The 57,671-nt window shown below is 71.2% G+C and carries 47 protein-coding genes (1 of these 47 running past the window's edge); 28 read left to right on the top strand and 19 right to left on the bottom strand.

Annotated features, from left to right (window positions below; genetic code table 11):
* Nucleotides 1-390, top strand: partial view of a hypothetical protein gene (locus BLR04_RS36315; RefSeq protein ID WP_090773710.1) — the 3' end only. The gene continues 399 nt to the left of window position 1, outside the view; only the last 390 of its 789 coding nucleotides appear in the window; its start codon lies beyond the left edge, outside the window; the stop codon is at nucleotides 388-390.
* On the opposite strand, the gene BLR04_RS36310 is transcribed toward BLR04_RS36315, so the two are convergent.
* Nucleotides 387-602 (bottom strand): hypothetical protein, encoded by a 216-nt coding sequence (locus BLR04_RS36310; RefSeq protein ID WP_090773709.1) that lies wholly within the window; start codon nucleotides 600-602, stop codon nucleotides 387-389. The two genes, BLR04_RS36315 and BLR04_RS36310, sit on opposite strands and share 4 nt — an antisense overlap.
* 3 nt (nucleotides 603-605) lie before the next feature.
* Nucleotides 606-866 (bottom strand): hypothetical protein, encoded by a 261-nt coding sequence (locus BLR04_RS36305; protein ID WP_090773708.1) that lies wholly within the window; start codon nucleotides 864-866, stop codon nucleotides 606-608.
* Nucleotides 867-970: 104 nt separating this feature from the next.
* On the opposite strand from BLR04_RS36305, the gene BLR04_RS36300 reads away from it, so the two are divergent.
* Together BLR04_RS36300 and BLR04_RS40155 are read left to right on the top strand one after the other, a co-directional pair.
* A complete protein-coding gene (locus tag BLR04_RS36300; protein ID WP_143022371.1) occupies nucleotides 971-2,194 on the top strand; it encodes a helix-turn-helix domain-containing protein in 1,224 nt (407 codons plus the stop codon).
* A gap of 362 nt (nucleotides 2,195-2,556) precedes the next feature.
* A complete protein-coding gene (locus BLR04_RS40155; RefSeq protein WP_143022370.1) occupies nucleotides 2,557-3,741 on the top strand; it encodes a DUF6236 family protein in 1,185 nt (394 codons plus the stop codon).
* A gap of 566 nt (nucleotides 3,742-4,307) precedes the next feature.
* Here BLR04_RS40155 and BLR04_RS36295 read toward each other — a convergent pair.
* Entirely contained in the window at nucleotides 4,308-4,712 is a 405-nt protein-coding gene (locus BLR04_RS36295) for a MerR family transcriptional regulator (protein ID WP_090773706.1), read from the bottom strand.
* Between the two features lie 99 nt (nucleotides 4,713-4,811).
* Between BLR04_RS36295 and BLR04_RS36290 the strand changes: the two genes are divergently transcribed.
* Together BLR04_RS36290 and fxlM are read left to right on the top strand one after the other, a co-directional pair.
* Nucleotides 4,812-5,702: an SDR family oxidoreductase gene (locus BLR04_RS36290; protein WP_090773705.1), complete on the top strand. Its 891-nt coding sequence runs from the start codon at nucleotides 4,812-4,814 to the stop codon at nucleotides 5,700-5,702.
* A 147-nt stretch (nucleotides 5,703-5,849) separates the two neighbouring features.
* Nucleotides 5,850-7,076, top strand: coding sequence for a methyltransferase, FxLD system (gene fxlM / locus BLR04_RS36285; protein ID WP_176903459.1), 1,227 nt, complete (start codon nucleotides 5,850-5,852; stop codon nucleotides 7,074-7,076).
* A 3-nt stretch (nucleotides 7,077-7,079) separates the two neighbouring features.
* Here the strand turns inward: fxlM and BLR04_RS36280 are convergent, their stop codons facing one another.
* On the bottom strand, nucleotides 7,080-7,961 hold the full coding sequence (locus BLR04_RS36280) for an NAD(P)-dependent oxidoreductase (protein WP_090773703.1): 882 nt from the start codon (nucleotides 7,959-7,961) through the stop codon (nucleotides 7,080-7,082).
* On the opposite strand from BLR04_RS36280, the gene BLR04_RS36275 reads away from it, so the two are divergent.
* The 3 genes from BLR04_RS36275 (at nucleotide 7,960) to BLR04_RS36265 (ending at nucleotide 9,864) form a co-directional block, all read left to right on the top strand.
* Complete coding sequence (locus tag BLR04_RS36275; protein WP_425413471.1) at nucleotides 7,960-8,349, top strand: winged helix-turn-helix transcriptional regulator; 390 nt, start codon at nucleotides 7,960-7,962, stop codon at nucleotides 8,347-8,349. The genes BLR04_RS36280 and BLR04_RS36275 overlap by 2 nt on opposite strands.
* Nucleotides 8,350-8,476: 127 nt before the next feature.
* A complete protein-coding gene (locus tag BLR04_RS36270; protein WP_176903457.1) occupies nucleotides 8,477-9,295 on the top strand; it encodes an aminoglycoside phosphotransferase family protein in 819 nt (272 codons plus the stop codon).
* Between the two features lie 65 nt (nucleotides 9,296-9,360).
* Nucleotides 9,361-9,864: an NUDIX hydrolase gene (locus BLR04_RS36265; protein WP_245740912.1), complete on the top strand. Its 504-nt coding sequence runs from the start codon at nucleotides 9,361-9,363 to the stop codon at nucleotides 9,862-9,864.
* A 95-nt stretch (nucleotides 9,865-9,959) separates the two neighbouring features.
* Here BLR04_RS36265 and BLR04_RS36260 read toward each other — a convergent pair whose 3' ends face one another.
* The gene (locus BLR04_RS36260) at nucleotides 9,960-10,427 is read right to left on the bottom strand and encodes a MarR family winged helix-turn-helix transcriptional regulator (RefSeq protein ID WP_090773700.1); all 468 of its coding nucleotides are present in this window, start codon (nucleotides 10,425-10,427) and stop codon (nucleotides 9,960-9,962) included.
* 113 nt (nucleotides 10,428-10,540) lie between these two features.
* On the opposite strand from BLR04_RS36260, the gene BLR04_RS36255 reads away from it, so the two are divergent.
* The 4 genes from BLR04_RS36255 (at nucleotide 10,541) to BLR04_RS36245 (ending at nucleotide 13,763) form a co-directional block, all read left to right on the top strand.
* On the top strand, nucleotides 10,541-11,647 hold the full coding sequence (locus BLR04_RS36255) for an epoxide hydrolase family protein (protein WP_090773699.1): 1,107 nt from the start codon (nucleotides 10,541-10,543) through the stop codon (nucleotides 11,645-11,647).
* Between the two features lie 94 nt (nucleotides 11,648-11,741).
* Complete coding sequence (locus BLR04_RS41085; protein WP_176903456.1) at nucleotides 11,742-11,912, top strand: nuclear transport factor 2 family protein; 171 nt, start codon at nucleotides 11,742-11,744, stop codon at nucleotides 11,910-11,912.
* A gap of 257 nt (nucleotides 11,913-12,169) precedes the next feature.
* Nucleotides 12,170-12,859 carry an aldo/keto reductase gene (locus BLR04_RS36250; protein ID WP_218129304.1) on the top strand — a complete coding sequence of 230 codons (690 nt, stop codon included), beginning with the start codon at nucleotides 12,170-12,172 and terminating at the stop codon, nucleotides 12,857-12,859.
* A 64-nt stretch (nucleotides 12,860-12,923) separates the two neighbouring features.
* Nucleotides 12,924-13,763 (top strand): phosphotransferase family protein, encoded by an 840-nt coding sequence (locus tag BLR04_RS36245; protein ID WP_090773719.1) that lies wholly within the window; start codon nucleotides 12,924-12,926, stop codon nucleotides 13,761-13,763.
* A gap of 45 nt (nucleotides 13,764-13,808) precedes the next feature.
* Here the strand turns inward: BLR04_RS36245 and BLR04_RS36240 are convergent, their stop codons facing one another.
* The 4 genes from BLR04_RS36240 to BLR04_RS36225 form a co-directional block, all read right to left on the bottom strand.
* Complete coding sequence (locus BLR04_RS36240; RefSeq protein ID WP_090773698.1) at nucleotides 13,809-16,139, bottom strand: CehA/McbA family metallohydrolase; 2,331 nt, start codon at nucleotides 16,137-16,139, stop codon at nucleotides 13,809-13,811.
* Between the two features lie 164 nt (nucleotides 16,140-16,303).
* Complete coding sequence (locus BLR04_RS36235; protein WP_090773718.1) at nucleotides 16,304-17,542, bottom strand: MFS transporter; 1,239 nt, start codon at nucleotides 17,540-17,542, stop codon at nucleotides 16,304-16,306.
* Nucleotides 17,539-18,630, bottom strand: coding sequence for a PLP-dependent cysteine synthase family protein (locus BLR04_RS36230; RefSeq protein WP_090773697.1), 1,092 nt, complete (start codon nucleotides 18,628-18,630; stop codon nucleotides 17,539-17,541). Before BLR04_RS36230 ends, BLR04_RS36235 begins: the two co-directional genes overlap by 4 nt.
* A 95-nt stretch (nucleotides 18,631-18,725) precedes the next feature.
* Nucleotides 18,726-19,118: a hypothetical protein gene (locus tag BLR04_RS36225; protein WP_090773696.1), complete on the bottom strand. Its 393-nt coding sequence runs from the start codon at nucleotides 19,116-19,118 to the stop codon at nucleotides 18,726-18,728.
* 307 nt (nucleotides 19,119-19,425) lie between these two features.
* On the opposite strand from BLR04_RS36225, the gene BLR04_RS36220 reads away from it, so the two are divergent.
* Nucleotides 19,426-20,724 carry an aminotransferase class V-fold PLP-dependent enzyme gene (locus BLR04_RS36220; protein ID WP_090773695.1) on the top strand — a complete coding sequence of 433 codons (1,299 nt, stop codon included), beginning with the start codon at nucleotides 19,426-19,428 and terminating at the stop codon, nucleotides 20,722-20,724.
* 144 nt (nucleotides 20,725-20,868) lie between these two features.
* A complete protein-coding gene (locus tag BLR04_RS36215; protein WP_090773694.1) occupies nucleotides 20,869-22,476 on the top strand; it encodes a phosphodiester glycosidase family protein in 1,608 nt (535 codons plus the stop codon).
* Nucleotides 22,477-22,509: 33 nt separating this feature from the next.
* Here the strand turns inward: BLR04_RS36215 and BLR04_RS36210 are convergent, their stop codons facing one another.
* Entirely contained in the window at nucleotides 22,510-23,379 is an 870-nt protein-coding gene (locus BLR04_RS36210) for a sulfotransferase family protein (RefSeq protein WP_090773693.1), read from the bottom strand.
* A gap of 330 nt (nucleotides 23,380-23,709) precedes the next feature.
* Between BLR04_RS36210 and BLR04_RS36205 the strand changes: the two genes are divergently transcribed.
* Nucleotides 23,710-25,359 carry a serine/threonine protein kinase gene (locus BLR04_RS36205; protein WP_090773692.1) on the top strand — a complete coding sequence of 550 codons (1,650 nt, stop codon included), beginning with the start codon at nucleotides 23,710-23,712 and terminating at the stop codon, nucleotides 25,357-25,359.
* 75 nt (nucleotides 25,360-25,434) lie between these two features.
* Here BLR04_RS36205 and BLR04_RS36200 read toward each other — a convergent pair whose 3' ends face one another.
* Complete coding sequence (locus BLR04_RS36200) at nucleotides 25,435-26,670, bottom strand: ricin-type beta-trefoil lectin domain protein (protein ID WP_218129303.1); 1,236 nt, start codon at nucleotides 26,668-26,670, stop codon at nucleotides 25,435-25,437.
* A 294-nt stretch (nucleotides 26,671-26,964) separates the two neighbouring features.
* Between BLR04_RS36200 and BLR04_RS36195 the strand changes: the two genes are divergently transcribed.
* From BLR04_RS36195 to BLR04_RS36185, 3 genes are all read left to right on the top strand, one after another.
* Nucleotides 26,965-27,540, top strand: a complete 576-nt coding sequence (locus BLR04_RS36195) for a sigma-70 family RNA polymerase sigma factor (protein WP_218129302.1) — start codon at nucleotides 26,965-26,967, stop codon at nucleotides 27,538-27,540.
* The gene (locus BLR04_RS36190) at nucleotides 27,537-28,787 is read left to right on the top strand and encodes a hypothetical protein (protein ID WP_090773690.1); all 1,251 of its coding nucleotides are present in this window, start codon (nucleotides 27,537-27,539) and stop codon (nucleotides 28,785-28,787) included. Before BLR04_RS36195 ends, BLR04_RS36190 begins: the two co-directional genes overlap by 4 nt.
* Before the next feature lie 61 nt (nucleotides 28,788-28,848).
* Nucleotides 28,849-33,489 carry an FtsK/SpoIIIE domain-containing protein gene (locus BLR04_RS36185; RefSeq protein WP_090773689.1) on the top strand — a complete coding sequence of 1,547 codons (4,641 nt, stop codon included), beginning with the start codon at nucleotides 28,849-28,851 and terminating at the stop codon, nucleotides 33,487-33,489.
* Between the two features lie 36 nt (nucleotides 33,490-33,525).
* Here BLR04_RS36185 and BLR04_RS36180 read toward each other — a convergent pair whose 3' ends face one another.
* Nucleotides 33,526-33,831: a WXG100 family type VII secretion target gene (locus BLR04_RS36180; RefSeq protein ID WP_090773688.1), complete on the bottom strand. Its 306-nt coding sequence runs from the start codon at nucleotides 33,829-33,831 to the stop codon at nucleotides 33,526-33,528.
* Between the two features lie 34 nt (nucleotides 33,832-33,865).
* Nucleotides 33,866-34,732: a hypothetical protein gene (locus tag BLR04_RS36175; RefSeq protein ID WP_143022369.1), complete on the bottom strand. Its 867-nt coding sequence runs from the start codon at nucleotides 34,730-34,732 to the stop codon at nucleotides 33,866-33,868.
* Nucleotides 34,733-34,890: 158 nt separating this feature from the next.
* Between BLR04_RS36175 and BLR04_RS36170 the strand changes: the two genes are divergently transcribed.
* Nucleotides 34,891-42,054: an RHS repeat domain-containing protein gene (locus tag BLR04_RS36170; protein WP_090773686.1), complete on the top strand. Its 7,164-nt coding sequence runs from the start codon at nucleotides 34,891-34,893 to the stop codon at nucleotides 42,052-42,054.
* A gap of 13 nt (nucleotides 42,055-42,067) precedes the next feature.
* Nucleotides 42,068-44,566: a right-handed parallel beta-helix repeat-containing protein gene (locus BLR04_RS36165; RefSeq protein ID WP_090773685.1), complete on the top strand. Its 2,499-nt coding sequence runs from the start codon at nucleotides 42,068-42,070 to the stop codon at nucleotides 44,564-44,566.
* On the opposite strand, the gene BLR04_RS36160 is transcribed toward BLR04_RS36165, so the two are convergent.
* Complete coding sequence (locus BLR04_RS36160) at nucleotides 44,532-45,632, bottom strand: threonine aldolase family protein (protein ID WP_090773684.1); 1,101 nt, start codon at nucleotides 45,630-45,632, stop codon at nucleotides 44,532-44,534. The two genes, BLR04_RS36165 and BLR04_RS36160, sit on opposite strands and share 35 nt — an antisense overlap.
* Before the next feature lie 54 nt (nucleotides 45,633-45,686).
* A complete protein-coding gene (locus BLR04_RS36155) occupies nucleotides 45,687-46,799 on the bottom strand; it encodes an ROK family transcriptional regulator (protein ID WP_090773683.1) in 1,113 nt (370 codons plus the stop codon).
* Between the two features lie 87 nt (nucleotides 46,800-46,886).
* Here BLR04_RS36155 and xylA point away from each other — a divergent pair, with 87 nt between their 5' ends.
* The 3 genes from xylA (at nucleotide 46,887) to lysS (ending at nucleotide 50,873) form a co-directional block, all read left to right on the top strand.
* On the top strand, nucleotides 46,887-48,038 hold the full coding sequence (gene xylA, locus BLR04_RS36150) for a xylose isomerase (protein WP_090773682.1): 1,152 nt from the start codon (nucleotides 46,887-46,889) through the stop codon (nucleotides 48,036-48,038).
* A 61-nt stretch (nucleotides 48,039-48,099) separates the two neighbouring features.
* Nucleotides 48,100-49,200, top strand: coding sequence for a Gfo/Idh/MocA family protein (locus BLR04_RS36145; protein WP_090773681.1), 1,101 nt, complete (start codon nucleotides 48,100-48,102; stop codon nucleotides 49,198-49,200).
* 50 nt (nucleotides 49,201-49,250) lie between these two features.
* Entirely contained in the window at nucleotides 49,251-50,873 is a 1,623-nt protein-coding gene (gene lysS, locus BLR04_RS36140) for a lysine--tRNA ligase (protein WP_090773680.1), read from the top strand.
* A 7-nt stretch (nucleotides 50,874-50,880) separates the two neighbouring features.
* Here the strand turns inward: lysS and BLR04_RS36135 are convergent, their stop codons facing one another.
* The gene (locus BLR04_RS36135; RefSeq protein ID WP_090773679.1) at nucleotides 50,881-51,237 is read right to left on the bottom strand and encodes a DUF1330 domain-containing protein; all 357 of its coding nucleotides are present in this window, start codon (nucleotides 51,235-51,237) and stop codon (nucleotides 50,881-50,883) included.
* Between the two features lie 160 nt (nucleotides 51,238-51,397).
* On the opposite strand from BLR04_RS36135, the gene BLR04_RS36130 reads away from it, so the two are divergent.
* From BLR04_RS36130 to BLR04_RS36120, 3 genes are all read left to right on the top strand, one after another.
* Nucleotides 51,398-51,949, top strand: coding sequence for a TetR/AcrR family transcriptional regulator (locus BLR04_RS36130; RefSeq protein WP_090773678.1), 552 nt, complete (start codon nucleotides 51,398-51,400; stop codon nucleotides 51,947-51,949).
* Nucleotides 51,950-52,004: 55 nt separating this feature from the next.
* Nucleotides 52,005-52,961, top strand: coding sequence for a ketopantoate reductase family protein (locus BLR04_RS36125; protein ID WP_090773677.1), 957 nt, complete (start codon nucleotides 52,005-52,007; stop codon nucleotides 52,959-52,961).
* Nucleotides 52,962-53,031: 70 nt separating this feature from the next.
* A complete protein-coding gene (locus tag BLR04_RS36120) occupies nucleotides 53,032-53,430 on the top strand; it encodes a hypothetical protein (protein WP_143022368.1) in 399 nt (132 codons plus the stop codon).
* A 52-nt stretch (nucleotides 53,431-53,482) separates the two neighbouring features.
* Here BLR04_RS36120 and BLR04_RS36115 read toward each other — a convergent pair whose 3' ends face one another.
* On the bottom strand, nucleotides 53,483-53,911 hold the full coding sequence (locus BLR04_RS36115) for a hypothetical protein (protein WP_245740911.1): 429 nt from the start codon (nucleotides 53,909-53,911) through the stop codon (nucleotides 53,483-53,485).
* A gap of 62 nt (nucleotides 53,912-53,973) precedes the next feature.
* On the opposite strand from BLR04_RS36115, the gene BLR04_RS36110 reads away from it, so the two are divergent.
* Nucleotides 53,974-55,875: a sensor histidine kinase gene (locus BLR04_RS36110; RefSeq protein WP_090773675.1), complete on the top strand. Its 1,902-nt coding sequence runs from the start codon at nucleotides 53,974-53,976 to the stop codon at nucleotides 55,873-55,875.
* A 3-nt stretch (nucleotides 55,876-55,878) separates the two neighbouring features.
* The gene (locus BLR04_RS36105) at nucleotides 55,879-56,787 is read left to right on the top strand and encodes an aminoglycoside phosphotransferase family protein (protein WP_090773674.1); all 909 of its coding nucleotides are present in this window, start codon (nucleotides 55,879-55,881) and stop codon (nucleotides 56,785-56,787) included.
* Here BLR04_RS36105 and BLR04_RS36100 read toward each other — a convergent pair.
* Together BLR04_RS36100 and BLR04_RS36095 are read right to left on the bottom strand one after the other, a co-directional pair.
* Nucleotides 56,774-57,409 carry an MBL fold metallo-hydrolase gene (locus BLR04_RS36100; RefSeq protein ID WP_090773673.1) on the bottom strand — a complete coding sequence of 212 codons (636 nt, stop codon included), beginning with the start codon at nucleotides 57,407-57,409 and terminating at the stop codon, nucleotides 56,774-56,776. The genes BLR04_RS36105 and BLR04_RS36100 overlap by 14 nt on opposite strands.
* A partial coding sequence (locus tag BLR04_RS36095; protein ID WP_143022367.1) for a zinc ribbon domain-containing protein occupies nucleotides 57,406-57,671 on the bottom strand: 266 nt, incomplete at its 5' end. The genes BLR04_RS36100 and BLR04_RS36095, both read right to left, overlap by 4 nt.

Below are 57,671 nucleotides of genomic sequence, written 5' to 3'. Positions count from 1 at the left end.
TCACGGCTGTTCGTGCTCTGGCTCGACGATCGCGAGCTGGCGACGCTGGACGTCACCGAACCCAACTACTGGCGTCGCCGCCTGCCCGTCGACCGCCACCCCGTGACCCTGGAATCCGGTGTCCGGTTACCGCCGTGCTTTGTCTACGTGGGCCGCCACGGCTGCCTGACGGACGGGCATGGGCTGGCCCGACGCCTGGTCGATCAACCTACGTTGATCCAGAGCCTTCTGGACGACTCCCTCGAACTGCGCCGTCTGTGCGGCGGCACTCCCGAGGAGTTCGTCGAACGCGTACGAGAGGAGGCGATCCGTGAGGAGGTCTATCGGATCTTCCCCGCAGAGCGGCGTGTCCTGGCGCAGCCCGAGCTGGTGGACCTGCCGTCGCTCTAACGCGAGAAGGTGTGCCGATGAGTGCGGATGAGAGCTTCCCAGACAGGCCGGGCGTCGGCGTACCGGCGCCTGGGCGTCGCTTCGTAGCCTTCGCCGTTGTGGCGCAGGACGAAGTACAGGCCACCCTCACAGCACCACTCGTACTCCCCGCAGCACGAGGTCTCCCGCACCCGCAGCATGCCGTACTGCACGTACGGCTCCCACTCCTGCACGGCTCAGTCACCCGCGACGATCACGGCGGCCTGCTCCGTGCGCCGCAAGCGCAGCACGGTCGGGCCGTAGACGTAGGAGGGACGTCGCGCCAGCCGGTCAAGGTGCACCAGGCGAACCGTGCCCGTCGCTCCCGGAGCCAGCTCGCCGAGCGACCGACTCAGCAACGCGGCGGCCCGCTCGGGCCGGCCAGTGACGCCGCACGCGCCCCGGCCGGACTCGTCGCTGGCCGTCCATGCGTAGAAGCCGTCGCTGTCGCTGAACATGCATACATCCCAGCTACAGGCGGTAACAGCTCAACAGAGGACACCGAGAGGCGACCTGGGATGTCCGCCCCGTGTCCGCTCCTCTCCCCTCGGAGGTGTACCGGATGAACGAGCCCGCCCCGCTCTGGGCCGCCCGCTTGCTCGCGGCCCGCAAAACGCGCGGCTGGTCACAGCGCGACCTTGCCCGCGAACTGGCCCGCGTGTCAGACAAGCCCCTGCCGGAGGTGGACAGCCTCATCCGGCGCATCCGTGGCCACGAGACCGGCGAGCACCGGCCGGACGCCTTGTACACCCGGCTCTACTGCGCCGCCTTCGACGTAGCCGAGGACCAGCTCTTCGGCACGACCACCACGCCGGTTCCCGCGCTGGCCCTGCCGTCGCTGGCTCCGGACGCGGACCTGTACGAGCGCATCACCCGCGCCATCGAGCAGCCGCGCCGCGTCGACTTGGCCACCGTGCAATGGCTGGAACACTGCCTGGCCGAGCATCGCCGCGTCGAGGACGCCATCGGCAGCCGTCCCCTGCTGCCTCTCGTCCATGCCCAACTGTCCACCGTCGCCGACCTGGCCCGAGGCGTCCGCGGCCAGCTCGCCGACCGGGCCGTCGCCGTGCTGGCGCAGTACGCCCAGTTCATCGCCTGGATGTGCCACGACTCCCGCCAGCACGCCGCTGCCCTGGCCTGGTACGACCGCTCCCACGCCTGGGCCATCGAGGCCGGCGATTCCCGCCTAGCCGCCACCACCCTGAACATGCGCGCCCACCAGGCATGGAGCCTCGGCGACCCGCACCGCTGCGTCCGCCTGGCTGAAGCCTCCCGCTGGCACGACGGCCGCACCACCTACGGCGTGCAGGGCATGGCCGCCCAAATGGCCGGCCGAGGCCACGCCCAGATGGGTCAGGCCAACCAGGCCCGCACCCAGCTCGCCGAAGCCGAAGACCTCATCCGCACCGCGGCCGAACACCCCGACAACGAACCACCCTGGATGTACTTCTACGACGAGGGCTGGTTCCTCATGCAACGCGGCATGGCCGAACTGGAGCTCGGCGACGCCCGCCGCGCGGCTGACTATCTCGAACGTGGCCTGTCTACCCTGCCCGACCACTACCGACGCGACCGCGCCTGGTACGGAGCCTGCCTCGCGCACGCCCAGGCCCTTCAAGGCGACGCCGAAGCGGCAGTCGCCACAGCGCTGAGCATCACCCCGGACGCCACAGCGCTCAACGCCTACGCCGTAACCGCACTCCAACGTACTGCTCATGACCTGGCCTCGGCGGGAGCTCCCGACGCGGAGGCGATCAGGGACGCGCTGGTGCCCTCACAGTCATGACTGTGTCCCTGCTGTCCCCACGGTCCCCGGGATACCGCTGACGTGCGGAAAGGTCTTCGCTTGACGGGGACATGCAGAGGTGGTGCTGTCCCCGCCCTACCAACAGGGCGCTGCCCCCAGTGTTTCAGCATCAAGATCAGCTTGAGCCAAGCAAACAGGTCACCAACCGGAGGGCACTGGACTCGCCAACATGCGGTCCTACAGCATCTTGTCGCATCGGAGCGATACATGGCCCGAGCACGCACTGTTCAATCGGTCAGTGGCGGACACAAAGGATCTCCTGCCGCAGGGCCGCTATAACCGAAGAACAGAATCCTCGTACCAGCCTTCACCGATGAGCACGCAGCATATAAAGTTGATGCGTGCCGATCGGGCTAATCCCTCCTTCAGCCGTGCTCAGCTATGAATCCCTGGCAGCGGCAGCACTGTACTTCGATCGTTTGATTCAAGTGCAAGCAAGGCCAGCGAACGCCTTGTGGGATTCTTGGGATGAGCATTTGCGGGATAGAAATGCCTCGCCGATTCGAGATCTCACAGAAGGACTAGAAGGCGTCGGCATTCTGCGGACTATACAGATAGACCACGAGTATATGCAAGCTGTCGCCCAGCCGCTTATCCAAGCTCTGAGCCTTCACGCGGAGGATCTTCGCCGAACAAAATCATTCCAGGGAGCATGGCCGAAGAAAAGTAGAGAACGAACATTTACGCTCGGCGGTCGATGGCTACCGAGCGACTTGAAAGACATCCTCATTGAGGAAAATCTGGGATTCTACAAGTTCAATCTCTCCCATATGGATGAGTGGCTAAGGATGCCATCCGTCGTCGGCCGCCTCTATCACGGAATGTTAGTTAGTTCGATCGCAAAAGATCGCATGTCTAGCTGTGTCGGCGATCGATTTTTGCCTACGATTGACCTACCTGAATGGGATACAGACTCTATAGCACAGGTTATGGTGGAGGATCACTCGCCTACTACCTCGAGAAGCATCCAGAGCTACAGGAGTGCGCTCGGGATGCTGTCCATCAGGGCTCTGATTCTCACACAAGGACAGATCTTCGATGCCGACAAAATAAGGCGCGTTAGAGATAGCAATCGAGGCGAACTAACTGCTTTTCAGGACTACATCCAACAGGTGCTAGCGTCAGAGGACGGACAGGAACCACGCTGGGCGAACGATGACTCTATACAGGAGCACCTTGCGATTCAGTATGAGAGACATGTCTACCCGGGACTCCTGGAATTGCGCAGATCGTTGCGCGGCCTCGGAGTCGCATCTATTTGGAGTGCAGTGTCTGTCAAGACCGCTATCCCGCCAAGCATCGCCACCGCTATAGCAGCGACACTACCGGAAAGCTGGGTAAGCGGAGCAACTATTGGCACCGGACTGGCTATTGGCCTCACCAGCATACTAAGCGATCATCGCAAAGCTGTCCGAGACGCACGTAAGAGCCAGCCCCAAGCTTACCTTCTTTCCGTGCAGAACGAAGGCCCACTAAAAGCCTTGCGCAGACTCCGATCGTTGAAGCCACCATCATCACTGATTTGAAGATCGGTTTGTTCAAGTCGCGTCTTAGCTGGCACTCCAGGCTATTGTTCCCGCCACTGCCTGACCTGAGCAGATCGCCGAACCGTCTCTCTATGAGGGCATGATGCGCTCGATTCTCCAGTTGCCCTTGTGGCCATCGACCGCCCGCTCATACCCACGTCGTCTTGGCCAGCGAGCGTAACCTGGAAGAAGAGAGCTTCCGAAGCGGCCTGAGTGACATTCTGCGTGACAACCAGCGATGACGCTCACGAACACCAGCGAACGTCGTCGCACGCCCGTACAGGTCAGAGCGAGTGAACCAGGCGTGGGGGTATGCGTTCGAATTGCTTCGGGACGAAGAGGTCGTGGGTTCAAATCCCGCCACCCCGACCCACCGAAAGGCCCATCAGGACGCGATCCTGGTGGGCCTTTTCGCTGCCCGGGATCAGCCGGACCACACCAGGCTGACGGAGACGCGAGGCCGGGTTTTGCCCATCTGTCCCGGCCTTACCGCTTTGTGGTGATTTGACGGTGTAACGGGTTATCCACATCAGCGGGCTGAGTTCACACTGCCTCTCGGCGTCGGCTTATGCGACTGTGCGGGGTCCACCGGCTGTAGGTATGGGAGTCGGGTCGGGGTGTTGGACCGTCATCTCGTTGAGCAGGGTGAACAGGTCGTCGATACGTCGGGTCAGCGTGGTGCGAAGGTGGGTGGCCAGGCGTTCCCAGTCCTGGCGGGTCGGCGGCTGTCCTGGCGGCAGCGCCTCCAGCGCCTCATGGATCTCGCTGAGGCTGAGCCCGACCTTCTGCGCCGCGCGGATCATCGCGACCCGGCACAACACGTCGGCGAAGAAGCGTCGTTGGTTGCCGGCCACCCGCTCGTGCGGCAACAGCCCCTGGTCGGCGTACCAGCGCACGGCCGATGGGGCGATCTGCATGCGCTCGGCGACCTGGCCGACGGTCAGCCCGGTGATGTGCCAGTCGGAACTCATCCGTCGATGGTGTCGGGTTCGGCGCTTGCCTTCAAGTCCACTTGAACCCCTAGCGTCCAGGCCACGGGCTACAGGAACGCAGGACGGGAGTCGATCGACATGACAGGCGAGCGGACGGTACTGGTGACCGGGGCGACCGGGCGGGTGGGCGGACAGGTCGTCGCCCAGTTGGCCGAGGTGGGAGGTGTACGGGTACGTGCGTTGTCTCGCGATCCGGCTGCCGCGTCGGCGGCCCTCGGTCCGAGGGTCGAGGTCGTCGGCGGGGACCTCACCATGCCCGGCACGCTGGCCGCCGCCCTGGACGGCGTGGACGCGGTGTTTCTCGTCTTCCCCTCCGTGGCGGCGGACGGGGCGGCGCGGGAGTCGGTGGACATGCTGAGCAGGCGTGCCCGGCGAATCGTCTATCTCTCCGCCCATGGCGTGCCGGACGAACCGGACCAGCGTGCCGAGCCGGACGGGGGCATCATCGCCTCCCATGCCCATCTGGAGGGTCTGATCGCCGCCTCGGCCTCCGAGTACACGTTTCTGCGGGCGAGCGGGTTCGCCGCCAACACGCTGGCCTGGGCCGGGCAGATCGGCCGGTCGGACGTACTGCGCTGGTTCTCCCCCGATGCCAGGCGCGCGCTGGTGCATGAGGCCGACCTCGCCGCGGTGGGGGTGCGCGCCTTGACCGAGGACGGACACCACCGCATGGCCTATCACCTGACCGGCCCCGAGCAGCTGACGCAGGTCGAGCAGCTCGCCGCGATCGGCGACGCGCTGAATCGGTCGTTGCGCTTCGAGGAGATCGGTGCGGCCGAAGCCGGTGCTGAGTTGTTCCCTGGCCTGCCCGGCGTGGTCGTCGCCGCCATCGTCGCCGGTCACGCGGCGATGGTGGCACACCCCGAGCCGGTCACCGACACCGTGGCCCGACTGACCGGCCGACCCGCGTTGCCGTTCGCACAGTGGGCCCGTGACCACATCGACGACTTCACGAAACCGGCGGGCTGAACGACCTGCATGTCGCTTTGCATCACGGCCCGGCATGGTTGTCGCCCGCGTTCGAGAAGCCCGGGCCGGTACGCCGCCTCCGCAGATGACGAGACGGACACCGTGTCTACCAGGCAGTCCCTATCAGCAACCCCTACCGTTCAGAGGATGGAGAGCACTACCACGACCCACGATTCCGCCGCGCTGCGCGACGCCATGGTCGACGCGTGCATCCGCTCCGGTCGCCTGCGTACCCCCGAGATCATCGATGCCTTCCGGGCGGTCGAACGCCACCGGTTCATCCCCGACTGTGACGTGCGGGCCGCCTACGTCGATGACGCCGTGGCGGTGAAGCACAACCAGGACGGCAAGATGATCTCCTGTATCTCCGCGCCGTCGACCGTCGCCATCCAGCTGGAGCAGCTGGGCGCACAACCCGGCCACAAGGTGCTGGAGGCCGGGGCGGCCACCGGCTACAACGCCGCCCTCCTCGGGCGGCTCGTCGCCCCCGGCGGGCACGTGTGGACAGTGGACGTCGACATCGACCTCGTCGACACCGCGACAAGGCACCTGGAGGCCGCCGGCGCGTCGAACGTGACCGCCGGGCTGGCGGATGGCGCCACCGGGCTGCCCGAGCGGGCTCCGTTCGACCGGATCGTGTTCACCGTGGGCGCCGGTGACATCCCCCTCCCCGTCCTGGACCAGTTGGCCCCCGATGGCCGTTTGGTCATCCCCATGCGGATTCGCGGCAGCGTGTCCCGTTCCTTCGCCTTCGAGCGTGACGGCGAAACCTGGAAGACCGTCTCCTGCGAGATGGCGACGTTCGTCCCGATGCGGAAGGGGATCTGCGACGACGTCCGTACCACGATCTGTCTGGCGGGGCAGGGCGACGTTCAGTTGGAGACCTACGGCGAGCAAGCCGTGGACCGGGAGGCCATGCGGACCGTGCTCGACGGGCCCTCGCACAAGGTCTACACGGGCGTGAAGTTCCGGCAGGGCTCGGGGTGGGAGTGGGTCTACCTGTGGCTGGCGTGCGTCCTGCCGAACGGGCTGTCCCGGATGCCCGGTCGGCGGCCCGGCTTCACGCCGCATTTCGCGTGGGGTTCCATGGCGGCACTCGACGGCGAAAGCCTGGCCTACCTGACCGTCCGCGAAGGGGACGACGCCGACGGCCGGTACTGGGAGATCGGCGTCATCGGCCACGGGCCGCACGCCACCTCCCTCGCCGAGCAGGTCGCCACCGAGGTTCAGGCGTGGGACCGCGACCACGGCAACGACGCCCCTGCCCCCGGCTTTCGTATGGCCACGGCCGCCCACCGTGACCTGTTGGGGGTCGGCGACCCACGCTTCGTCATCAACAAGCCCAACAGCCGGCTCGTCGTCGACTGGCCATGATGCTCACCGTGGGTTGAGGATCTCGGTGATGCTGAGGAAGCCGTCGGTGCTGTGGCCACGGGCGATGGCGCGGCGGGCCAGGCCTTCCGCAGCGCGCATCACACCCGTGTCGATGCCGTGGGCCTCGGAGGTGTGGATGACATGGGCCATGGACGACACCGCCGAGGTGATCGGGTTGTCTTCGCCGGAGTGCCTGCCGCTGTCCACGTCCTCCGCGGACTGCTCGAAGAGCGGCGGGAGGATCGTGCCGATTCCCGCGGCGAACGGCGCCAGTTCTTGCGCGGTGACCCCCTCGGCCCTCGCCACCGCCAGCGCGTGTGCGTAGCCTGCCATCGCGGTCCAGAAGAGGTCGAGCAGGGCGATGTCGTACGCGGCCGCCCTGCCGATGTCCTCGCCGAGGTGGGTGTGGGTGCCACCCAGGGCATTCAGCGCTGTTCGGTGCTCGCGGTAGAGCTCCTCAGGGCCGCTGTGCAGGAACACCCCGGCCGGCGTTCCGATGGTCGTGGTCGGTGTCATGATCGCGCCGTCCAGGTAGCCGAAGCCGTGTTCGGCCGCCCAGGTCGCGGTGTCCCTGGCCCGGACGGGGGTGTCGGCGGTGAGGTTCACGACGGTGCGCCCCTTGAGCGCGTCGGTGACCGGGCCACGCCGGACAACGGCGTCCACCGCGTCATAGTTGACCACGCAGACCACGGTCAGACTGCTCGCACCGACCGCCTCTTCCGGCGATCCGGCGCTGACCGCGCCCCGCTCGACCAGCTCCTTGTCCTTGCCCGGCGTACGGTTCCACATCGTGGTGCGCAGGCCCGCGTCCAGGAAGGCGCCGGCCAGAGCTCGGCCCATCGGCCCCAGGCCGAGTACGGTGACGGCAGAGTGTTCTGAGGTCATGCTTCAACTCCTTGACAATGAGATGAACGGGGTGACGATGACGCGCAGCCGTGCTCAGGACCCGAACGTCTGCGGAGTGACCGCCGCGATCGCCGTGATCGACGGCAAGTGGAAGACGATGTTGCTCTGGCTCCTGGAAGCCGGTCCGCGCCGCCCTGGTGAGCTACGCCGGCTGCTACCGGGCCTCACCGAGAAAGTGCTGACTCAGACGCTGCGGGAGATGGAGGCCGACGGGCTGGTCCATCGGGAGGTGCACGATGTACGGCCGTTGAAGACCGAGTACTCCCTGACGTCGTTCGGCCGGGAGCTCTCCGAAGCGATGGCACCGCTTTCCGACTGGGGCCATCGCCGCCTGGAGAAGCTGGCCGCGTCGCAACGAATTTCTTGAGAACGACCTTCCTTTCTCAGCTGGATGCGAGGGCCCTTCGGCCCGCACGACCCAGCTTCGGGCCGCCATGGTCCGGTCGACAAGTACCCACAAAAGGTGGCTACCTCAGGTTCTGTGGAGCGAGCGGATGACCGACCGATTCAGTACCCACGCCCTCGAACTCGGCGACGACCTGGTGATCAAGCGGTACGCCTCGTGGGACCGGGGGGAGCCGTACCGGGAGTGGGCGGCCCTGTCGCTGCTGGACGAGCACGCGCCCGGGCTGGCTCCCGAGCCCGTGAGAGCCGAGCTCGACGGCGTCCCGCCCACGATCACGATGAGCAGGATGCCCGGCCGGGCCCTGCGCGGACAGCATGCGAGTGACGAGCAGGTCAGCGCGATGGCCGCTGCCCTGAACCGGTTGCATCGCATTCCGGCGCCCGTCGTGGAAGCCGTCGAGCCGGCCCCCTGGGGTCCTGCCGTGGCCGTGGACAAAGCCCGCCGTTGGGCCCGCAGGCAACCCGACCTCGGGGACGACCCTCTTGTGCGGTACGCCTACCAGGCGGGAGTGGCCTGGCTGACCTCCGATGCCCCGGACCACCTCACCACGAACCTGTTCCCGCCCGTGCTCGGACTGGCGGACGGGAACCACGCCAACTACCTGTGGGACGACCACGAGCGTCGCGTCCATCTCCTCGACTGGGAGGACTCCGGCCGCAACGATCGCGCCTTCGAGCTCGGCGAGGTCACCGAGCACATCTCGCGCATCGACGGCGCCCTCGACGCGGAGGTGTTGCTGTCCCACATCGACCTTGCGCCGAAGGAAGCCGAACGGGTACGGGACTTCCGCCGCCTCATCGCGCTGATGTGGTTCCTCCAGCTCGGACCCGATGGGCCGGCAACACCCCACAACCCCGCCGGCACACTGGAGCGCCAGACCGAGAGAATCCTGCACCTGCTCGGCTGATGGTGACCTCGGCGCGGGGGCATATTGCTGGTATGCCTCAGCCGATGGGTGTGCCCTTTAGGCGTGTGAAGATACGCGTCGGCGCGCTGGTGTTCTGCGGTAACGAGGTGGCACTCCTGCGCAGGGATCGTCCCAACAACATCCAGCTTTTCACCACGATCGGTGGGAACGTTTCCGCAGGTGAGCCGCTCGATGCCGCCCTCTCCCGGGAACTGGAAGAAGAACTCGCCCTCGCTCCGAGCGTTGGAACGGAGCCGGAACTGCTGTGGCTGATGGATGTGAGGGTAACGCGGCCGGGAAACACGCCTTCGCCCCGCAAGCTCCACCTGATCTATCGCCTCCATGTCAGCGCGGACGTTCGCCGCGCTCTCGCCACTCACGAGTTCGACGAACTCGCCGAGGGCGGCCACGAGATTGGCCATGTGCAGTGGATCGACTACCGGCAGGCCGCTAACCTGCCGTTGTTCCCTCCCATTGGAGCGGCGCTTGCGCGGCTGGCCAGTCCGACCGCGAGGCCGAGCACCGTCGAACTGCCTGCGGTGACGGACAAGGAGTATTCCTGGATCTGATGCTGTTCGATTCACAACACCCCGACCCCGAGCGCTCCGTGGCACCCAGCGCTACTGGCCGTCAGTAGAGTCCCGGACCCCAGTCAGCGCCACGGCTATTCGGGGGTGCCGATTCGTCGGTTGTGGTGATCCAACAGCCTGGACAGCACCTCGGTCAACCGCTGCCGCTCCTCGGGTGACAGCGGAGCCAGCAGTTCGTCCTGGCATTCAGCCAGCCGCTTCTCCAGTCGCCGCAGCTGCCGCTTGCCCGCTGAGGTCAGCGAGATGATATTGCGCCGCCGATCGGAGGAGTCCGGGGCGCGCTCCACTAGTCCGCCATCGGCGAGTTCGTTGATCGTCGCGACCATGTCGCTGAGGTGGATGCCGCAACGGCGGCCCAGCGCGGCCTGGCTGGCCGGGCCGAAGTCCTCCAGCGCCGCCAGCAGGCGGTAGTGGTAGCCGCGGGCACCGACAGATGAGAACCCGTCGCCCACCAAGCGCTGCGCGTGGCCGGCGGTCTGGCCGAGCAGCCAGCTGGGCAGGCCCTCCCACCTGGCGGGCGTCTCCTCGGATGGGTTCTGCATGTGAGAAGTCTAACGAATCGTTGGATGCACTAATGAATGTGGTATCGTTCGGACGCCAAACGTTGACTGTCCAAACATTTGGTGACCGAATGAATCCCAGTGGAGTTGAGACCATGATCAAGCCGTTCCGCATCCACATCCCCCAGGCCGACCTCGACGACCTGACCGGCCGGCTCGCCCGCACCCGCTGGCCCAACGAGGTCGCCGACGCAGACTGGGACTACGGCTTCCCGCTGGCGCGACTCAAGGAACTCGCCGAACACTGGCGCAGCGGCTACGACTGGCGCGAACACGAGGCCAAGCTCAACGAGCTTCCGCACTTCACCACCGAGATCGACGACCAGAACATCCACTTCGTCCACGTCCGGTCTTCGAATCCGGACGCGCTCGCGCTGATCCTCACCCATGGCTGGCCCGGTTCGTTCCTGGAGTTCCTCGACGTGATCGAGCCGCTGTCACGCGACTTCCACCTGGTGATTCCGTCCATCCCGGGTTACGGCTTCTCCGGGCCGACCCACGAGCGCGGCTGGGACATCGTCCGGGTCGCGCGGGCCTGGGCCGAGCTGATGTGCCGTCTCGGGTACGAGCGTTACGGCGCGCAGGGCGGCGACTTCGGCGCGGGCATCTCCCTGGCACTCGGCGCGGTGGCACCCGAGCAGGTCATCGGGGTGCACGTCAACTTCCTGCCTACCCGGCCGGTCCCGGACGCCGACATCGAACTGTCCGCAACGGACGAGGCTCGGCTGGACAAGGTCAGGCAGTTCATGGCGAACCGGCCACCGTTCCAGACTCTGCAGGCCCTCACCCCGCAGACCATCGGCTACGCGCTGACCGACTCGCCCGTCGGCCAGCTGGTCTGGATCGCCGAGCGCTTCGCCCAGTGGACCGATCCTCGCGCGCCGATCAGCGACGATCGGATGCTCACCAACATCTCGCTGTATTGGCTGACCGCCACCGCGGCTTCCTCGGCGCGGCTGCACCACGACACCCCGCGGGCGCTCGAGCCGTGCCCGGTACCGGTTGGCGTGGCGGTGTTCGCGCACGACATCACGCAGTCGGTGCGGCCGCTGGCCGAGCGGCTGTACGACATCAGGCACTGGTCGGAGTTCGAGCGCGGCGGCCACTTCGCCGCGATGGAGGTGCCGGAGCTGCTCTCCGAGGATGTCCGGGACTTCTTCCTCAGCCGCCTCAAGCACGACCACCAGGACGCCACCCGCTAAGTGCCAATGGCCGGCTGAGAACTGGTCATCGGTGGCCAGATCGGCTGATGGCCGGCTCTATCCATTTGGAGATCGTCATGACTGCTACTGAAAATTGATCCGCGTCCTCGCCGACCGCGCCGAACTGGCCGACCTGGTCGCCCGTCACAGCCTGCGGGTCGACGAGGGCCGCTACGACGAGACCGACCGGCTCTTCACCGAGGACGTCGTCGTCAATTCCCCCGTGGGGAGGCCCACGGCATCAAGGAACTCATCGAGCTGGTGAGCGCTCACCGCGTGTACGCCCGTACTTTGCACAGCAAGTCCAACCTCGTCATCGATGTTGACGGCGAGACCGCCACGGTGCGGGGCGTTCGAGCAGCAGCCAGGGCGTTTGGATCAGGATCGCAAAAAATTGTCTTGCGCGCGCAATGCCTGTGGCAAGGGCACGCCGGCTTGGCGCTGGTTGGACATTCGTGGTCTGGCGCAAAGCCTGATCAGCTCTCGCATCAATTGGTCGAGCGCACATCTCGAGCACATCGTGTGCTGCACAGCGCGTATCGATGGACCCTGCGCACGCTGGACGACCTGGTGAGCAACGGAAAAATCCGCTACGTGGGCTTCTCCGACGTGCCCGCGTGGGCGACCGCCGAGGCAGCCACGATCGCGCGCTTCCGTGGGTGGGCGCCGATCGTCGCGGTGCAGTTGCAGTACTCCCTCCTGGAGCGGACCTCGGAGGGTGAGCTGATCCCGATGTCCGAGGCGCTGGGCATGGGCGTCATGCCGTGGTCCCCGCTGCACCGGGGGCTGCTGTCGGGCAAGCGCTCCGACACCGGCCGTCAGCGGACACCCGGCGGGCCGACCCCGGCCGAACTGGCCGTGATCGACGCCGTGATCGACGCCGTGATCGACGCCGTGAGCGCCGTCGCGGAAGAGGTGGGCGCCACGCCCGCCGAGGTCGCCCTGTCCTGGGTGCAGGGGCGGCCCGGAGTCACCTCCACCCTGATCGGCTCGCGCACGGTCGACCAGCTGGAGGCCAACCTGGGCACCTTGGCCGTGACGCTCAGCGAGGACCAGCGCGCCGCTTTGGACGAGGTCTCCGCGCCGAAGCTGAACTTCCCCGCCGAGAACAACCGGCTCCTCGCGCCGAACCTCCAGTTCGCGGGGGCGACGGTGGACGGCCGTTCCTCGGCTGTGTCCCCCTTGCTGCACGCCTCCGCCGCGCGCTACTGACCACCATGGATGAAAGTGGTAGGAATCGTCGGACGTGCCGGGACGAGCCAGTGGAGACATGATCATGAGCCCCCAACCATCCGAGCCGTCCGAGAGCGAGCTGCTGGAGATCGCGGACGCGCTGCTTCCTGGGCAGGCGGTGGATGGTGCTCGGATCACGGCGGGGAATCTCCATCACGTTGTGCTTCTCCCCGGGACGGCGGCTGTGCGGGTGAGCAAGCGGCCGTCCTCGGCTCGGGAGATGGCGCGGCGGGTGGAGGTGTTGCGCGAGGTGGGGCGAGCCGGGCTGCCCTTCGTGGTACCGGAGCCGCTCACCCCTGTGACGTGGTTCGGTGAGCGTACGGCGGTCGCCGTCTCCTGGGTCGGCGGTGCTGAGCTGCCCGAGGGGCAGGGCGATCCGCACCGCATCGGGGAGTTGCTGCGCGCCGTACGGGAGGTGGCCGTCACTCCGCGCCTCAGGGAGCTGCTGTACGCGCCGAGGGACAAGGGCTGGGCCGATCTTCTGGCCGAGCAGGTGGTCCCGCGGCTCCCGGACCGGTGGCGCGACGAGTGCCGTAGGCGGCTGGAGGCGGCGCGGGACCTGGAGCCCGTGCCGGACGCGCTGGTCCACGGCGACCTGGGCGGTTCCAACGTGCACTGGGGCGAGGACGGCGAACTGGTCGGCGTCCTCGACTGGGACCAGGCTCACCTGTTCGACCCCGCCGTCGATGCCGCCCTGATGGCCTGGCACGGCTGGGACAACCTCAAGCAGGCCGTCGACCCCGAGACCTACCGCCGCGCCCGGATCTACGACGCCCCCTTCGGCATCGGGCATCTCGTCGGCATCCTCGACGGCCGTCCCCTGACCAACGTCGAGGGGTACGTGCGCAGCATCGTCTCCTGGCTCGACAGCGGGCAAGGGTGACACCGTGAAGGCCACGGCCCGTCGGACCGTGGCCTCCGCATCGGCTCAGCGCACGTAGACAGGCGAGGTCATCGCGACCATCCCCGCGTCGTACGGGCACAGGTTCGCGCCGACGTCGATCGGGCCGCACAGCGGGGTCTGCTCCAGCAGGTCGTTGCCGAGCCGCAGCTCGGCGCGCAGCCAGCCGGACTCCGCCGGGGCGGTGAACTCGATCGCCCCGTCACGCGCGAGGGGCTGGTCGAGCAGCGTCCCCCCGTTCGCGATGAGGCGCAGCGAGCCGTCGGTCAGCGGGTCGAGCGAGCGCACGCGCAGCTTCTCGCCAGGACGGACGTCGTCGCCGACGACGGGCACGAAGCTCTTGCCACGCTTGGCCTCGATCACCAGCGGCGCCCCGCCGGCGGCCGGCGGCAGCGCGGACACGCTGGTACGGCCGGCGCGCAGCGCCTCCAGCACGGCACCGGCCGAGCGGTTGCGGGCGAGCACCCAGGTGGTGGGATAGCCGGCGCCCTGCGGCTGCCCGTACCGGGTACGGGCGTCGCTGCCGCCGGTCAGCGCGACGCGGGCGCCTCGCTGCAGCCAGCAGTCGAGGTAGTCCTCGGCGGTGCGGATGCTGGAGCCGGGGTTCCAGACCTCGATCGTGTCGGGACGCACGTCGTACCGGTAGCCCCAGGTGAGGGTCGCGGCGTCGCAGCCGGTGAACGACTTGGTGATCTTGAGACCGGGGTGGTCGATCTGGAGGAGGCCGCCCTTCGCCCGTACGTCGTCCGCGAGCTTGTTGATCGCGGCGGCCGAGCCGTCGCCGGCGTCGAGCAGTTTGTCCACACCGAGGACGTGGGCGTCGCCCTCGGCCTTGTGCTCGTAGCCGGGGATCGCGAGGACGCCGTGGCTGCCGGAGCCCGGCGCGCTCGCCGAGCGGACGTCGTCGTCATCGGTGACCGCGAGGTAGTCGAGCCCGCGGTCGCCCGCCTCGGTGAAGCGGGAGCGCACGTCGACGCCCTGGCGGTACGGGTCGGCCTGGCTCGGGTCGTCGGCGCCGGCACAGTAGACGTCGCTGGAGAAGCAGCTGTGGACGTTCAGGTCGCCCGCGAGCCAGCGTCCGCCGGTGGTCTTCAGGTCGGGCTTGGGCGCCTTCGGCGTGCCCTCCTGCTTGCGGTCGTTCACCCAGATCGGGCTGGAGTAGGCGACAGAGCGCCCGTCGCGGCGGACCCTGAGGAAGTACCAGGTGTCGTCGGACGCCTTCGGCGAGGCGGCGAGCCGGTCACCGGTCGCGGTGGCGACGACCTGGCCGCCGTTGCTGACGAGCTCCAGCTGCAGCGGCGTCTCCGAGCCGCGGACGCGCGCGTCGACCGTCAGCGGACGCTGGCCGTTGGCGTGGATCCGCTCGCCCATGCCGTGTCCGTCGATCGTGAAGTCGAGGCGCAGGGCGTTGTCGAGCACCGCGTAGAAGCGGCGGTCGGACATCGCGCGCTTGATGTCCTTCTCGGTGTTGGCCTTGGCCAGGACGACGGTCTTGGCGTACTGGGAGCCGCCCCAGTCGTCCGTGCGGTTGTGCCCGTTGTCCTCGGCGCCGATCGCGCCGACGTGCCAGCCTCTGTCGAGGGCGTGGGCGTACCAGCCTTCGGGCGGGGCGTTGTAGCCGGGCGCCGAGCCGAAGTCCCTGTCGCGGTTGAAGACCTCGATGCCGACCATCTGGTCGTCGGCCTTCTGGTGGTACGCGAAGTCCTCCCAGCCGAAGCCGAGGTCGCTGCGGACGTCGCAGCGCAGCGGCCCGCACAGCGTCTTCTCGCCGGGGTGGTTGAACACCGCGAGGCCGTCCTTGCCGGTGGTCGTCAGCCAGCTGTAGAAGCGGTCCATCGCGACGGTGCCGCCGTCGGTCTCGGGCAGGGAGTTCTCGCGCGAGAAGTAGACGTTGATGTGGCCCATGCGGTCCGAGGTCCACTCGAACCCGCGGAAGCCGACGAAGTCCTTCGCGGGGTCGGTCGCCGCCTTGGCCTGCTCCTGCTCCGCGTCCCACTTGCGCAGCGCGTCGAGCGGGTTGACCTGGTCGGCGTTCTGGCAGCTCGGCGCGACGCGCGGGTCGAGGCACTCCTCGTTGAAGACGAACGGCGTGTTGACGTTCGAGGTGTGCTCGCTGGAGCCGACGAAGTTCAGGTCGTGCTGGTCTCGGCCGGACGCGAAGTAGTCGGCGGGCCGGGAACCCGGCCAGCCGTCCGAGTAGCCGCTGTGCTCGTGCAGGGCGCCGATGAGCTCGCGTTCGTGGGACGGTGCCGGGCGGGCGTCGTCTGTTACGCCGGACGTCGCGAGGGCGGGGCTCGCTGCTGTCACGAGGGCGAGGGCGCCCGCGGCGGCGGTGGTGAACAGCGCGCGGATGCGCATGTACGTCTCCGTCAGTCGGGGTGGAACGTCCCATTTCACTGGAAAAGGGACGCGATCACTCTTCACCCCTGCGATGACCCCCGGATGACCTTGACCTGAACGGGCGAGGGCTGGTCCCTGTGATCAGGCCCCGGCAGCGCCGCACAGCGCGGCCGGGGTCCGGGTCAGCCTGCCGCCTGGGCGGTGTGGCGCAGTCGGCCGCGATGGTCCAGGCGCTTGACGGCCGCCGCCGAGGCCAGCCCGGCGATGGCCAGAGCGATCCAGGGGACGGCGGCCGTTCCGGCGTGGCGGGCGGTGTCGACCAATGCGCCGGCCAAAAGGTTGCCTGCCAGGATGCCCAGGCCGGACAGGAGGTTGTAGAGGCCGTAGTACGTGCCGATCAGGCGGTTCCCCGCCATGTCGGCGATGGTGGCCATCTCGAAGGGGAAGGCCGTCAGCGTGCCCAGGGTGAGCAGGAGGGCGCAGGCCACCAGTGGGGCGAGCGACCAGCCGGGTGGCAGCGCCAGGTGGGCCGTCGCGGCCGGGGGGACGAACGCCAGACCCATGAGGGCGAGGCCGCGGCTGATCGCCTGCCCGCGGCTCCACCGGGCCGAGCACCAGGCGGTCAGCCGCACCTGCCCGGCGATGCCGAGCAGCGCCGACAGCGCGTACAGGGCCATCACGCCCGCCTCGCCGCCGCCGAGCCGGTTCACCTCCAGCGGCAGCGCGAGATACATCTGGTACGACAGCGCGGACGAGGCGATCATGGCGGCGGCGAACGCGACGAACGCGCGGTCGCCGAACGCGCGCCGCCAGTCGGTCAGCACCGGCGGATGTTCCGCCCGCGGTCCGCGCCGGGACGGCAGCCACAGGCCCTGCAGGACGGTGAGCACCGCGAAGATCGCCGCGGCGGCCAGGCACACGACGCTGAACCCGGCGTTCAGCAGGAGGAGGCCGACGAGCGGGCCGACGAGGATGCCGCCCTGGTAGAAGACGTTGAACACGGCGAACGCGGCCACCTTGCGCTCGCCCGCCTCGTACGCGAGACATGCCCGTGCGGCGGGGTTGAACAGCGCGCCGGCGAACCCCGTGACAGCCGCCGCCACGATGAGCCACGGCAGTGAGGTCGTCAGCCCGAACAGGGCGAAACCCACGGTGCGCAGCGCGCACCCCAGCATGATCATGGGTTTCGGGCCGAGCCGGTCGGCCAGGGTGCCGCCGATCAGGAACATGCCCTGCTGGCTCAGGTTGCGCAGGCCGAGGACGAGCCCGATGGTCCAGGCGGCCAACCCGGCTCCGGTGGACAGGTGCTGGGCGAGGTACGGCATGAGCATGTAGAAGCCGAGGTTGATGCCGGCCTGGTTGATCTGCAGCAGCTGGATCGGCCGGTCGAAGGACCGGAACTCGCGCAGCAGGCCCCTCATCGGGTCGCCGCCAGCGGGTCGGCCACCGAGGTGCACCGGGTCCAGCGGTGCACCTCCCGCTCGCCGGGCGCGCTCAGCAGGTCAGGTTCGTCGGCCGGGACCACCCCGAGCAGGCCGTGCGTGCGGCAGTACTCGTCGTCGAAGACGGTGTTCCAGTACCGCCATGGCCCGTCGGGGAAGACGGCGACGACCGTCTGCCCGGCGTTCGAGCGTGCGAGCCAGCGGGCCACGAGGGTGACGGCTCCGGTGCTCCAGCCGCCCGAGACGTAGTGGCGGGCGGCGAGTGCGCGGCACGCCCACACCGCTTCCGCGGGGGCCACCCAGTGCACCTCGCTGAAGGCGTCGTAGGCGACGTTGCGCGGGTGGATGCTCGAACCGAGGCCGCGCATCAGCCGCGTACGGGCCGGCTGCCCGAAGATCGTCGACCCGACGGTGTCGACGCCGACCAGCCTGAGGCGCGGGAAGTGGCGGCGCAGCACGTCGTAGATGCCGGCGCTGTGCCCTCCGGTGCCGACCGAGCACACCAGCGTGTCGATGTGCGGGAGCTGGCCCAGCAACTCGTGCGCCAGCCCGGCGTAGGCGTCCACGTTGTCGGGGTTGTTGTACTGGTCGGGGCAGTACGCGTCCGGGATCTCGGCGAGCAGACGCTGGACCCGTTCGCGGCGGGCCTCCTGCCAGCCGCCGACGGGATGCGGCTCGGTGACGATCTCCAGGCGGGCGCCGTAGGAGGTGAGCAGGCTGCACATGAGCGGCTCCATGCCGGGGTCGCCGACCAGCGTCACGGGGTGGCCGTACGTGATGCCCGCCAGGGCGAGCCCGAGGCCCAGGGTGCCGCTCGTCGACTCGACGATGGTCGCGCCCGGCCGGAGGTCTCCCCTGGCGCGGGCCTGGCGGACCATGTGCAGGGCCGGCCGGTCCTTGATGCCGCCCGGGTTGAAGCCCTCGAGCTTCGCCCAGAACCCGCCTCCCCCCGGCACGAACGGCTCGGAAATGAACGCGAGCGGCGTGTTGCCGACGGTGAGGGAGAGCGCGGAATATCCGGGTGACGGCGCCTCGTCCGGGCGCGCGAAAATGGCTGGTGATGACATTGCTGAATCTCCGGAACTGAATAACACGATTCACGGCACGGCGAAATGGCCGCGGACCGTACAAGGGCATGGGCGGCTGGTGGACGTCGCCGGTGCTATATGCGCAGCACGCAGAGATTTCTCAGGTGGGGCGCGGCGAGGGGGACACCCGCGCCGGAGCCGTGCGGGACCGCGGCGGCGCCCGCGCGGGGCGCGGCGGCGATCGCCGTCAGCAGCACGGTCAGGTGGGGCGATCCCGCGGGCGCGCCGGCCGAGCAGTCCTGCTCGGTGCCGTGGCGGTGGTGTTCCGGCAGGCTGCTGTGCCGGCACCCGATGCCGTGGACGGCCGGATCAGCGGGAAGTCGTTCGAGGTCGGCGCCGTGGCTGCCCGGCCCGGCGGGAAGCCGTCCCGCGTCGGCGCCGTAGCTCGCCGCCTCGGCGAGTTCCACGGCCGCGCAGGCGCCGCCGTGGGCGAACACCACGCCGAGGACCAGGGCGATCACGAGCATCGCATGGGTCATCACCCGGCCGGCGCGGGATGCTGCCGGTCGGACGCGCTGACCTACGCTGCGTGCCTGATTCATCACGTACCGTAATGCCCGGCGAAATGGACCGGCGCGCGCGGCGGAGGCGAACGTTCCGGTAAAGCGGCCGCATGCGTTTCACATGCCGATCACGTACAGACCCCCTGAAGGCGCCATTTCTTTCGCTGTGCGCGGGCGGCGCGCCGACAAAAGAAAGCAGCGCGGTTCGATCGCGAATCACCGTCACAATGTTGCGCGAAATCGAAATCGATATCGGGGTGGTGTTCGTCAGATGAGCATGTCCAGACGCCAGGTCGTCACCGGGCTAGGCGCGCTCGCCGCCGGGTCGATGACGTTTCCCACCCCCGCCGAGGCGCTCACCAGGACCGACGGCCTCCCCGCCGCCCGCCGGGCGGACGACGAGACGTTCTGGAACGGCGTCGCCCGGCAGTTCCAGGTGACCCCGGACTTCGTCAACCTGGAGAACGGCTACTACGGGATCATGCCCGAGCCGGTCAGGCGGGCCTACCACCGCAACGTCGACCACCTCAACGAACGCAACTCCCACCTGCTGCGCAACGTCTACAAGCCCGCCGCCGACGTGGTCCGCGGCCGGCTCGCCGCCCTGCTCGGCGTCACCCGGGACGAGATCGCGCTGACCAGGGGCGGCACCGAGGCCCTGCAGAACCTCATCGCGGGCTACAACCGGCTGCGCCCCGGCGACGAGGTCATGTACGCCGACCTCGACTACCACAGCGGCCAGTACGTCATGAACTGGCTGCCGTCGCGGCGCGGCGTCCAGGTGGTCCGGTTCGTCATCCCAGAACCCGCCACCCGCCAGGCGGTGCTGGACACCTACGACCGCGCGCTGCGCGACCACCCGAAGGTGCGGCTGCTCCTGCTCAGCCACATGAACAACCGCACCGGCCTGGTCACGCCGGTGCGCGAGATCATGGCCATGGCCCGCGAGCACGGCGTGGACGTGATCGTCGACGCCGCCCACTCCTGGGGGCAGCTCGACTTCACCCTGCCCGACCTCGACGCCGACTTCGCCGTCTTCTCGCTGCACAAGTGGATGGGGGCGCCGCTGGGCTCCGGGTTCCTCTACATCCGCGACGGCCGGCTGGCCGACATCGACCCCTGCTACATCGACGAGACCTACCCCGTCTCGGACATCCGGTCGCGCGTGCACTCCGGCACCATGAACGTGGCGCCGTTCCTGACCGTGGACGCCGCGCTCGACTTCCACGAGTCGCTCGGCGCGCAGGCCAAGCAGGCGCGCCTGCGCCACCTGCGGGACCGCTGGGTGAGGCAGGCGCGCGAGCTGGGCGTGCAGGTACTCACGCCGGACGAACCGGACGCGTACGGCGCCATCACCGCCTTCCGGCTGACCGGCCGCACCTCCAAGGCCGACAACGAGGCCATCGCCCAGGACCTCATGACCCGTCACCGGATCTTCACGGTCGCCCGCAGCGGGATGACCGGCGGTGACGCCGTACGCGTGACCCCGGCGCTGTACACCACGGCCGACGACGTCGACCGCCTGGCGGCCGCTCTGCGCGACCTCGTCATCCGCTTCCCGCCCCGCTGACGTCCCGGGCGATGTCCGGTTGCGCGGCATTCACGCTTTCGTCGCCCGGCGCACTTCTGGGCTCGTCCGCGAGTTCAGCGTCGGTCGCCAGAATCGGTCATATTGCCCGCAACCGGCCTTTTCGGCGACTCAGAAGGATGTGTCATGGACGACAGCCCCAGCCATGCCCGTAACACCCGTACGCGACTCCTGCTCGGTGTGGCGGCTGCGGCGGTCCTCGCACCCTTGTCGATCTCCGGCGTGGCCGCCGCGGACGCGCCGGCCGCTCCCCCCGCGTCCGCGCCGCAGTGGACGACCCAGCAGGTCGCGCCCGGCGTGGAGGTGCGTACGGGGACCGTCAAGGACCCCGCCGCCGCCCCCAGCTGGACGGTCACCGTGCAGGCCGAGGTGAAGGCGCGCTTCACCGGCGCGCAGGCATGGGCGAACGTGGGCACGGAGTCGTGGGCGACGCAGACGGCCGACAGGCTGCGCGCCGCCGGTCTCGAACCGGTGGTGACGAAGGTCGCCTGGCCCGACTACGCCGACACGCCGCACGGCCTCATGGGCGTGCGGGTCAGGATCGGCTCCTTCCCCACCCAGGACGCCGCCAAGAGCGTGGCCGCGCAGGTCACCGCGGCGGGCCTGCGCAACACCGTGGAGTGGACCGGCTACGACGTCGACCAGCCGGCCGACGTGGAGAACATCCATGTCGCGGTGATCGACCCGCGCACGTTCCACGGCACGGTCGAGGCCACCCACGGCGGCAACGTGGCCGACCGCGAGACGACCTCGTCGGTGGCCGGCAAGCTCGGCTCGCTGGTGGGCGTCAACGGCGGCTTCTTCCTCACCTCCAGCGCCGACGGCGTCCAGGGCACCATGGCGGGCGTCAGCGCCTACGACGGCGAGCTCACCTCGATGGCGGTGGGGTCGCGCGCGGCGCTGATCCTCGAGGACGGCGGCCGGCGCACCCGGATCGCCGACCTGACCACCACCGTGACCGTCCGCGCCGGTCACGCCGAACACTCCGTCGAGGGCATCAACCGCACGCCGGGACTCCTGCGCAACTGCGGCCGGCCGGGCGCGCTCCCGACCGCCGACCCGCGCCACGACACCACCTGCACCATGAAGGACGAGCTGGTGAAGTTCACCGACGGCTACGTCCACGAGTTGCCGACCGGCGCCGGTGTGCAGGTGGTGCTCGACGCCAAGGACCGGGTCGTGTCGGTGGGCGACAGGACCGGCAGCGTCGCGCCCGGCCGGACCGTGCTCCAGGGCATCGGCTCGGCAGCCGACTGGCTGACCGAGCACGCGAAGGTGGGCAGGAAGATCTCCACGAAGGAGGTCATCCGCGACGGTGACGGCCGCAAGGTCAAGCTCGGCCGGCGCGACAGCATCGTCAGCGCCGCCCCGACTCTGGTGAAGGACGGCCGTACGCACATCGACGCCGCCGCCGAGGGCGTGCTCGACCCGCAGGACCTGTCGTTCGGCTTCGCGTGGGCGAACAACCGCCAGCCGCGCACGATGGCCGGCATCGACAAAAAGGGCCGCCTGCTGCTCGTGACCGTGGACGGCCGGACCGCCGGCGGCAGCGAGGGCTTCACGCTCGCCGAGGGCGCGGCCTTCATGCGCTCGCTCGGCGCGGTCGACGCCCTCAACCTGGACGGCGGCGGCTCCTCCGCCATGGCGGTGAACGGTGTGCTCGTCAACCACCCGTCGGACGCGACGGGCGAGCGGGCCGTGGGCGACACGATCCAGGTGCTGGCCGGCCGCTGACCCTCGGGGCCCCGGCCCTGCCGGGGCCCTCCGTCAGGCGTAACCCCAGGCCTTGGCGTACTTCGCCAGGGTGGGGGACGTCTCGTCGAAGGTGCGGGCCGCCTGGATGCGGCCCGACTTGATGTTGTCGCTGCGGTCGCCGAGGTTGGGCAGGAACTCGCCGTGGTCGTGCTCGCCGTACTCGAGCATGCCCGGCTCCCAGTCGACGCCGAGGTACGCGCAGATCTCGCGGGTGACCCGTTCCGGCTCGGCGGTCAGCTCCTCGTAGCGCAGCGTCAGCCCGTCGAGGGTGCGGCGGGCCTTGTCGAGGGGCTTGAAGTACTTGAGGGCGTTCGCCTCCAGCGTCTCGCGGGTGGCGGCGTTGTTCTTGCGGTTGGCCAGCGAGGAGACCACGCCCTCGGGGTGGCGCAGCAGGATGAGGAACTTCGCGTTCGGCCAGGCGTACTTCAGGCGTTCCCAGGTGAAGACGTTGCCAGGCGTCTTGTCGACGATGATCTGCTTGCCGCTGCGGAGCAGTTCGAGCTTGAGTACGCGGTCCCACAGCACGTGTTCGAGCTCCACCTGGTCGAGGCCGAGCTCGCGCATCGACTCCTCGGAGAAGCCGGGCGTCAGCTGGACGCCGACCGTGCGCAGGTGCAGCTCGTGAGGGGCGCGGATGCGGGAGTGGCTGTTGAGGAGCATCCGCAGGAGCGTGGAGCCGGAGCGCACCGAGGCGATCACGAACACCGGCGACTCGACCTCGCGCGGCCTGATCGGGACGCTGTAGTCGACTTCCTGCGTGCGCTTCGGGGGGCGCGCGGGCTTCGCGGCGGCTTCGCCGGACGGTGCCGCGAGCTTCGGAGGGCGCAGCGCCTCTCCCAGGAGTCGCGCCCTACGTTTGAACCCGGTGTTGACGACGCCCATGCGTGACCTGCTAGCCCTTTCGCTGCCGGTTGAATTGATCTGTCAAGCGACCCCCACGGTTCGACAAAGTTAACTCAAAGTGGCCGCGGTCAGCAATGTAAGCGCAGGTGAACGCACCTGTGGGTTTCCTGTGACTCTTGGCGCGGACCGTTCCGGTAACTGATCGCTCTTGCGCAATTGATCGTCCACGCACCGCGGGGCAGGGGCGGGAGATCGTCGGGCGGGGGTTCGGGGCGTGGTTTCGGGAATTCACCCCTAAGCGCGATATTTCCTCATCAGTAACATCTGTACCATTTGTAGGGTTATTGCGCCATAACAACGGGGGTTAAGGTGGCGGAATCGCTGACCGAGGATGATCCGCGCCATCTGGGTGCGTACGAACTGCTGGGGAGGCTGGGGGAAGGCGCGCAGGGGGTCGTCTACCTCGGCCGGTCGCCGGACGGCGCGCCGGTCGCCGTCAAGCTGCTGCACGCCCGGCTCACGGGCGACGCCGACGCCCGCGCCCGGTTCCTCGGGGAGGTGTCGATGGCGCGGCGCGTCGCGCGGTTCTGCACCGCGCCGGTGCTGCACGCCGACCTCGCCGGCAACCAGCCGTACATCGTCAGCGAGTACGTCCCTGGCCCGTCGCTGCGGCAGCTGGTCGAGACGGAGGGCCCGCGCCGCGGCGCGTCCCTGGAACGTCTCGCGATCAGTACGGCCACGGCGCTCGCCGCGATCCACCAGGCCGGCATCCTGCACCGCGACCTCAAACCGGCGAACGTGCTGATGGGCCCCGAGGGGCCGGTCGTCATCGACTTCGGCGTCGCGCGGGCGCTGGACAAGCCGGGTTCGACGGCCACCGGCGAGACGCTGGGCACGCCGTCGTACCTGGCTCCCGAGCAGCTCAGCGGCGGCGAGGTGACGGCCGCGGCCGACGTGTTCGCCTGGGGCGTCACCATGGTGTTCGCCGCGTCCGGCACGCCGGCCTTCGGCGCCGACACCATCCCGGCGGTGATGAACCGCATCCTCAACCAGCAGCCCGACCTGTCCGCACTGGACGGCCGGCTGCGGGACGTGGTCACCGCCTGCCTGTCCAAGGACCCCGCCCGCCGTCCCACCGCCGAGGAGATCCTCGCCCGCCTGCGCGGCCACGCGGCCGGACACCCGGAGTCCACCCAGAGCTCCCGCACCGGGAGGGGGACGACCGGACGGGCGGCGATCGCCCTGTCCACGGCGGCGCTGGCGGTGGCCGGGGTCCTGGTGGCCGCCGCCGTCGCGCTCGGCCCCGCCGCGCCGTCGGCGAGTGTGACGGCCGCGAGCTCGGCGGCTCTCGCCACCTCGCCGACGGGGCATGCTTCATCCGTACGCCCGGCGCGCACCCGGAGCAGGGAGGCCGTCCGTCCGGCGCGCACCCGGAGCGAGCAGGCGCCGCGCCGTCGCCCGAGCACGTACGCCGCCGACCCGGTCCGCACCACGGCGTCGCACCGTCCCACCGCCCGTGCGACGACGCTCCGGACGCGGCGCGCGACTCCCGGCACGACCGCGCCCAGGACGGCGGCGAGCACGCCGGCGGCCAAGTCGCCCGGCACGCCGACGCCCACCCCGCCGCCGCCCGCCCCGGGGCGCGCGATCGTCGGCATGGGCTCCCACCGCTGCATCGACGTCAGGGACGGCGCGCAGGTGAACGGCACCCCGCTGCAACTGTGGGACTGCACCGGGGCCCGATGGCAGCGGTGGGAACTCCGGTCGGACGGGACCGCCCGCTCGATGGGGCTGTGCATGGAGGTCGCCGGCGGCTCGACCGCTGACGGCGCCACCATCCAGGTCGCGGCCTGCGACGGCAGCGGGGGTCAGCAGTTCGTCCTGAACGCCGCCCATGACCTGGTGAACACGAGAGCCGACAAGTGCGTGGACGCCAAGGACAAGGGCACGTCGAACGGCGTACGGCTGCAGCTGTGGTCGTGTGCGGGGACCGCGAACCAGAAGTGGACGCTCGGCTGAAGCCGCGAAGCGGCCACCGGGCGGAAAGCCCGATGGCCGCTTCTTGGGGAGCTCAGGTCAGCCCGGGTGCTCGGGTCAGCCCAGGTGCCACTTCTGGTTGGAGGTGCCGCCGCACGACCACAGCTGCAGTCGGGCGCCGTCGCCCGTGGCCTGGTCGGTGACGTCCACGCACTTGTCCGCGGCCTGGTTGACCAGGTCGTTGGCGGCGTTCAGGACGAACCGCTGGGCCGGGCCGCCGTTGCACGCGCCGATCTGGATGCGGGCGCCGTCGGCGGTCGAGCCGCCGGCCACTTCCATGCACATGCCGAGGGACCGCACGGTGCCGTCGGAGCGGAACTCCCACCGCTGGTTGGCGGCTCCGCCGCAGCCCCAGATCTGCAGCGGCGTGCCGGCCGCCTTGTTCTTGTCGGTGACGTCGATGCACTTGCCTGAGCCGTTGCCCACCACCATGCTGCCGGGGGCGGGCTCGTCGGCCTGCGTCCTGGCGTTGTCCTGCGGCTTGGCGGTCTCCTGCGGCTTGGCGGCCCCTTGGGCGGTGAAGCCGGCCCGCGCGGTCGACGACTCGGTCGTCTGCCGCGGCGCGGACGCGGTCCTGGTCGGGGACGCCGACGACTGGCCCGTGGACCGAGCCGACGACTGGTTCGAGGACTGGGCGGTGGCGCGGGTCGTCGGCTGCTCGGAGGGAGCCCCGGTGTTGCGCGCCCGCGCCTGCGACTGGTTGTCAGGCGAGTGGGTCGGCACCGGGGCCGTGGACTGCTGCGACGGGGTCGCGGTGGGGGTCGGCCGGCCGGTGTTCGATGCCGTCGGCGTCGGGGTGACCGTCGCGGAACGGGTGACGGTCACCGTCGGGGCCGGGGTGGGTGTCGTGGTGGGCGTCGGCGTCGTGTGCCGGCGGCGGTGCGGCGCGGCCTGCTGCTGCGTCACGGTGACGACCGGCACCGAGACGTCCCGGTTCGGCTGGTACGCCTGCGGGAAGACCGGCATGTCGTCGGGCCCGCCCGTGGAGGGTGGAGCGACCGACGGCTCGGCCACGCCGCCGTCCGACCTGGTCGACTTCGCGCCGCCGGTCGGGGTCGCGCCGGGAGCGGAGGAGTTCATGACCACGGCGACCGGCTCCGCGCCGACCTGGTAGGCGCTGGACACGTACCCGGGAAGCCAGGCGACGCCCAGGATCACGACCGCGGTGAGCGACAGCGCGCCGAGGACCGTGGTCCAGACCCGGGGAGCGGGGGCCAGTCCGCGCGGCGTAACGGGGGTGTGATCGGCGAAGGTCTCGGCGAAACCGGGCTCCGGCCCGGACTGTGGATCCAACGAGGACTTGCGTGAGGGGGGCACTGCTTACTCCAAGACGATTGGCGGCGATCACTGTCCTGGTGACGGGTATCGGGCAGGTGTCCCCGGGATGGCCCCCGGGCTAATTGACGATCAAGAAACCGCCGCTCCGCACAGCGCGCGCCGTTCGCCCCTTGATCATCTGATCTTCATCTCGCGGCAGGGCAACCGGCGACCGCCGTTCCTACACTCGCCGGTCAGGTCGTGTGGCGCTCGTCCTGACAGCCCGCCGATCGACACCCCCAGCACGACGAACCCCGAAAGAGCAATGCGATGAGCCGCGTAGACGGCATGACCGACGGGCCCGCTACCCAGGAGCGCGACCGGACGGACGTAGCCCCGGCCCCGGCCGGCGACCGCGCGGAGCTGCTCCTCGCCGAGCGGGACAGCCTGCACCGCTTCGTCCGCGACCTCGCCGGCCACGACCCCCACCACGCCGAGGACGTCGTCCAGGAGACCCTGCTGCGCGCCTGGCAGCTCGCCGACCGCCTCGACTGGCAGGACAGGCCCATCCGGATGTGGCTGTTCCGCGTGGCCCGCAACCTCGTCATCGACGGCTGGCGCAAGGACCGCGCCGTCCCGGTGGGCGTGTTCGCCGCCGACTTCCCCGACGACATGGTGGCGCCCGACCAGACGTCCCGGGTGGTGGACCACTGCGTGCTGGTCGACGCGCTGCGCGCGCTCGGCCCCGCTCACCTCGAGGCGATCGTGCACGTCCACCTGCTCGGCACGGCCGGCTCGGACGTCGCCCGCCGGCTCGGGGTGCCGAGGGGAACCGTCAAGTCCCGTACGCACCACGCTCTGCGCATCCTGCGCGAGCGGCTGGAACCGAGCGAGGCCGCCGCGTGAACCCGGTGATGGGGGCGCTGTTCGCCGTCCTCGGGTTCCTGGTGCTGTTCGGCACGCTGCTGCATCTCACCGTCCGGGGGGTCGGCGGCTGGCGGGCGGTCGGACGCGGGCTGCGCAGGCAGGCGGCGCTGACGGCCGCCGCCTTCACCGCGCCCGTGCGCTCGCAGCTGCGTTTCCGGCGCCGCCGCAGGCTGCTGGTGCAACTGCTCGGCCGGCCCGACGGGCTGCGGCTCGCCGAACGGGCGGCCGCGCAGGCCGCGGCCGTCGACCCCGCCGTCATGCCGTACGGGGCGCTGCTCGACCCGGCGTACGTCGGGGTGCTGGTCGCCGCCGCTCCCGGCGTGCCGCGGCCGCCCGATCCGTGGATCGTGGACGACGACAACCCCCGGCTGTGGTGGCTCGAACACGCCGACGTCGCGCCGTACCTGGTGGGCCAGGCGCCGCTGCTCGTGACGCTGGGCGCGGACGACGAGCACGTCGTGCTGTTGGACGTGCTGTCCGGGCCCGCCACCGTGGCGGTGCAGGGTGATTCGCGGCTCGCGCGCGCGGTCGTGGCGTCCGTCGGCGCCCAACTCGACGCCCGGCTGCCCCGGGGGGCGGTGACGGTCTCCGAAGGCGTACACGACCGGCACCCCGGCCCGGACCCAGCGGGGGCCGTGTCCGCCGCCCACCACTGGGCCGCGTCCTGGCGTGCGTCCGGCCCCGCGTCGGATCCCGGGTCCGGCCGTGTGTCCGGTCCCGTGCCTGGCTTCGCCGTCTGCGCCGCGGCGCCGCCGCACATGCCCGCCGACGTCCGGCTGATCGCCGCCGGCACGGTACGGGGCACGGCGCGGCTCGTCGTCGCGCACGCGGACGGCATCGTGGACGTCCACGGGACTCCGCTGCGCGCGGACGCCATCGCACTCCCCCGCGCGCTGGCGTCGGTACTGCGGTCGCTACCGCCGTACGCACGACAGGAAGGCCCGGGCAGCGACCTCACCGAACCACCCCCATCTGCGCAGAAGCCCGCCGCACCTCCTTACGCACCGACGCAAAGGCGCGCCACCGACCTCACCGAGGTCCTTTCGGGAGGAGGGGAAGGAGACCCCCGCTCGGGAGGGGTGGTGCCCGTCACCGCCGACACGGCGCCCCGCTCGGGCGGGGTGGTGTCCGTTCCCGTTGTGGGAGCTGGGTTCGTGATGGACAGGGATCTCGTTGAGCCGGAGGAGCCGGGTCGTCCGTCCGGGGTGTCCGCTTCCGCGTCCTGACGGGCGCGCCACTGCCACCGTTCCGGCCGCCCACAGGCCGAGCACGATTCTGGAGAAACTGGTGGAACTCACCATCACGACCGTCGACAGCACGGACGGCCGCCACCGCGACCACGTCCTGTCCCTCCCTCCGGACGCCACCGTCGCCGACCTCGCCGTCGCCGTGGAGCCGCTGCACGCGGCGACCGCGGCGGCGGCGGGCGCGGACGGCGCGCGGTCCGCGCTCCAGCGCCCGCCCGGCGCGTCCGACCAGCCCGGCCGGGCGCTCTACCTGGGGCAGCGGCGACTGGACCCGGGGGCGCCGGTCGTGGGGACGGACATCCGCGCGGGTGCCGTCCTCGGGCTCGGCGGGCCGGCCCGGCTGCCCGACCGGGTCAGGACGGCCCGGCCCGATGACCGGCCCGATGACCGGCCCGATGACCAGCCCGATGACCAGGACGTCGTGCTGGCGGAGGTGCACCTGGTGTCGGGCCCCGGCGCGGGACGCACCTGGCGACTCGGGGCGGGCAGCCACGAGATCGGCTCCGACCCCGGGTGCGCGATCCGGCTGACCGGCCGCGACATGCCAGAACGCGGCCTGTGGGTGACCGTCGCGCCCGACGGCTCCGCGTGCCGGCACCGTACCGCCGCGTCCTTGACGGGCGAGGTGGACCTGCGCGAGGTGCGCCCGCCGCACGACAGCGCCGTGGCGGCCGCCCTGGAACGGCTGCGCCCCCGCGACGCCCGTCCGGAACCCGAAGAGGCCCCGGACGACACGCCGGCGCTGCCGCCAGGCGTGCACGCCTGGGCGCACGACGCCGACCTGCGCGTGGGCACCGCGCTGCTGCGGCTGTCCGCGCCGTTCGAGCCGGACGCCGCCGTGGTGCCGTCGGCCGACGGGGTCGGGGTCGACTACAACCGTCCGCCCAGGATCGCGCCGCACCTCGACAGCGAGCGGCTGCGCATGCCCCCGCCGCCGCACCCACCGGGACGCAGGCCGTTCCCACTGCTGCTGATCATCATGCCGGTAGTGCTCGGCCTGGTGCTGGTGTCGGTCTTCAACTCGTACTTCTATCTGATCTTCATGCTGTTCAGCCCGCTGATGGCGATCGCCAACCACGTCACCGGCAAGCGCGGCAACCGCAAGCAGCTGCTGGAGCAGGGCCGTACGTACCGGCAGCGCCGCCGTGTGCTGGAGGCCGAGATCCACGCGGCGGTCCGGCGGGAGCGGTGGGTGCGCGGCGTGGCCGGGCCCGACCCCGCGACGGTGGCGCTGCTCGCGTGCGGGCCAGGCGGGAGGCTGTGGGAACGCCGCCGCAGCGACCCCGACCACCTGGTGCTCCGGCTCGGCACGGTGGACCAGCCGTCGGTGAAGGAGCTGGACGAGCCGGCCCGCGACGAGAACCACCGCGTGGTCAGGTGGAACGTCCCCGACGTGCCGATCGGCGTGGAGGTCCCCGACCACGGGGTGGTCGGCGTCGCGGGGCCGCAGCACGCGGTGCAGGCGCTCGCCCGCTGGCTCGTCGTGCAGACCGCCGTCCTGCACAGCCCGCGCGACGTGCACGTCGTGGTGCTCACCGACCGGGCGCGGGAGGCCGACTGGCGGTGGGTGCGCTGGCTGCCGCACCTGCGTCCTGGCGTGCCGGGAGGACCGGTCGTGTCGATCGGCAACGACCCCGAGTCGGTCTCCAACCGGATCGCGGAGCTGGTCTCGCAGGTCACGGCCCGGACGCGGGCGCTCGGATCGTCGCAGAACCGGGCGATGTTCAGCGAGCCCGACGTGCTCGTCATCGCCGACGGCGCCCGGCAGTTGCGCGACGTGCCCGGCATGGTGCAGGTGCTAGCCGACGGCCCGCGCGTACGGGTGTTCAGCGTCTGCCTGGACGAGCAGGAGCGGCTGCTGCCCGAGGAGTGCGGCACGGTGGTGCTGGCCGAGGGCGACGAGCTCACCATCCGCCGTACGGGGGCGCCGGACATCAGCGGTGTGCGGGCCGACCTCGTCGACCCCGACTGGTGCGATCAGGTGGCCCGCGCGCTCGCGCCCGTGCGGGACGTCAGCCCCGAGCACGACGCCGGCCTGCCCAGGCAGGTGCGTCTGCTCGACCTCATCAAGCTGGAGCCGCCGCGCGCCGAGGAGCTGCTGGAACGCTGGAAGCGGCGGCCCGCCTCGACCACGTTCCCGGTGGGTTCGAGCTACGACGGCCCGCTCGCGCTCGACCTCGTCCGCGACGGCCCGCACGGCCTCGTCGCCGGGACGACCGGGGCGGGCAAGTCGGAGCTGCTCCAGTCGTTCGTGGCCGCGCTGGCCGCCGCCAACCGTCCGGACGAGCTCACGTTCGTGCTCGTCGACTACAAGGGCGGCAGCGCCTTCAGCGCGTGCGAGGACCTGCCGCACACCCTCGGCATGGTCACCGACCTGGACGCCCACCTGGTGACCCGCGCCCTGGAGTCGCTCGGCGCCGAGCTGCGCCGCCGCGAGCACGTCCTCTCCGAGGCCGGCGCGAAGGACCACCCGGAGTACCGCGCCAAGCGGGCGAACGACCCGTCGCTGCCTCCGCTGCCGCGCCTGCTGCTGGTGATCGACGAGTTCGCGACCCTGGTGCGCGAGGTGCCCGACTTCGTGCCCGGCCTGATCGGCATCGCGCAGCGGGGCCGTTCGCTCGGCATCCACCTGGTGCTCGCGACCCAGCGTCCGGCCGGGGCGGTCACCGGCGACATCCGGGCCAACACCAACCTGCGGATCGCGCTCCGGGTGACGGACGCCACGGAGAGCCAGGACATCATCGACACCTCCGAGGCCGTGAACATCTCGGCGAGCACCCCGGGACGGGCGTTCGTCCGGTTCGGGCCCCGCTCGGCGGTGCCGTTCCAGGCCGCCTGGGTGGGCGCGGAACGCCCCGACGCCGACGGCGAGCGTCAGAAGAAGGAGACCCGCCGCGACGTCCGGGCCAGCGAGCTGTCGTGGACGGGGCTCGGCCGTCCCGCCGTGCCGCACGCCGACGAGGAGGAGGTCGTGACCGCGCCCGCACCCACCGACCTCCAGGCCCTGGTGGCGGCCGTGCGGGAGGCCGCCGGCCGGCTGGAGGACTACGAGCCGCAGCCCAGCCCGTGGCTGCCCCCGCTGGAGGACCGGATCGTCCTCGACGACCTGCCGCCGCTGCCCGAGCGCGCCGAGGGCGCCGAGGGCGTCGTGCCGCCGCCCGTCCCTTACGCGCTGGAGGACGTCCCGCAGCTGCAGCAGCGCCGGGTCGCCGCCATGGACCTCGCCGTGTTCGGCCACCTCTACGTGATCGGCGCGCCGCGCTCGGGCCGTACGCAGGTCCTGCGGACGCTCGCGGGCTCCACCGCCCGTACGGCGAGCAGCGCGGACGTGCACCTCTACGGCATCGACGCGGGCGGCGGCGGCCTCGCGGCGCTGGAGGCGCTGCCGCACTGCGGCGCGGTGGTCTCGCGGCACGACACCGAACGCCTGACCCGCCTGCTGCACCGCCTGTCCGCCGAGCTGACCGGCCGCCAGGAGCAGATCGCCGCCCGTGGCGCCGCCGGGCTGAACGAGCTGCGCGGGCTGCTCCAGAAGGCGGAACGGCCGGCGCACATCCTGCTGTTCGTGGACGGCTGGGACGCGCTGCAGGGCGTCCTCGACGACTTCGACAACGGGCGGCTGGCCGACGTGATGACGCGGCTGCTCCGGGAGGGCGCGGCGGCGGGCCTGCACGTGATCGCCACCTCGGAGCGGTCGCTGCTGAGCGGACGCATGTCGTCGCACAACGACCACAAGCTGATGCTGCGGCAGGGCGACCGCAACGACTACCAGCTCGTGGGCCTGCTGCCCAGCAAGGCACCCACGAACGTGGCGCCGGGCCGCGGCTGGCACGTGCTGAGCGGAACCGAGACGCAGGTGGCGCTGCTCGCCGCCGGCGAGAGCGGCCAGGACCAGGCCGAGGCGCTGCGGAAGATCGGCGAGGCGGCCAGGCGGCGCGACTCCGCGCTCCCCGCGTCGCGGCGGCCGTTCCCCGTCGCGACGCTGCCGAGGTCGGTGGACTTCGCGGCGGCGTACGAGCTGGTGCCGGCCGGGCAGCGGCGGCCGATGTGGGGGCTGCTCGGGATCGGCGGCGACGACGCATCCCCGATCGGGGTGGACTTCGCCGGCTCGTCGGCGGTGTTCGCGGTGCTCGGCACGGCGGGTTCCGGGCGCAGCACCGCGCTGGCCGCCCTCGCGGTCTCCCTGCTCGCGGGCGGCACGTCGCTGGTGGTGCTGACGCCGCGCGACTCGCCGCTGCGGGCGCTCTCCCGCCACGCGCAGGCGCGGGTGTTCACCGAGGCCGACCCCTCGGCGGACAGCGTCCAGGCGGCGCTGGACGAGCTGCCGGGGCCGAAGGTGGTCGTCGTCGACGACGCCGACCTGCTGGCCTCGCCCGCCTGCGACAAGGTGCTGAAGGAGATCGCGCTCTCCGGGCGGGACAACGGACTCGGGCTGCTGTACGCCGGTATGGCCGAATCGCTGCAACTGGCGCTCGGCAGCTGGATCTCGGCGGCGCGGCGGGCGCGGCGGGGCGTGCTGCTCGCGCCGAAGAGCATGCAGGAGGGCGACATGATCGGGGCGCGGCTGCCGACGCACCTGCTGCGCACCGCCCCCTCCCCCGGACGCGGGTGGACGGCCGGGCCGGCCGGTGACGTGCTGGCCGTCCAGGTGCCGCTGACGGTGCTGCGTCCGGAAGCGTGAAAGAGCCCGCCGTCCGGCGGGCTCTTTCGTCCGTCGCTACTTGCTGGAGCGGATGCTGCTCGCCATCTCGCCGTCCATGTTCTCCATCTGCGTACGGATGTCCATGAACTGCTTGGCGAAGCCCTTGATGCCGTCCATGGCGGCCAGCAGGCTCGTGTTGAACTTGTCGTACGCCTCGTTCAGCGCGGGGCTGGACTGCTGGAACACCAGGCCGTTCTGCAGCAGGTCGTTGACGTTGTTCCTGAGGTCGTTCAGCATCGGCACGATGTTGTCGGCGGCCGAGTTGAGCGTGTTCGACGTCGCCTCGATGGCGCCGTAGTCGAGAGAGATGTTCGGCGGCATTGCTGGTTCCTTTCGTGAGCGGTGTCGCGGGTGTTCAGATCTGCTGGTGGGAAGGCCCGCCGCCAGGGGGGCGGCGTGGCGGCGGCGCGTCGTCGGGGATGCCGTCGCCGTCGTTGTCGCTGTGCGGGTCCTCGTCGCCTCCGACCTTCTTCCACTGGTCGGTACGGCTGTCGCGGGTGTAGTCGGTCTTCTTGCCGTCCTGGTCGACGACGGTCATGGTGCCGCCGCCGTCGTCCTCGGTGATGTGGGTGTCGGCGACGACCTTCCCGCCGTCGGCGTAGGTCGTCTCGGTGTGGTAGCTCTTGCCGCCGTCGGTGTACGTCGTGACCGAGGTGTAGGTCTGGTCACCGCTGGTGACCGTCGTCTCCTCCTTGACCACGTTGCCCTGGTCGTCGAGCGTCAGGTGCGTGTGCACCTTGCCGTTCGGGGTGTCAATGGTCTGGTCGAGCGGCGGCGGCCCGGGGTCGGTGGCGCTGCAGAACGACGGCATGTTGCCGTCCTTGTCCGGCACGCACTTGTCGCTGTGGGCGTTGCGGTAGTCCCAGGCGTCCTTCTTGTTGCGCCAGTCGTCCAGCCCCATGTTGGCGCCCATCACGCCGAGCCCGTCGGAGATCTGCGCGTCGACGTCGAAGTAGGCGTCGGACACGGAGCCGAACAGGTCGCCCAGGCGCTTGAGCCGGTCGACGGCGTTGTCCATCGGGCTCTGCGACAGCCGGTAGAGGCTGCGGAACGCGTTGGTCAGCGTCTGGTCGCCGAAGATCGACTCGGCGTCGCCGAAGTCGCCCTTGCCGAGGGTGGCGAAGTCGCTGTTCTTCAGCGTCGGTCCGATGCGGTCGGCGAGGTCGTGCAGGTCCTTGCGTGCTTCGTGCAGGACGCTGTAGTCGATGGCGAAGTCGGGCAACGGCATCTCCGTACGGCTCGGAAGTCCCGGACGTTCGGACCACGTGCGAACCAGGAGTCCGGTTCACCCCTATCTGCGATGAACCGCGGGACGGCATGGCACGTGGTCAGCACGGAAGAAAGGCGTCACACGCGCGAAGAGGACGTGAGGTACCCCCCATGCCGCGCCCTACCGACTGGGACGCGCTCGGACTCGGCACCGACCCGACCCCGGGCGACCCCGACCGCATCGACCAGCTGGCCCGGTCGATGGCCGAGCTCGGCAGCGTGGCCAGGGACATCGACGACGCCCTCAACACGGTGCTCGCCAAGACCGGCGACGGCGCGTGGATGGGCAAGACCGCCGACGCGCTGCGCGAGAAGATCGAAGGACCGCTGCGCGACTTCGTCCGCAGCATCGCCGAGGCGTTCGAGGGGTCCTCGCAGACGCTGGTCCTCTACTCCTCTGCCATGCGCGAGCAGCAGGCGCGCGCCGACAACGCCCTGAGCCAGGGCCGCGGGCTCACGTCCGAGGACGACCTCCCGCAGCGCGACGGGTACGCGGCCACCGCCCGGCAGGCGGGTGATGCCATGGCGGACGCGGCCTCGTCCGCGGCCGCGAAGGTGAGCGCGTTGGCGCGCGGCATCAAGCAGCCGGTGTCGGACTGCGACCTGTTCTGGGAGGCCTTCCAGTGGCTGGCCATCCTGCTCATCGTGCCGGCGCTGATCCTGGGCGGGCCGGCCGCACTGGTCGCGATCGGCGCCAACCTGACGCTCTTCATCAAGACGGCCGTGGACTTCTCGCAGGGCAAGGCCGGCCTCCTCGACCTCTTCCTGTCGGGGCTCGGCCTGATCGCGCCCACCACCAAGGCCATCCCGATCTTCAAGCTCATCTCGGCCGGCGCGAAGCTCACCTGGCAGGGGCTGAGGGCTTTCGGCATCGGCGCTTTCAACTTCTTCCGCGGCATGTTCACCGGCGGCGGGCTGCGCGACATCGCCATCATCCCGGGACTGCGCAACTTCACCTCGTTGGCGGGCACCTGGATCAAGTCGGGGGGTCTGTGGGTGATGGCGCCGCTCACCCGCATGCCGTCCTTCACCGCCGTGATCCGTACGGGCGGGCTGGTCGCCATCGACGGCATCCGGGCGGTGCCCGGCGTGATCAGGGCCGTTCCCCCCGCCATCGCGCGCGGCGCCGTGGCCACCTGGAACGGGGCAGGCCGGGCGATCACCACTGGCCTGAACCTGGCCGGGCGGGGGCTCACCGCGACCTGGAACTTCACCGTCTCCCAGCTGGGCGGCGCCAGGGTCCTGCGGCTCATCCTGCCGGTGGACGCGGGCGAGATCAGCCGGTTCGGCCTGCGCGAGGCCCTGCGCCTCGGCTTCGTCGAGCGCGGGCTGATGGGACGCAACGTGTTCGGCGCCCCTCTGCTGAACGCGGGCGGCCGTAGCGCAGCAGCCGCCGCGCCGCCCAACCTGCACAGCACGGGCTCCCTCATGGACCTGCCGCGTCCTGACCTGGTACGGCTGGAGCTCGGCGACTGGTCCGGGATGAGGGCGCTCGACCTGAACGTGGGACGGGCCAACATCGGGCTCGCGTCCCCGACGGACTTCCGGGTGAGCAACGCGTTCACCGACGGCCTGCGGTTCGCGCCCGACGCCGTGCGACGGGTGGACGCGCTGCTCGACACGCCGATCAGCCAGCTGAACGCCGTACGGGTCGGCGACTGGGCGCTCGGGGCGCGCACGGAGCCGGGGCTCGGGGTCAGCGCGCATCTCACCGCGCTGCCGAACGAGGGGCCCGCCTTCGCCGGCACCCAGGGCCTCTCCACCCTGCAGAACCCCGCGGGCCTGAACGCCCTCACCACCCTGCAACCGCCGGCGAACCTGCAGAACGTCGCCGCCCTGCAGACCTCCACGAACCTGCACGTGCCCGCCAACCTCCAGAACCCCACCGGCCTGCACGGCCTCGCGACGGTCCAGCCTCCCGCCGGCCTGCACGGCGCCGCGCAATCGTCTGCGGGCCTGCACGGCCTCGCCGCCGTGGAAGCTCCCGCGGGTCTGCACGTCCCCGCCGGCCTGCAGAGCACCGGTGGCCTGCACGGCCTCGCCGACGGCGGCTCCGTGAGCGTCTCCTCGCTCTCCACGACCCACGCGTCGGTGCCGGGCATCGCCCACGCCGGAGGGTCGGGGACGTCGGTGAACAGCGCGCTCGACCTGCTCTTTCCCTCGTCGATGAACCGCGCCGACGCCCCTGTCTTCGGTACGGGGGCGCACCTGTCGGAGCCCTCGACGCAGGCCAGGGTCGCGCACAACGTCACCCTCCACCTGGACGAGTACGCGCCGGCCAGAGGCGCGAACGTCCCCACCCAGCCCACACCCCCACCCGCGGCCGTCTCCCAGACCTCACCGCCTCCCACCTTCACCCCCCACACGGGGACCACGACGACCACGCCCGCCGTGCCGTCGCCGTCGGTGTCGACCGCCGCGCCGCCCTCGGTCACGCCCGCCGTGCCGTCGCCGATGGTGTCGTCCCATGCGGCGTCCTCGGCGGTGGGGGTGTCGGCCACGCCGCCCGCCGTACCGCACGGGAACGCGGGCGAGGGCAGGGCGACGTCTGCGCTGAACCTGCTGGACGGCCCCGACTTCCCCACCCTGGCCGGCGCCCCCGGCAAGGCCAGAACCGCCACCCCGCCCCCCGCCGTGGCAACCGGCGCCACCCCGCCGCCCGCGGCGATGACGGTGTCCGCCCCACCACCCGCGCCGGTGCACACAGCCCCCACACCGCAGACGTCGGCGGCCGCGGGCTCCACCCCACCGCCCTCGGTGACCAGCACCGCCTCGGTGCCGCCTGGGTCGGCGGGCGGTGTCGTCGAGGCTCCTCCCTCCGTTGTGGGGGGCGGGGCACGGTCCGGTGGGGGCGGGCACACCGGGCTGTCCGGGCCGGAGATCCAGCGGTTGTGGGCCAAGGACGCCGACGCCGTCCACGCCCTGTTCGGGAGGGCGGACGATCCGGCGCGCCCGGCCCGTATCGAGGCGTGGGGCGACCTCGTCCGCGCCCGTGGCGAGCGGGCGAGCGCCGACACCCTGGTACGCAGCATCGACACCCTGGTCGGCTCAGGCTCCACCCCTTCGCCGCTCCACCTTCGGGCCCGGCAGGCCCTCGACGCCGCTGACGCCCGCGTCGCCCGGAGCATCGACCGACTCGCCGACCTCGGCGTGGACGTCGGTCGCATCGACCGGCAACTCGCCGGCCTCTCCGACGAGAGCATCCGCAACCGCCCCCGCATCGACGCCGCCGGCAACGGCTTGAACGACACCCACCCAGCCCCGAACCCCACCCCCCACGCCCCCGCCGGGCCCATCCAGCACGGGCCCGTGCCCGCCGCACCCACGCAACACGGACCCGCACCCGCCGGACCTTCCGCCCCGACCCAGCACGGCCCCACACCCGCCGGGCCCACCCAACACGGGCCCGTGCCCCCTGCGGCCGGCAGCGGGCATGCGGGGGCGGCGCCTGCGTCCTCGCATGTGGGGCCGCAGCCTCTGGCGCCGCCCGCGTCCCCGCCTGGGCTGCAGCTGGCCGGTGGTGCGGGACGGGTCGTCCCCGACGGTCAGGGGCGGCTGGTGTTCGCCGACGTCAACGGCCGCCCGGTACCGGGCCACACCGTCACCGACACGACGAACGGGCTGCGCGTCCAGAACCCGCAGGGCGGCTACCGCGTCTTCGACGCCACCACCGGCCACCTCATCGAGGACGCCGTCCACGTACGCGGCCAGAACGGCGCCTCGCTCAACCAGTGGGTCTCCGTACGCCACAACGGCGGCGCGCCCACCACCCACCTCGTCGACGTCCACGGCAACCCCGTACCGGGCCACACCGTCACCGACACGGCGAGCGGGCCGCGCGTCCAGGACCCGCAGGGCAGCTACCGCGTCTTCGACGCCACCACCGGCCACCTCATCGAGGACGCCGTCCACGTACGCGGCCAGAACGGCGCCCACCTCGACCAGTGGATCTCCGTACGACACAGCGGCGGCGCACCCACCACCCACCTCCTCGACGCCCACGGCAACCCGGTCGCGGGCCTCACCGTCGTGCGCCGCGCCGACGGCAACCTCCAGATCACCGACCCGGCGAACGGCAACTTCGTCCGCCACACCCCCGACGGCAACCACCTGGAGACCGGTTCGCGCCTGCACGCGCCCGGCGGCGACACGTACGCCGTCTTCACCGGCACCCGCGCGGTGGGCCATCTGGAGGACGCCGCGGGACAGGTGCTCCCGAACCGGGTCGTCACCGCCGTCAACGGCGGCGGCGTGCGGGTCGCGTACGACCTGCGCGGCAGCGCCCGGCACGGCGAGTTCCAGGTGCACGCCGCCGACGGCACGCTCACCCACTCGGGGTTCAACGTGCTCAAGGACGGCAGGCGCACCGACTTCCAGTACACCGTCGACCACACGGCGAACACCTGGTCCAGGCAGCCGCATCCGGGCATCCAGGCTCCCGCGGGGACGAACATGTTCCACCACGGCCACGCCGAGTTCTCCGCGAACGGCACCGACGTGCGGCTGCTCAGCTCGACGGGCAACCCGGTGGAGGTCTTCTCGCGGCGGGCGTACCCGGGCGGCGGCGTCCTGGACGCGTTCCGGCGCACGGACACCGTCTCCTTCGGCCCGACGACCCGCACCACCACGTGGGCGCACTTCGACGATGCGGGCGCGATGACCGCGCACGGCGTCCGCAGGTTCGACACCTCCGGTTTCGCCTGGCGGGACGTCGACCACCGGGGCAACCTCGTCCACCAGTACCGCGACGCCCTGGACAAGGGGCACGTGCTGGCCGTCGAGCACGGCGGCGAGTGGCGCTGGCACCGCTTCGACGCGGGCGGCAACGAGCTGGCCCATGGCGTACGGAGAATGGACCTCGACGGCGGCTGGACCGACACCCTGCCGGACGGCCGGTTGGCGCAGCGGCAGTGGGGCCCCGGGCACCTCGCGAAGGTCGCCGACCACTACCGCGAGTACGGCTTCTCGCCGAACGGGACCCGCGCCGACACCTACAAGTCGCAGTCGAAGCAGGGCAAGGACGTCGGAACGCGGGAGCGCCTGACCGACGGCGGTGTCCTGACCACCACCCGGTGGTCGGAGCAGCGCCCCCCGTTGTGGGTGCGCAAGGCCATGATCAAGGCCGCGCCGCCGGAGTCGCTCGTCCGGCACCTGAAGACCGACAACCGCTTCCAGCTCTACACCTGGACGAAGGAGGGCGCCGCGCAGACGGGCGGCGTCCGCTACGCCGGCATGGACGGGCGCGTCTTCGACCTCGACGCGACCGGCCGGCTCGTGCGCTTCAAGGGCAAGCTGGCCGACGGCACCGAACTCAAGGTGGGCGACTACGCCACGCCGGTCGGCACCCCGCCCGCGCACCCGTCCCATCTGCCGTGGCAGGCCGGCGGCAATCGTGGCTACCGCGTGCCGCTCGACAACCCGGGCACGGGCCGTCCCCTCTGGCAGGACCGGTTCGACGACGCCGGCCAGGTGCGGGTGGCCCGCGAGGGCTTCGCCGACGGCTCCGTCCGCGAGTACCGCAGGCCGCCGGCGGTGAACCCGGCGAACGGTCATCTGCAGGGGGTCGACGGCCCCTGGGTCCGGCTCGACGCGCACGGGAACCTGACCGGCGAGCAGAGCCTGTGGATCGAGCAGAGCGGCCTCGTCCAGCGGGTCAGCGCGACCGGCGACATCGACTCGGCGACCTGGAAGTGGAAGAGCCTGTCCATGAACGGCACGGAGATCGCCTCGGGCGAGCGGCTGTACTTCCGCGGCTCCAACGACATCCGGCTGCCCTGGGACGACTCGTTCCGCGACTTCGACGCGACGGGCGCGCTGATCCGCGAGCGCGACATGCTCGGCGGCGGGCAGTACGTCGACAGCTGGCGCACCGTCGATCCCGTCACGGGCCAGGAGCGCTGGTTCGTCGAGAAGTTCGCCAAGGACGGCACGCGGGTGTCGTTCGGCAACGGCGAGCAGGTGCGGCGCTGGTGGAACCCCGACACCCGCGCCTGGGGCGACCAGCGGGTGGGCGACGCGAGGCACTTCAGGGACGAGCTGCGTCAGCCGGGCAGCCGTCCGGTCGTGCTGCGCGAGGTGCCGCCGCACCTGTCGGCGCAGGACGGCCCGCTGCGGGTCCGCGAGTACGTGCCCGACTCCGCGCCCGCGACCCCTGGCGCGTGGAAGGAGTTCGACCACGGCACGACGGTCCGCGAACGCAAGGCGCTGCCCGGCGGCGGCTTCCTGGAGAAGGACGCCTGGCGCGGCCAGTGGCGCACGTACGACGTCAACGGCGACATCGTCGCCCAGCGCACGGACCGCGGCCTGGTCTTCGAGCAGGTCGACGGCAGGCTGAAGCTGACCGGCAACGAGTACGACTTCCGCGGCCCGCTCACCGAGCTGCGCGGCTGGGGCCGCGGGCTCAGGGAGGCCAATCGCATGCCGTGGGGCGGCTCGGTCAGGCTGGACACCACCCTCTACCGGGAGGCCCTGGACGGCGTCACCGGCCTGCCCGCGCCGCACGGCAACCGGGTGAGCCTAGGCGAGGCGGCCTACGCGTCGTACGTGAAGGTCCTGGCGAAGAAGGTCGCGATCGAGTTCGGCCAGGAGTTCATGCTGGAGTTCGGCGCCAACCTGGCGGCGAACGGCATCGTCGCGGCGATCCAGAACAAGCCGTTCACCGGCCAGGACGTGCTCAAGTCGTTCGCCAACGCCGCGGTCGGCGCGACCGTCAAGACCGCCCTCAGCACGGGGATGCACGAGATCAGAGGCGCGCGCTGGGGCGAGCCGAAGTCCGTCATCTCCAACCTCGACAGCGGCAAGCACCCGCAGCGCCGCCCGTTCAACCACGACAAGACGTGGGCGAACGAGTGGGGCGGCAACGAGAACCCGGTCCGCTGGCGCGGCGGCACGTACGACTTCGGCTTCAACGCGGGCCTCGGCGCGTTCACCGGCTGGGTCAACGGCAGCATGAACGCGGCGGTGTGGGGCGTCACCGGCGCCGACGGCCAGACGCACAAGCTGACGGGCGGCGACGCCGTGCTCGACGGCCTCGTCTCGGGCTTCGGCGGCCTCGTGACGTCCGGCGGCACCGCCGTCGCCAGGAACCTGTTCATGATGGGCGCCGGCGGACGGTTCTTCCACCGGCAGGGCTTCGCCGACTTCTGGCTCCAGATGCCGTTCAAGATCGGGGAGAAGGTCGTCAACACGGCCTTTCTGATGCCCGAGCTCCGGGCCGCGTTCAACCCGCCGTACCTCCAGGCCCCTCCGGCGGAGAACCCGCCGGCTCAGCAGTGAAGGAATCATCGTGATGCGCCATGAAGGGGTGAGAATCCACGCCGTCGGCCAGAAGGGCCGTGGCGTGCACCGCCGGATCACCGACGCGGTCCTGGCCGCCGCGCCCGGCGACCGGGTGCTCGTCGCCCCCGGCCGGTACGCCGAGTCCGTGGTGCTGCCGCGCGGTGTGACGCTGGCCGCCGAGCACGGGCCGGGCAGCGTCCTGCTGAGCGCGCCGCCCGGAGCGCCCGCGCTGGCGGTCGACGGTCCCGACTGCGCGGTGCACGGCCTGGTGGTGGAGGCGGCGACGTCAGGGGAGCCCGCGGTGAGCGTCGCGCCGCACGCGGGCCTCGCGATGACGGACTGCGTGGTGCGCGGCGGCCGGTTGGAGGTCCGCGGAGCGGCGGCCGATCAGGCGGCGCACGAGCGCGGTCTCGTGCCGGGCGCCGCCGTGCTGTTGCGCGGCTGCCGGGTGGAGGGCGCCGCGCAGGCGGGGCTGTACCTGTCGGGCGGGGCCGCGGTCCGGCTGGAGGACGTCACGATCGGCGGGATCGACGGTACCGGCATCGTCCTTTCTGGCACCGCCCGGCTGGACGCGGTGCGGCTGCGGCTGGACGGCACCACCGGCTCGGCGATCCGGCTGCGCGGCACGGCCCGGCTGAAGCTCGCGGAGTCGGTCCTGCACCGTACGGGCCGCAGCGGCCTGCTCCTGGAGGACGGCTCGCACGCGTCGGCGGACGACACGAGGATCGACGCGCCCGGGGAGGCGGGCGTGCACGTCACAGGTTCTGCGCAGGCCGACCTGGTCGACTGCCGGATCACCGGCTCGGCCGCCAGCGGCCTGGTGGTCCGTGACAAAGGGCGGCTGGTCGCCCGCGGCTGCGCGGTCGTGGCGCCGTCGGCCAACGGCCTGCTGGTCGCCGACTCGGCGGGCGCGGAGCTGACCGACTGCCGGATCGACCGGTGCGGCTTCAGTTCGCTGCACCTCGCCGGCACGGCGACGGCGACGCTGACCGACTGCCGGGTGCGCGGCGGCTCCGAGCACGGCGTGCACCTGACGGGCGAGTCCCGGGTGAACCTGTCCGACTGCCGGATCGCGGACGTCACCATGAACGGCGTGTCCGTCACCGAGCAGGCCGCCGCCACGCTCGCCGGCGTGCACATCACGGGCGGCGAGAACGGCGTCCGCGTCGCCTCGGCGGCCGGGTCGACGGTCGTGAACTGCACGGTGTCCGGCGTCTCCCGTACCGGTGTGGAGGTCGCTGAGGGCGCCGGGGCGACGGTGGAGGGCACCCGCGTGACGCGCACGGGCGCGGCGGGCATCGTGGTGGACGCCAAGTCCGAGGTCCGGGTGGACGGCGGCTCGGTGGAGGACTGCGGCGGCTGCGGCGTCGTGGTGTGGACGGGCGCCCGGCCGTCCTTCACCGGGCTGCGCGTCGAGCGTCCCGCCAAGAACGGGTTCTTCCTCGCGCAGGGCGCGGGCGGCGTCTTCGCGTCCTGCGACGTGGTGCGGTCGGGCTTCCCCGCCCTGCACGTCGGCGCGGGAGCCGATCCGGTCTTCCGCGGCTGCCGGACGCACGACTGCGCCGACGTCGTGGGCCTGGACGACGGCGCCGCGCCGGTGTTCGAGGACTGCTCCTTCGGCGAGACCGCCGTCCCGCTCCCGACCACCCCGGCCGCGCCGCCCGCCGTGGACGCGAAGCGGCCCGAGGAGGACGTCCCGGAGGAGAGCCTGGCGGACCTGCTCGGCGAGCTCGACCGGCTGGTCGGGCTGGAACGCGTCAAGCGCGACGTGGGCTCACTGGTCAAGCTGATGCAGACGGTACGCCGCCGCGAGGACGCCGGCCTGCCCGCCCCTCCGCTCAGCCGCCACCTGGTGTTCGCCGGCAACCCCGGCACCGGCAAGACCACGGTCGCCCGGCTCTACGGCCGGCTGCTCAAGGCGCTGAACCTGCTGCGCGTCGGCCACCTCGTCGAGGTCGACCGCAGCGACCTGGTCGGCGAGTACGTCGGCCACACCGGCCCGAAGACGGCCGCCGCGTTCACGCGGGCGCTCGGCGGCGTGCTGTTCATCGACGAGGCGTACTCGCTGGTGCCGCTCGGCGGGGGCACGGACTTCGGCCTCGAGGCGGTGGCCACCCTGGTCAAGCTCATGGAGGACCACCGCGACGACGTGGTGGTGATCGCGGCCGGTTACCCCGCCGACATGGGCCGCTTCATCGCCTCCAACCCGGGCCTGTCGTCCCGCTTCACCCGGACGCTGCTGTTCGAGGACTACGACGCCCAGGAGCTGGTGTCGATCGTGGAGCACCAGGCGCGCGAGCACCGCTACGAGCTGACCCCGGCCGCCAGGGACGCCCTGACGGCCCTGTTCGCCGCGATGCCGAGGGACGCCGGCTTCGGCAACGGCCGCTACGCCCGCCAGACGTTCCAGGAGATGACCGAACGGCAGGCGCAGCGGGTGGCCGAGCTCGACGACCCCACCTCGACCGACCTGGTCACGCTGGACGTGCGGGACCTGCCGGGGAGCTGACGGTGGCGCGCTCCACGAGTTCGCGGATCAGCGCGGCCACCTCGTCGGGGGCGAACTCCATGGTGTTCTCGCCGACGGTGACCTCGAAGCTCGACCGGCGCGGGTCGGGCGAGGTGCGCAGCCGCGCGAACAGCTGCACGCCGTGCTCGGAGACCATCTCGGCACCCGCGCGTTCCACCGCCTGCCGCCCGGCGGGCAGGTGCACGTGGAACAGGGGCGTCTGCGGCGGGTCGGGGTGCACGTACGCCACCCCGTCGGCGTTGACGGCGGCCGCGATGGCGACGGCGTGGTCGCGGAAGGCGTCCATCTGCGGCAGCAGCCGGTCGAGCCCGGCGAGCGCGGTGAGCGCCTGCGGCCACTTGTCGCCGGCGCGTCCGCCGAGCCGGGTCAGCCAGACGCCGGCCGCCTCGATGAAGTCGGCGTCGCCCAGCAGCACACCGCCCGCCAGGCCGTGCAACGACTTGTAGAGCGAGACGTAGACCGAGTCGAACAGCCCGGCGATCTCGTGGTGCGGCCTGCGGTAGTAGGTCTGCGCCTCCCAGAGCCGGGCGCCGTCCAGGTGCGCGGCGGCTCCGCGGGAGCGGACGAGGTCGATCTGGGCGCGCAGGTCGTCCCATTCGGGGAGCAGGCCGCCGAGGTCGCGCTGCGGCAGCTCCCACACCACGGCGGCCGTCGGCTCGGCGACGGCCGCCAGGTCGGCGAGGGTCATCAGCTCGTGCCGATCGCCGGCCCGTTGCAGCCGCAGGCCGTGCACGGCGGCGTACCCCTGCATCTCCCACGAGTCGAGGTGGGTCTGCGGGTGCGCGGCGAAGGTGAGCCTGCCGCGGGCCTCGGCGTGCAGGCGCAGCGCGACCTGCTGCGCCATCGTCCCCGTGGGGAAGAGCAGCGCGGCCTCCTTGCCCAGCAGCGTGGCGAGGCGGGCCTCGAGCGCCGCCTGCGGGTCGTCGGGCGCGGTGCCGTCGTCGACGAGCTCCAGCATGCGGCGCAGGGCGTCGGCGGGCTTGCGGTAGACGGGGGCGTGCAGGAACAGCGAGCGCCGGACCTGTGCCGCGGGGTTGTGGGTCATGGGGCTCCTCGCCGTGGTCGATGGCTGACCGAACTTATCGTGAGATGTCCGGCGTCACAGCCCGAGCATGCGGCCCGGTTCCGCGATGACCTGCTGGATGACCAGGCCGGCGGCGCCCAGCACCGCCGCGTCCCCGCCGATGCGCGAGACGACGACGGAGGGCGGCGCCCCGCGCATCGGCGCCAGCCGGGCTTCGAGTACCTCCGCCACCGGCCCTGCCACCCAGGGGAACAGCGGCTCGTAGATACCGCCGAGCACGATCCGGCCCGGGTCGAGCAGGTGCACGGCGGAGGTCAGCGCCACGCCCAACGCGCGCCCGGCCCGTTCGCACGTCTCCATGGCCTGCCGGTCGCCCGCCTTGAGCCGGTCCACCAGCTCGGACACCGAGGGCAGCGCGCCGAGGAGTGCGTCCTGGCCGGCGTACACCTCCAGGCAGCCGCGGCCGCCGCACCGGCACGCGGGCCCGTCGCCCGCGACGACCACGTGGCCGAGCTCACCGGCCAGCCCGAACGTGCCGCGGAACACCTCTCCTGCGACCACGAGCCCCGCCCCGATGCCGATCTCGCCGGAGACGTAGAGGAAGTCGGCGTCCCGGCAGCCGAACCACAGCTCGCCGAGCGCCGCCAGGTTCGCCTCGTTGTCCACCGCGAAGGGCAGCTCCACGAGGTCGGCGACGCGTACGTCGCGCCAGCCGAGGTGCGGGGCGTTGCGCAGGACGCCGTCCTCGACGGTTCCCGGCACGGCGAGGGCGCCTCCGGCGATGCGCAGGCCCTCGGCCTCGGCCTGCGCCACCGTCTCCTTCACCAGGTCACGCAGCCCCGTGAGGACGAGCGCGGGGTCGGAGTTGCGGTTGTCGGCGCGTACCGTACGCCGCAGCCGCACCGTGCGGGTGAGGTCGACGACGCACGCGGCCAGGTAGTCGATGTTGACCTCGAGCCCCAGCGCGGCCACCCGGCGCCCGCTCAGGCGCACGGCCACGCCGGGCCGCCCCCGCTCTCCCCCTCGTACGGCGCCGCCCTCGGTCACCGCACCCGCCTCCAGCAGGTCGGCGACCAGGCTGGACACGGTGGTCTTGGTGAGCCCGGTGCGCTCGGCGAGCGCGGCGCGCGTGTGCGGACCTGAGCGGTGGATGGCCGCCAGTACTACGGCCAGGTTACGGGCGCGCATGGAATCATGCCGCACTCCTCTTGACGTCACAGCCCCACCTCCTCAGGATTATGTACAGATTATGGACTAATAGCACTGGAGCCACATATGACCGGATTCACTCCGACGCCCGACGACCGCTTCACCTTCGGCCTCTGGACCGTCGGCTGGCAGGCGCGCGACCCGTTCGGCGACGCCTCCAGGCCCGCCCTCGACCCGGTGGAGAGCGTGCACCGCCTGGCCGAGCTGGGCGCGTACGGCGTCACGTTCCACGACGACGACCTCCTCGCCGTCGAGCCCGACCGCGACAAGGCCATCGCGGCGTTCAGGAAGGCGCTGGACGAGACCGGCATGAAGGTGCCGATGGCCACCACCAACCTGTTCACCCACCCCGTCTTCAAGGACGGGGCCTTCACCAGCAACGACCGCGACGTGCGCCGGTACGCGCTGCGCAAGGTCATGCGCAACATCGACCTCGCAGCCTCGCTCGGCGCGCGGACGTACGTGTGCTGGGGCGGCCGCGAGGGCGCCGAGTCGGACGCGGCCAAGGACGTCAAGGCCGCCCTCGACCGCTACAAGGAGGGCCTCGACCTCCTCTGCCAGTACGTCAACGACAAGGGCTACGACATCCGCTTCGCCCTCGAGCCGAAGCCGAACGAGCCCCGCGGCGACATCCTGCTCCCGACGATCGGCCACGCGCTCGCGCTCATCAACGAGCTGGAGCACCCCGAGATGGTCGGCCTCAACCCCGAGGTCGGGCACGAGCAGATGGCCGGGCTCAACTTCGTGCACGGCATCGCGCAGGCCCTGTGGCACGGCAAGCTGTTCCACCTCGACCTCAACGGCCAGCACGGCCCGAAGTACGACCAGGACCTCATCTTCGGCCACGGCGACCTGAAGAGCGCCTTCTTCCTGGTCGACCTGCTGGAGAACGGCGGCTACGACGGCCCCCGCCACTTCGACTACAAGCCGCTGCGCACCGAGGACGCGCAGGACGTGTGGGACTCGGCGGCGGCCAACATGCGCACGTACCTGATCCTCAAGGAGAAGTCGCGCGCCTTCCGGGCCGACCCCGAGGTGCAGGAGGCCCTGCGCAACTCCCGCGTGGACGAGCTGGGCCGGCCCACGCTCGCCGCCGGCGAGACCTGGCAGGACCTCGCGAACGACGACTTCGACGTCGACGCGGCCGCCGCCCGCGGCTTCCACTTCACCAGGCTCAACCAGCTCGCCCTCGAACACCTCCTCGGCGTTCGCGGCTGACACGCGTCCCGGGCGGCCGGCCGCTTCCCGGCCGGCCGCCGTACCCCTGCTTGGAGGGCTCTTGAGCAACGGTCCCGTTGGCGTCGCACTGGTGGGCGCCGGAGTGATCAGCGGTCAGTATCTCCGTAACCTCACCTCCTTCCCCGACGTGCGGGTCCTCGCCATCGCGGACCTCGACACCGAGCGGGCCGCCGCGGCGGCCCGCGAGCACGGGGTGCCGGTCTCCGGCGATCTCGCCACCGCGCTCGCGGTGCCCGAGGTCGAGATCGTCGTCAACCTGACGGTCCCGTCGGCGCACGCGGCTGTCGCCCTGGAGTCGCTGCGCGCCGGCAAGCACGTGTACGGCGAGAAGCCTTTCGCCATGGACGTGGACGAAGCGGCCAAGGTCGTGGCCGAGGCTGCCGACCGGGGGCTGCGGCTCGGCTGCGCGCCCGACACGTTCCTCGGCGCGGGGCTGCAGTCGGCGCTGCGGGCCCTGCGCGCCGGCCTCGTCGGCGAGCCGGTCGCCGTGACGGCCGCCACGCAGAGCCTCGGTCCTGAGTCGTGGCACCCGAGCCCCGAGTTCCTCTACCAGCCGGGCGCGGGCCCGCTCTTCGACCTCGGGCCGTACTACCTGACCGCGCTGGTGTCGATGCTCGGCCCGGTCGAGCGGGTGGCGGCCGGCACGCGCCGGGCCCACGACCAGCGCGTCATCGGCTCGGGCCCCAAGGCCGGCACGATCTTCCCCGTGTCGGTGCCGACGCACGTCAACGCCCTGCTCGACTTCCCCGGCACGGCCACCGCCGCGGCCACGTTCAGCTTCGACTCGGCGGTGAACCGCCGCATGATCGAGATCATCGGTACGGAGGGCGCGCTGTCGCTGCCCGACCCCAACACGTTCGAGGGACCGCTGCTGGCCCGCGGCTTACGCGACACCGACTGGCGGGAGCTGCCGGTGACGGGCACCACGGCGGGACGCGGCATCGGCGTGCTCGACCTCGCGCGCTCGCTCCGCGCGGGTACGCCGCACCGCGCCTCAGGCGAGCTGGCCGTGCACGTGCTCGACCTCATGTCCGCCATCGCCGAGTCGGGCGAGCGCGGCGAGTTCCGCCGCATCACCTCGACGACGGCCGCGCCGGAACCGCTTCCCGAGGGCTGGGACCCGTACGAGCCGACCATGTGAAGAGCTGCAACACGTTGGCTTGGAGCCCCCGGAGCCGCAAGAATGGCGCGATGGTGGAAAGCTCCGAGACCGACTGGGTCTCCAGGTTCGCGGATGATGTGATCGCCGAGGCGGAAAGACGCGCCCCGGGCAAACCCATCGTCTGCGCCTCTGGGCTCAGCCCGTCCGGTCCCGTCCACCTGGGCAACCTGCGTGAGGTCATGACGCCCCACCTGGTCGCCGACGAGATCAGGCGGCGCGGCCTCGAGTGCGTCCACCTGCTGTCGTGGGACGACTACGACCGCTTCCGCCGGGTGCCCGCGGGCATCGACCCCTCGTGGGCCGAACACGTCGGCAAGCCGCTGACCTCGGTGCCCGCCCCTCCAGGCAGCTCCCACGCCAACTGGGCCGAGCACTTCAAGGCGCCGATGATCGAGGCGCTGGCGCGGCTGGGCATCGAGGTGCGCGGCATCAGCCAGACCGAGCAGTACACCTCGGGGGCCTACCGCGAGCAGATCCTGCTCGCCATGCGCGAGCGGGCGAAGATCGACGCCGTGCTGGCGCGTTACCGGACCCGCGCCGGTGAGCCTGCCCCGGCCGACGAGCACGGCTATTTCCCGTACAAGCCGTACTGCGAGATGTGCGAGCGCGACCTGACGACGGTCACCGCGTACGACGACGAGACCACCGAGCTGGCCTACACGTGCGCGTGCGGCTTCGGCGAGACCGTGCGCCTGGCCGAGCACGACCGCGGCAAGCTGGTGTGGAAGGTCGACTGGCCGATGCGCTGGGCCTACGAGGGCGTGGTCTTCGAGCCGTCCGGGGTCGACCACCACTCGCCGGGCTCGGCCTGGGTCGTCGGCGGCGAGATCGTCGGCGAGGTGTTCGGCGGCCACCAGCCCATCGGCCCGATGTACGCCTTCGTCGGCATCACCGGTATGGCCAAGATGAGCAGCTCCAAGGGCGACGTGCCGACCGCGGCCGACGCGCTGGAGATCATGGAGGCGCCGGTGCTGCGCTGGCTGTACGCCCGCCGCAAGCCGTCCCAGTCGTTCAAGGTGGCCTTCGACCAGGAGATCCATCGTCTCTACGACGAATGGGACGCCCTGGGCCGCAAGGTCTCCGAGGAGCGGGCCCAGCCGGCCGAGCTGGCGGCGTACAACCGGGCGGTGCGCACGGCGTCGGGGCCGCTGCCCGCCACGCCCCACCCGGTGCCCTACCGCACGCTCGCGTCCGTCGCCGACATCACGACCGGGCACGCCGGGCAGACCCTGCGTATCCTGCGCGACCTCGACGGCGTCGAGTCGCTCGACGCGGCGCGTCCGCGGCTCGACCGCGCCCAGCACTGGGCCGCCGTCCACCTGCCGCCCGACCAGCGCACCCACATCCGTGAGACGCCCGACCACGAGCTGCTCGACTCGCTCGGCCCCGACGAGCGCGAGGCGCTGCGACTCCTGGCCGAGGGCCTCGACGACTGGAGCCTCGACGGCCTGACCACGCTCGTGTACGGCGTGCCGAAACTCCAGGCGGGGCTCGCCGCCGACGCCCCGGCCACGCCGGAGCTGAAGGCGGCGCAGCGCGCGTTCTTCGTGCTGGTCTACCGGCTGCTCGTGGGCCGCGACACCGGCCCGCGGCTGCCCACGCTGCTCATGGCGGTCGGCGCCGACCGCGTCCGCAAGCTGGTGGGCAGCTGAGCGACGCTCAGCTGCCGGACGCCTCGACGAGGGCGCGCACCTGCTGGGCGAAGCCCCGCACGGTGTAGCCCTCGGGCAGGCTGTCGATCAGCACGATGTCGCAGATGGCGTTGTTGACGCGCAGGGGCAGGATCGCCTGGTACTCCGGCGAGTCGTACCACCGCTCGACGGCGTCGCGGTCGGGGAACTCCATGAGGACGACGAGGCCCGGCCACGCTCCCTCCACGACGGTGACCTCGCCGTTGGCCAGCCACTTGCCGCCGTACGGGCGCACGGTGGCCTCGACCTGTTCGAGGTAGTCCAGCCCCGCCTCGTTCGGGATGCCGCCGGGGATGCGCAGGTGGTCGATCAGATAGGTGCTCATGTCTGAACCTTTCGCCGTTTGGATTGCGCTCGTAATCTAAACAGGCCGGACACGTACGCGCAAGTTAGATGTCGCCGGACATCTAACGCCCAGCCGTAGCGGCGGCGAGCGATAGAGGGCGGGTACAATCCAAAGTTCGCAGCGTCGCGAGAGGTGGAAGATGAGCCGGGTATCCCAGGCCGAGGCACAGGCCAACAGGAAGCGGGTGGTGGAAGCCGCCTCGCGCCTCTTCCGCGAGAAGGGCGTGCCGAACGTGAGCGTCGCGGACGTCATGCAGTCGGTCGGCCTGACGCAGGGCGGCTTCTACAAGCAGTTCGCCTCCAAGTCGGCGCTCGTCGACGAGGCCGCGGCCAAGGCGTTCGCCGACATGCTCGACCAGCTGACCGCCATGGACGACGACCACGCCGACCACGACGCCGCACGGTCGGCGCTCATCGAGTCCTACCTCTCGCCGGAGGCACGCGACAATCCCGACACCTCGTGTCCGGCGGCCGGGTTCGCCGGCGACTTCGCCAGGGAGCCGGAACGGCGCGACGTGTACGCGGCGGGAGTGCGCGACATGGCCGGCTGGATCGCTCCCGGCGACACCGGGCTGGCGGCCCTGTCCACTCTCGTGGGCGCGCTCCTGCTCGCCCGCGCGACCGCCGGCTCCCCCCTCTCCGAGGACATCCTGCGCGCCGCGCGGAAGGCAGCGTCCCGACTGACCGACTGAACGGCCGCGCGAACCCGGTTGGCGCGTGTGGCGCGGGAGGTGCCATTCTCGGACAATGCGCTACATCGTGATCGGAGCAGGAGCGGTCGGGGGCACCATCGGCGCCCGTCTCCACCAGGGCGGCCACGAGGTGCTCCTCGTCGCACGCGGAGCCCACTACGAGGCACTCAAGCGTGACGGGCTACGCCTGATCACCCCGGAGTCCGACGAGAAGCTGCCCATTCCTGTCGCCGACGGCCCCGTGCCGACCCGCGACGACGACGTGCTGATCGTCGCCACCAAGTCGCAGGACACCATCGCCGCGCTCGACCCGTGGCCGAGCGGCCTGCCGGTGGTGTGCGCCCAGAACGGCGTCGACAACGAGCGCATGGCGCTGCGCCGGTTCGCCCGCGTCTACGGCATGTGCGTGTGGCTGCCCGCGCAGCACCTGGAGCCGGGCATCGTCGTGGCGCCCTGCCACCCGTACTCCGGCATCCTGCACGTCGGCCGTTATCCCCAGGGTGTGGACGACCTGACCCGGCAGATCGTCGCCGATCTCGGCAAGCGCGGCTTCGAGGCCCACGCCCAGCCCGACGTCATGCGCTGGAAGTACGGCAAACTGCTCGGCAACCTCGCCAACGCCGTCGACGCTCTGGTCGGCGGCGGCGTGCCCGGCGCGGCGCAGCTGATCGACCGGACCCGCGCTGAGGCCAGGGAGGTGCTGGACAAGGCCGGCATCGCGTACACGACGACCGAGGAAGAGGCCGAGATCCGCGGCCACAAGATGGACACCCGCGCCATCGAGGGCGTCGAGCGGGGTGGCGGGTCGTCCTGGCAGAGCCTGGCGAAGGGCAGCGGCTCCATCGAGGCCGACTACCTCAACGGCGAGATCGTCCTGCTCGGCCGCGAGCACGGCGTGCGCACGCCGGTCAACGAGGTGCTGCGGCGCGAGGCCAACCGGTTCGCCCGCGAGAAGCTGCCGCCCCGGTCGATGCCGCTGGAGACCCTGCTCGCGCTCGTCGACCAGGCCTGAGCCGTACCGAACGCATGAAGCGGCGATCTACGGGCAGTTGACCCACCTCTTACGACAAGGGGTGAGTTGGATGATTGTGCTGGGACTCCTCCTGGCCCTGCTCGCCGGCGGTGCCCTCTACCTGGTGCTCACCGAGGAGAGCAGCAGGTACGTCCTGTTCGGATACGCCTTCGAACTCGACCACGTGCAGATGTTCCTCGCGGGCGCGGCCGGCGCGGCCGTCCTGCTGCTGGGACTGTGGCTGATGGGCTCGGGTTCGCGCAGGTCCGCCAGGCGGCACCGCAGGCTCCGTGCCGCCAGGGCCGAGGCCTCCGACCGCGTCGCCCGGCTGGAGGACGAGAAGCGCGACCTCGAACGCAAGCTGAAGCGCGAGCACGCCGACCGTGATCAGGCCGAACGCGAGGGGGCCGAACGTGCGGAGACGACCGGCGACCGCCTGGTCGCCCGCGGCACCCACACCCGGCCCTGACACAACCTGATGAACACCGACGCCCGCTGCCTGACGCGTACGAGAAGACGCGTCAGGCAGCGGGCGCCTGCGTACGCGAGGGCAGCAGCTTGCCCTCACGCCAGAGCGCGAACCCGGTGATCACCGCGCCGAGTCCCTCCCAGAGCCCGACGCCGAAGAACTCAGAAGGCGCCGCCCCCGAGACCACGAGCGACGTGAACACCGTGAACGTCACCAGCCGGAACGGCACCGTCCAGCGGAAGAACGGCGTGAAGTCGTGGGACGCGGCGAACATGTAGTAGACGCCCATGTTGACGGCCGCCATCGACGACGCCGCCATGTAGACGAGCGTGTAGTCGCCGGCCGGACGCGCGTCGAGCACCTCGAAGCCCAGCATGGCCAGCATCGTGTCGGGCGAGACGAGGCCGAGCAGGCCGAGCGCGAAGGCGAGGACGCCGAAGACCGCGATGGTCCAGCCGGCGAACGAACGTGGAAGACGCACAGAAATCCTTCCAAAGGGGGGTGTACTCTGCGAGGCGATCTCATCATGCATCCGGAGGTCGCATGCCCCCCACACGTGGCCGTCCCATCGCACTGAAGCTGCTCGCCCTCCTGCTCGTACCGCTGCTGTCACTGGCGGGCCTCTGGGCGTTCGCCGCCGGCCTGACCGGCGGAGACGGCCTGCGCCTGCTGGCGATCAACGACCTGGCCTCCAAGCTGGCCACGCCGTCCGAGCAGGTCAACCTCGAGCTGCAGAACGAGCGGCTGGTGTCGGTGCGGCTCCTCGTCACCGGCACGGGGGCCGACACCGTGACCGAGCAGCGGGGACGGACCGACAGGACGGTGGCGGCGTACCGGAGGCTGTCGAGCACCGTGGGCGACGTGTCGCCCGCGATGTCCGCGCAGCTGCGCGAGTTCAACGGCAGGCTCGGCGACCTCACCGAGATCCGCCGCGAGCTGGACAAGGGCGGGCTCACGCCGCTCGAAACCGTCGCCCGCTACAGCGACATCGTCGAGGCGTCCTTCCGCATGTACGACGCCATGATCCTCGTCCCCGACCGGCAGCTCTACCAGCAGGCCCGCGCGGTCACCATGCTGGGCGAGGCCAAGGAGATGCTGTCGCGCGAGCGGGCGCTGATCATCGTGGTGCTGGACAAGGGCAGGATCGGGGCCCGTGAGCGGGAGGCGTTCACGGGCATGGCCGCCACCCGGCGGCTGCTGTTCGCCCAGGCGCTCTCCCACCTCGACAGCGACCTGCGCGGGCCGTTCGCGCAGGTGGCCGCCTCGCCGGCGTACCAGGAGTTCCTCAGGGTCGAGGACGTCGTCAAGGGGCGCGCCGCCACCGACAGCCTGCCGCCCGCCGCGGCCACCTGGCCCACCGACGGCCAGAACCTGTGGACCGCCGTCGAACGCGACCAGACCGTCGCCGTGAAGGCCATCACCGAACGGGTGACCCCGGCGGCCGTCGCCGTCCTCGTCAAGCTCGGCGTGGCGGGCGGGGCCGGGCTGGTCGTCGTCGTCGCGTCCGTGCTGATCTCGCTGCGCTTCCGCAAGCGTCTGGTACGCGAGCTGGCCGGGCTGCGCGAGGCCGCCGTCGAGCTGGCCGACGTGCGCCTGGCCGAACTGGTGCGCCGGCTCCGTAAGAACACGGAGCCGCCCACCGCCGAGGAGGTGCCGCCGCTGCGGGTCGAGACGCGTACCTCCGAGATCGAGGACATCGTCCAGGCGTTCAACGAGGTGCAGTCGACGGCCGTCGAGGCCGCCGTCGACCAGGCCAGGCTCCGCCACGGCGTCAGCCAGGTGTTCGTGAACCTGGCCCGGCGCAACCAGTCGCTGCTGCACCGGCAGCTGCTCCAGCTCAACGGCATGCAGCGGGCCACGGAGCAGCCGGAGCTGCTGTCCGACCTGTTCAAGCTCGACCACCTGACCACCCGCATGCGCCGACACGCGGAGAGCCTCATCATCCTGTCGGACCAGACCCCGGGCCGCGGCTGGCGTCACCCGGTCCCGATCCACGACGTGATCCGCGCCGCCATCGCCGAGGTCGAGGAGTACGAGCGGGTCGAGGTCCTCCAGCCGCCGGGGACCGCTCTGATCGGCTCGGCCGTCACGGACGTGGTGCACCTGCTCGCCGAGCTGGTCGAGAACGCGACGCTCTTCTCCCCACCACAGACCAAGGTGGACGTGCGCAGCTCGACCACACCGGACGGCTTCGTGATCGAGGTCGAGGACCGCGGCCTCGGCCTGCCCCGCGAGGAGCTCGACGCGCTGAACAACCGTCTGGTCAGGACACCTGAGTTCGACCTCGCCCAGAGCGACCGCCTGGGCCTGTTCGTCGTCTCCCGCCTGGCGGCCCGCCACGACATCAAGGTCCTCCTCACCCTCTCCCCGTACGGCGGCGTGACCGCCAGGGTCTCCCTGCCCTCCAGCCTCCTCGCCGAGGACCCCGTACCAGCAGTCCGCTGAGCCATGGACCTCGGCCCCCCACCCCAGCGCATCACCGTGCACCCGAACCAGGTCCGCCGTCTGATCGCCGACCAGTTCCCCGAGTGGGCGGCCCTCCCGGTCCAACCGGTGCCCATGAGCGGCTGGGACAACCGCACCTTCCGCGTCGGCGACGAACTGCTGGCCCGCCTACCCAGCGCCTCCGAGTACGCCCTGGCAGTCGACAAGGAACACCGCTGGCTCCCGGCCCTCGCCCCTCGGCTGCCGCTGCCCATCCCGGTTCCGCTGGCGAAGGGCCGTCCCGGCGCGGATTACCCGTTCCCGTGGTCGATCTACGCGTGGCTCCCCGGCGAGCCCGCGAACGCGGGCCGCATGGCCGACCCCGTCCGCTTCGCCCTCGACCTGGCCGACTTCCTCGCGGCCCTGCGGAGCGTCGACGCCGCCGACGGCCCACAGCCGGGCACGCACAACTGGTTCCGGGGCGCCACCCTGCGCACGTACGACGCGCAGGCCCGCCGCGCGCTCACGGCGCTGGACGGCCACGTCGACGTCGGCCTGGCCCGCGAAATCTGGACGGCCGCGCTGGACGCCCGCTGGGACGGTGTGGACGTCTGGTTCCACGGCGACATCGCGCCGGGGAACCTCCTGCTCGACGGCGGGGAGCTCGCGGCGGTCATCGACTTCGGCACCTGCGGTGTCGGCGACCCGTCATGCGACCTGGCCATCGCCTGGACCCAGCTGACCGCCGACGGCCGCGAGGCGTTCCGCGACCGCCTGGCGGTCGACGACGCGACATGGGCGCGCGGACGCGGCTGGGCCCTGTGGAAGACCCTCGTCACCTGCGCCAACAGCCTGGGCCACGCCGACGAGGAGGCCACGAACGCCCGCCGCGTCCTCAGCGAGATCTTCTCCGACGGCGTCAGAGACGGGTGAACGGGTCGCTGAAGTGGGCGGTGGCGAGGACCGCTTGCTCGGCCCTGAGGGCGGCCAGTACCTCGGCCCGCGTGCGGGCGGCCGTCTCGGGGTCGTCGTCGTAGACGTACGGGATGGCCGGGTCGTCCAGCTGCGCGGGGTGGAGGACGAGGTCGCCGGTCATGGCCACCTCGCCGACCCGGACGATCTGGTGGCCCGGGGTGTGTCCCGGCGTCAGGTGGACGCGCACGTCGGGCGCGACCACGGCGTCGCCCTCGACGACGTGCAGGTGCTCTTCGAGCGCGGGCAGGACCCACTCGGCGGTCGGACCGCGCGCGGCGTCGAGCTCGGCCCGCTGGACGACGTGGCGGGCGTTCTCGAACACGGGCGCACCACCGGCGACGGCGCCCGAGGAGTGGTCGCTGTGGAGGTGGGTGAGGATGACGGTGGAGATCTCGGCGGGCGCGACGCCCACCGCCGCGAGCTCGCCGACCAGCCCGCCGGGAACGGGCGCCCAGCTCGCCGCCGGTGAGTCGGCGCCGCCCACCCCGGTGTCGACCAGCGTCAGCCGGTCGGCGGCGTCACGGAGCAGTTGACGCGCTCCCCGGCCTGAAGGCCGGGGATTCAGCCCGTGCCGCTTCACGCGGCACCTCTGTGGCTTCCTGTTTCGTCGGCCTGTGCCACCGCGATCGATGGTCTTACCCGGCCTCCACAGGCGTTTAGCCTGTCCGCCCGTCCGGCGGCCAGAATATTCTTGGCTGCGTTGATGTCCCGGTCGTGGGCCGCCCCGCACAGGCAGGACCACGACCGGACGTGCAGCGGCATCGACTCGGCGGCGGTCCCGCATGCAGAGCACAGCTTCGAGGACGGGAACCACCGGTCGATCCTGACGAGCGTGCGGCCGT

This window comes from Nonomuraea maritima (assembly GCF_900100395.1).
GTDB lineage: Bacteria > Actinomycetota > Actinomycetes > Streptosporangiales > Streptosporangiaceae > Nonomuraea > Nonomuraea maritima.
This window is presented reverse-complemented; position numbering and strand designations above follow the sequence as displayed.

Coding starts and splice junctions, on each gene's coding strand:
- BLR04_RS36255 (WP_090773699.1), top strand. CDS start 10,541: ATGATCAAGCCGTTCCGCATCCACATCCCCCAGGCCGACCTCGACGAC.
- BLR04_RS36295 (WP_090773706.1), bottom strand. CDS start 4,712: ATGAGTTCCGACTGGCACATCACCGGGCTGACCGTCGGCCAGGTCGCC.
- BLR04_RS36130 (WP_090773678.1), top strand. CDS start 51,398: ATGAGCCGGGTATCCCAGGCCGAGGCACAGGCCAACAGGAAGCGGGTG.
- BLR04_RS36280 (WP_090773703.1), bottom strand. CDS start 7,961: ATGACCTCAGAACACTCTGCCGTCACCGTACTCGGCCTGGGGCCGATG.
- lysS (WP_090773680.1), top strand. CDS start 49,251: ATGGTGGAAAGCTCCGAGACCGACTGGGTCTCCAGGTTCGCGGATGAT.
- BLR04_RS36170 (WP_090773686.1), top strand. CDS start 34,891: ATGCCGCGCCCTACCGACTGGGACGCGCTCGGACTCGGCACCGACCCG.
- BLR04_RS36220 (WP_090773695.1), top strand. CDS start 19,426: ATGAGCATGTCCAGACGCCAGGTCGTCACCGGGCTAGGCGCGCTCGCC.
- BLR04_RS36195 (WP_218129302.1), top strand. CDS start 26,965: ATGAGCCGCGTAGACGGCATGACCGACGGGCCCGCTACCCAGGAGCGC.
- BLR04_RS36240 (WP_090773698.1), bottom strand. CDS start 16,139: ATGCGCATCCGCGCGCTGTTCACCACCGCCGCCGCGGGCGCCCTCGCC.
- xylA (WP_090773682.1), top strand. CDS start 46,887: ATGACCGGATTCACTCCGACGCCCGACGACCGCTTCACCTTCGGCCTC.
- BLR04_RS36300 (WP_143022371.1), top strand. CDS start 971: ATGAACGAGCCCGCCCCGCTCTGGGCCGCCCGCTTGCTCGCGGCCCGC.
- BLR04_RS36120 (WP_143022368.1), top strand. CDS start 53,032: ATGATTGTGCTGGGACTCCTCCTGGCCCTGCTCGCCGGCGGTGCCCTC.
- BLR04_RS36305 (WP_090773708.1), bottom strand. CDS start 866: ATGTTCAGCGACAGCGACGGCTTCTACGCATGGACGGCCAGCGACGAG.
- BLR04_RS36155 (WP_090773683.1), bottom strand. CDS start 46,799: ATGCGCGCCCGTAACCTGGCCGTAGTACTGGCGGCCATCCACCGCTCA.
- BLR04_RS36290 (WP_090773705.1), top strand. CDS start 4,812: ATGACAGGCGAGCGGACGGTACTGGTGACCGGGGCGACCGGGCGGGTG.
- BLR04_RS36110 (WP_090773675.1), top strand. CDS start 53,974: ATGCCCCCCACACGTGGCCGTCCCATCGCACTGAAGCTGCTCGCCCTC.
- BLR04_RS36135 (WP_090773679.1), bottom strand. CDS start 51,237: ATGAGCACCTATCTGATCGACCACCTGCGCATCCCCGGCGGCATCCCG.
- BLR04_RS36245 (WP_090773719.1), top strand. CDS start 12,924: ATGAGCCCCCAACCATCCGAGCCGTCCGAGAGCGAGCTGCTGGAGATC.
- BLR04_RS36270 (WP_176903457.1), top strand. CDS start 8,477: ATGACCGACCGATTCAGTACCCACGCCCTCGAACTCGGCGACGACCTG.
- BLR04_RS36235 (WP_090773718.1), bottom strand. CDS start 17,542: ATGAGGGGCCTGCTGCGCGAGTTCCGGTCCTTCGACCGGCCGATCCAG.
- BLR04_RS36180 (WP_090773688.1), bottom strand. CDS start 33,831: ATGCCGCCGAACATCTCTCTCGACTACGGCGCCATCGAGGCGACGTCG.
- BLR04_RS36125 (WP_090773677.1), top strand. CDS start 52,005: ATGCGCTACATCGTGATCGGAGCAGGAGCGGTCGGGGGCACCATCGGC.
- BLR04_RS36160 (WP_090773684.1), bottom strand. CDS start 45,632: ATGACCCACAACCCCGCGGCACAGGTCCGGCGCTCGCTGTTCCTGCAC.
- BLR04_RS36210 (WP_090773693.1), bottom strand. CDS start 23,379: ATGGGCGTCGTCAACACCGGGTTCAAACGTAGGGCGCGACTCCTGGGA.
- BLR04_RS36275 (WP_425413471.1), top strand. CDS start 7,960: ATGCTTCAACTCCTTGACAATGAGATGAACGGGGTGACGATGACGCGC.
- BLR04_RS36165 (WP_090773685.1), top strand. CDS start 42,068: ATGCGCCATGAAGGGGTGAGAATCCACGCCGTCGGCCAGAAGGGCCGT.
- BLR04_RS36215 (WP_090773694.1), top strand. CDS start 20,869: ATGGACGACAGCCCCAGCCATGCCCGTAACACCCGTACGCGACTCCTG.
- BLR04_RS36230 (WP_090773697.1), bottom strand. CDS start 18,630: ATGTCATCACCAGCCATTTTCGCGCGCCCGGACGAGGCGCCGTCACCC.
- fxlM (WP_176903459.1), top strand. CDS start 5,850: ATGGAGAGCACTACCACGACCCACGATTCCGCCGCGCTGCGCGACGCC.
- BLR04_RS36225 (WP_090773696.1), bottom strand. CDS start 19,118: ATGCTCGTGATCGCCCTGGTCCTCGGCGTGGTGTTCGCCCACGGCGGC.
- BLR04_RS36105 (WP_090773674.1), top strand. CDS start 55,879: ATGGACCTCGGCCCCCCACCCCAGCGCATCACCGTGCACCCGAACCAG.
- BLR04_RS36260 (WP_090773700.1), bottom strand. CDS start 10,427: ATGCAGAACCCATCCGAGGAGACGCCCGCCAGGTGGGAGGGCCTGCCC.